The organism is Paenibacillus sp. F411 (assembly GCF_017582705.1).
GTDB classification, from domain to species: domain Bacteria; phylum Bacillota; class Bacilli; order Paenibacillales; family Paenibacillaceae; genus Paenibacillus_AQ; species Paenibacillus_AQ algicola.
Map to the genome: position 1 here is coordinate 57,516 of NZ_JAGFIP010000015.1, position 57,019 is coordinate 114,534.

Sequence of the window (57,019 nt, forward strand, 5' to 3'; positions counted from 1 at the left end):
CTTCGGCAGTTTCGGAAGCCGGTGGAGATATGGTAGCGATTGACGTCATTCAGTCCACTGGCCACACCACCGTCAGGGACATTACGATTACCGTAACCGACAGCGCGCATATCAGCAAAGTTACAGATACGGTCAAGAGCCTGGACGGCGTCCGGCTTGTGAACATTTCCGACCGTACCTTTCTTATGCATCTGGGCGGCAAGATCGAGACCAACCCCAAAGTACCGATCAACAACCGGGATGATCTGTCCAGAGTGTATACTCCGGATGTCGCGCGCGTCTGTACCGCCATTCAGGAGGATCCTAAGAAAGCGTATACACTTACAATAAAAAGAAACACGGTTGCCGTGATCTCTGACGGCAGCGCCGTGCTGGGGCTCGGCAATATCGGCCCGTACGCCGCCATGCCGGTCATGGAGGGCAAGTCGATGCTCTTCAAGCAATTTGCAGGTGTGGATTCTTTTCCGATCTGCCTGGATACCCAGGATACGGAGGAGATTATCGCCTCAATCAAGGCGATTGCTCCTGCTTTTGGGGGCATCAATCTGGAGGATATCGCCTCTCCGCGCTGCTTCGAGATTGAAGCGCGTCTGCGGGAGGAGCTCGATATCCCTGTCTTCCACGATGACCAGCACGGCACCGCCGTGGTGCTGCACGCTGCCCTGATTAATGCTTTGAAGGTGGTCGATAAGCCCCTGGACCAGGTTAAGGTCGTGATCTGCGGCATCGGAGCCGCCGGGGTTGCCTGCAGCAAGATTCTGCTCGCTGCCGGTGTCGGCGAGCTGATCGGAGTGGATCGTGCTGGAGCTCTGACCCGCGACAAATCCTACGATCAGGCCATGTGGCAGTGGTACGCGGAGCACACGAACCCCAAGAGACTGGATGGCCCCCTGAAGGATGTAATCCAGGGTGCCGACGTATTTATCGGCTTGTCCGCCGGAGGCGTACTGAGCCGGGAGGATGTTCAATCTATGGCGGAGCGGCCGGTCGTCTTCGCCATGGCGAACCCGGTGCCGGAAATCCAGCCGGAGGAGGTTGAGGACATCGCTGCTGTCATTGCAACCGGCCGCTCGGATTATCCGAACCAGATCAACAATGTGCTGTGCTTCCCCGGCATTTTCCGCGCTGCACTGGATTGCCGGGCGTCCACCATCAACGAGGAGATGAAGCTGGCGGCGGCGGAAGCGATTGCCTCTGCCGTTCCTGCGGAAGAGCTGAATGCCTCGTACATCATTCCGAGCGTCTTCAACCAGAATGTGGTCAAGGCCATTCGCGAGCGGGTGGTCAAGGCTGCCGTGCAGAGCGGCGTAGCGCGAAGAATTCCGCGGGAATAAAGAGACCGTTTCTCTTGTAATCCGCCTCCCCTGCAAGTGTAAAGCTGATATAGCCCTCCTTGGCCTGCCTGATGATGACAGGCAGGCCAAGGAGGGCTTTTTAAATACTGATTTATTGACCGGTATAGACCAAGATCGCGTCTCTCAAAAAAGCCGCCGTGCCCGGCTGCTCCTGATCATAGTAGGCGGTGAACCGCTCGTCATCCACATACATCTGTGCAAGCCCTGCATGGGCCTCCTTGCTGTAGCTGTCCCAGTAAAAGCACAGCCAGCGCTTGTGCAGCTCCGCTGCCTGCTGAGCCTGCTCTCCGGCCGGGTCACCCGACTGCATCGCTGTCGCCAGCGTTGCCTTCAGCTGCTGCTCCAGCGCTGTTACGGCTTCATATTGCTCCGGCGACATGCCCTGAAGCTTGTGATTGGCCCGCGAAACCGTCTCCTCCCCGTACTTCGTCCGAAGCTCTTCCCCGTATTTCCTCTCATTCTCCTCCACCTGCTGACGCTTAAACCCTTCAAATTTGTCTACATCACGCATCGTCATGCTCCCTTCTGCTGCAGCAATGCTGCGCTCTACATTCTGAATCAAGAGGTCCAGCCGCTGCTTCTGTCCTAGCAGCTGCTCCCGATGTCCCTTCAGCGCGGCGAGGCTGTCAAAGCCCGGCGCATCCAGCAGCTCCTGGATGGTATCCAGCGGCAGAGAGAGCTCGCGGTAAAACATAATCTGCTGCAATCGCTCGACCTCCCTGCGGCTGTATATCCGGTAGCCGGAGGAGCTGATCCGGTTCGGGTGCAGCAGCCCGATCTCATCGTAATATCTCAAGGCTCTGGTGCTCACACCCGCCATCTCCGCGAGCTTCTGTATCGTATACTCCACTCTCGATCACCCCCTGGCTTTGATCATAAACCTTGACGCTGCGTTAAGGTCAACCCTTCTTTTTTATCGTTTATGTTTCCCTCTGAACAGGAACAAAAGAACCCCCGCTGGAATATCCAGACGGCGGTCCTCTTGGTAATACTGATCATCGGTTTACAGTTGTTCGTTTTCAGCAGCTTCAGCTTCAGCCCCGGTCTCCGATGCTCCGCGCTTTTTGTTTACCCACTTCTGCAGCGGCTCGGTCATCTGCTCCTTCAGCTGCTCAATCAGCTGCGATTCAGAGATGCCCTTGGCTTCAGCCAGCTCGGCCATAGATTTGCCTTCCTTCAGCCCGGCCTTCAGCTCCTCCTCTGTCATGCCGAGAATGTCTGCAGCCTTAGTCAGGCTGCCGAATTTGAAGCCGCCCTTGCCGTGACCCCGGCCAGCCTCTCCTTTATCCTGGGCAAAGCCGGCCTGATCCACCATTGTTGCAACTCGCTCGCTGAGTTGCTCCTTCTGCTGTGCAGCCTGCTCCTCGGTAAGCTTTCCTTCGCTTTGGCGTGTGTCAATTTGTTCTGTGAATGCTGCAGTCAGCTTAGCCAGCAGATCCTCCCGGGCAACTCCCTGTCCGTCCGCAATCTCATTCAGCGTCTTGCCGGCTTTCAGTTGCTCCATCAGCGCGCTTTGCTCCAGGCTCAATGCAGCCGCTGCCGTCTCAAGCATATTCATATGTCCGCCGTGACCGCCTCGCTGGCCCTCCTGGCCTCCCTGGAAGCCGCCGCGCTTCATGCCTTCTCTTGCAAAGCCTCTTCCCTCGCGCTCTGTGGAAGCCTCTCCGCTGCCCGAATCCGTTACGGTCGTGCCTTGTTCCTGTACTGCTGCCGCAAAGGTCTGATTCTGCATATATCCAGCTCCGCCCAGCAACAATCCCGCCGCCATGGTTCCCGCCAATACTTTCAAGCTCAATGTTTTGTTGTTCATGTGAATCTCTCCTTTAGGGTTGAATGATCTTACAGTTCACAGTATAGGTTTCCAACCTGAAAAAAAGCTTAACGAAACCTGATGCCTTCCTTAACAGAAGCTGAATGTTTACTGAATGTCTGAAACCAGCAATTTTTGTCCAATGCCCAGCATAAAGTGGCGAGCGGATGGCGGAACGTTTTTTTATAATGAAGACGTTATCATGATATTGCCAGTGCGCTGCAGCCTATAGACATGCTTGAACGATAAGGAGGAGATGCTTGTGTCGCTGCGAGTTGGAATGATCGGTTATAAATTTATGGGTAAGGCCCACAGTAATGCATACCGGGCGCTGCCGATGTTCTTCCCGAAGGCAGCCAAGCCGGAGATGGCCGTCATCTGCGGCCGCGACGGTCAGGCCGTACAGGAGGCGGCAGACCGCTTCGGATGGGCGGAGTCCGAAACCGACTGGCGGGCCCTCATTGCCCGAGAGGATATTGACATTATTGATATTAATGCGCCCAGTGATGCCCACAAGGAGATTGCTTTGTCGGCCGCTCAGGCCGGAAAGCATATTTTCTGTGAGAAGCCGCTGGCGCTAAGCCTGAAGGATGCCCGGGAGATGCTTCAGGCTGCGGAGACTGCCGGCATCAAGCACATGACGGGCTTCAACTACCGCTTCTCCCCGGCGGTACAGCTGGTCAAGAAGCTGATTACAAGCGGACGTCTGGGGCAGATTTATCACTTCCGGGCCTGGTTCCTGCAGGACTGGATTCTCGACCCCAGCTTTCCGCTCGTCTGGCGCCTGCAGAAGGAGATCGCCGGCTCCGGCTCCCATGGTGATCTGGGGGCGCATCTGATTGATCTTGCCCATTACCTCGTCGGGGATCTGGAGGAGGTTATCGGCATGAGCGAAACATTTATTAAGGAGCGTCCGCTCGCCGCCGAAATGACCGGGCTCAGTGCCAAGGGCAGCGCAGACGGTCCCAAGGGCGAAGTCACCGTAGATGATGCGACACTGTTCCTGAGCCGGTTCAAGAACGGCGCACTGGGCAGCTTTGAGGCAACCCGGTTTGCTGCAGGACATCGCTCGACCAATGCCTTTGAGATCAACGGCAGCCTGGGCAGCGTACGATTTGATTTTGAGCGGATGAATGAGCTGGAGGTTTATTTCACCTCGGATGCCGAGGACGTGCAGGGCTTCCGGCGCGTGCTGGCCACCGATCCTGCCCATGCGTATGCGGAGGCCTGGTGGCCGCCGGGTCATACGATCGGGTTCGAGCACACCTTTATCCATGAATTCCTGGAATTCACGACAGCTATTCAGGAGAATCGCCAGCCCGAGCCGAGCTTTGCAGATGGTGTGAAGTGTCAGGCTGTGCTGGAGGCTGTGGACCGCTCTATCGCGGAACGCCGCTGGGTATCCATTTCGGAAATGTAGAACACAGGAGAGTGAAACGACATGAAAAAAGCATTGATCGTATGGGGCGGCTGGGATGGACATGAGCCCGAGCAGGTCGCAGGTATTTTTGAAGAAATCTTGAAAGAGCATGAGTTTGAGGTCGAGGTGTCCAACACGCTGGATGCCTTCGCAGATGCCGCCCGGCTGAAGGAGCTGGATCTGATCGTTCCGGTCTGGACGATGGGCGAGATTAAAGAGGAATATGTCAAAAATGTTTCGGAAGCCGTCCAAAGCGGCACCGGACTTGCCGGCTGCCATGGCGGCATGTGCGATGCATTCCGTACGAATGTAGACTGGCAGTTTATGACCGGTGGACAATGGGTAGCACATCCCGGCAATGACGGCGTCGAGTATACGGTCGAAATCCGGCACAGCTCAAGTCCCTTGGTGCACGGAATGTCCCACTTCAAGGTTGTATCCGAGCAGTATTACCTGCACGTCGATCCTGCAGTGGATGTCCTGGCCTCCACCCGATTCCCCCTGGCAGACGGCCCGCACCGCCTGAATAACCCGGTCGATATGCCGGTTGTGTGGACCAAGCGCTGGGGCGTTGGACGCGTGTACTATAACGCGCTGGGCCATCAGGCAAACATCGTCGAGATGCCGCAGGTGAAGGAGTTAATGAGACGCGGCCTGCTGTGGGCAGCGGAAGGCAAACAGGCACCGGAAGCCATGGAAGCCGCCCAATCTCAAGGAACCTACACCGGGATGAGCGACAGCCAGCTGTAAATGCATTACACCTCATTCATTTAGGAGCTGAAATCAACATGAGCAAATTAAAGACAGGTATTATAGGCTGCGGCAACATCAGCGGCATTTATATGGAGAATATCCCAAGCTTTGATTCACTGGAAATTGTAGCCTGTGCGGATCTTGATGTGGAGCGGGCCCGCAGCCAGGCGGAGAAGTACGGGATCCCGGCAGCCTGCACGCCGCAGGAGCTGTTGGATCATCCCGATATTGATTTGATCATTAACCTGACCATTCCCGGCGCGCACGGCGACGTATGCCTGATGGCTCTGGAGGCCGGCAAGCATGTGTACGTCGAGAAGCCGTTGACGCTGACACTAGAGCAGGGGCGTCAGGTGCTGGAAACGGCCGCAGCGAAGGGCCTGTATGTAGGCGGCGCTCCGGATACCTTCCTCGGCGCCGGACTGCAGACCGCGCTGAAGCTATTGAAGGATGGCGTGATCGGCCGTCCGGTCTCGGCGACCGCTTTCATGATGGGCCGCGGTCACGAGCACTGGCATCCCGATCCGGAGTTCTATTATGCCAAAGGCGGCGGTCCTATGTTTGATATGGGACCGTACTACCTGACCGCACTGGTGCAGCTGATGGGACCGATTCGTACCGTAGCCGGCATGACCAGCAAAGCATTTGAGAAGCGCGTCATTACGAGTGAGAAGAAAAAAGGGGCCGAAATCCCGGTTGAGATTCCGACCCACGTGACGGGAACACTCGCCTTTGAAAGCGGCGCGATTGCGACGATGATTACGAGCTTTGATATATTCGGCGGCAGCTCGCTGCCTCCCATCGAGGTTCACGGAACCCAGGGCAGCCTGAGAGTGCCGGATCCGAACTCGTTCGGCGGCACCGTACAATACAAGAAGCTCGGCGATGAGGAATGGACCGAGGTGCCATTAATTGAAGGCATGGCTGCAAATGGCCGCGGGCTGGGCCCGGCCGACATGGCACAGGCTATTCTGGAGGGACGGCGGCATCAGGCCAGCGGTGAGCTGGCGTACCATGTGCTGGAAGCCATGTGGGCCTTCCATTTGTCTTCAGGCTCCGGCAGCTTCTACGACATGAAGAGTTCATATACTCCAGTATAAGGAGCATGTATAGCACGGCGGTGACGGGATTTCTTCCCGAAGCTGCCGTGTTTCTTTGTGTGGTGATTGCCCTGGTCGCCAGCTACTGGACAAAAATGCCCCTGCTCTCTATGATGGAATGGACATGGTTAACAAGCAGTATTGCCCACGAAATGATGCGGAGACGATGCGAAAAGGCGGGAGAGCGGCATGAAATTCATTTACCAGAACTGGAAATTTGATAGTGAGCTCCCCTTAAAGATTTTCAGTCACAATAATATCCAGTTCTATGCCCACTGCCATCCCGAGGTCGAGATTATTTACGTTGAATCCGGCAGTCTGCTGCTGGGTGTTAATGAGGAGAAGCGGGAGGTTCATGCGGGGGACTTTATTGTATGCGGCAGCAATGACATCCACGATTTCGAATATGGCGGCAAGGAATCCCGTGCAACGGTTCTCGTGTTCAAGCCCGAGCTGCTCGGCTCCTCCCGGACATGGCCGGGCGACTTCCAGTTTACCTCTCCCTACTTCACCCCCGCTGAAAAAGACCGGAACCGGCTGTATGGACTACTGCAAGCCATCTACCAGGAATGCGAGGGCGGCGGAGCCGCTGCTCCCGCCTCGGCGCTCATGGTCCGCGGCCTCACGATGCAGCTGTGCGCAGACCTGCAGCGCTGCATGCCGGTGGCTCCCAAGGCTAAAGAGCCTTACGAGCAGCGGGCTCGCCTGCAGAAGATGCTGTCTTATATCGAAGAGAACTGCCGCACCGAGATGACGCTGGAGTCGATTGCCGGGCATTTCAATATGGATCCCTTCCATTTCAGCCGGACCTTTAAATCGACCCTGGGCCTGTCATTCAAAACCTACCTTAATATGGTACGGGTGTCGCTGGCCGAAATCAAATTGGAAAACACCGACGACAGCATTATGGAGATCGCTCTGGAATGCGGCTTCAGCAGCATCCGCACCTTTAACCGGGTGTACAAGTCCATTAAAGGGCGGACACCGTCCCATTACCGCAAGCAGGGGGCTGCTCCCCAGGATTTCAAGTCCTGAAGGAGACAGCCCCCTGCTCTTTATTATTCTTTAATCACCAGCTTCAGCGGTGCCGGAATGACCTCCTCCACCTCTTTGCCGGAGGTGACATCCACGGCGGCCTGTACAGCCAGCTGACCGATCAGCTCTGGCTGCTGCGCAACCGTAGCCGTCAGCTTGCCGGCCTCAATGGACTTCAACGCATCGTCATTGCCGTCAAAGCCGATGACCATGATGTCCTTGCCGGAGCTTTGAATCGCTTCAATGGCTCCCAGCGCCATCTCGTCATTATGAGCGAAGACCGCCTTCACATCCGGGTTGCCCTGGAGCAGATTCTCCATAACGTTCAGTCCCTTCGTCCGGTCGAAGTCAGCAGCCTGCTTGGCAACGACATCCAGCTCCAGGTCGGCTACATCATGAAAGCCCTGACCGCGTTCGCGGGTAGCGGACGCTCCCGGCACTCCTTCCAGCTCAATGACCTTCGTGTTCTTGCCCAATTCTTTTACAATATGCTCTGCCGCCATCTGGCCGCCCTTTACGTTATCGGAAGCGACGAGCGCTTCCACCTCACCCTGGTCCGCGGAGCGGTCAAGCGTGATCACAGGAATGCCGATGCTGTTCGCAGTCTGTACTACGGTCGAAATGGCCGCCGAATCGGTTGGATTAATGAGCAGGACATGAACGCCCTGCTGGATCAAATCATCCACGTCATTGCTCTGCTTCGCAGAGTCGTTCTGTGCGTCGACGACAATGACCTCCATCCCCTGCTTGGCGGCCTCCTCTACAACACCATCCTTCAATGAAACGAAGAAGGGGTTATTCAGCGTAGATACGGACAAGCCAATCTTGAGATCCTTCACATCGCCGCTGAGCTTGGGCTTGGCCCATTCAGGCGGCTCCATGGAACAGCCGGTGATGAACACCAGCAGGAGCGACAGGAGAAACAGGTTCGCTTTTTTCATCAGGAATTTCCTCCTTATACCGTTTTCTTCCGGTCGAGCAGAACGGCTATCGCAATAACAACGCCCTTGACGACCATCTGATAAAATGAATTGACGCCCAGCAGGTTCAGGCCGTTATTCAGCGTTCCGATAATCAGTACGCCGATTAATGTACCCACAATCCGGCCTCGACCTCCGGTCAGGCTGGTGCCGCCAAGCACTACGGCTGCGATGGCGTCCAGCTCATAGGAGGTGCCCGCTGTCGGCTGTGCCGAGTTCAGACGGGACGTCAGGATCGCTCCGGCCAGGGCGGACAGCATACCTGCCAGGGAGTAAATCATAATTTTTACACGAGATACCTTGATACCGGACACAATGGATGCTTTCTCATTACCGCCAATGGCATAGGTTTTACGTCCGAAGGAGGTCTTGTGGAGAATGATCCACAGCACGGCGAAGGTAAGAATCATGGTAATCGCCGGAACCGGAATGCCGAGCAAGTAGCCGCGTCCAAACAGCTGGAACGGAAGGCTGTCGCCAAGGCCGGTAATCGGGTTACCCTCGGTATAGACCAGCGTGAGTCCACGGAATATAGTCATCGTCGCGAGTGTAGCGATAAATGGAGCCATTTTGCCTTTCGTAATGAGCAGGCCGTTGACCGCACCCATGATCCCCCCGGCTGCACAGCCGATAATAATCGCGAAGATCGGGTCCACGCCTGCGACCATCAGATTGGCAACGAGTGCGCTGGAAAGCGCCAGGATGGAGCCTACGGACAAGTCGATGCCGCCGGTCAGAATTACGAATGTCATCCCGAACGCGATCAGGGCGTTAATAGATACCTGACGCAGCAGGTTGAGTATATTCAGCGGCTCAAGAAAGCTTGGGTTCATGACAGAGACGATCACAATCAGGATGATCAGTCCGAGCAGCGGACCGAGCTTCTGGGTGAATTGGCCAAGCTTGAAGTTTCTTTCCGCTTTAGGTTCATTGAGGGTTGTCATGTTACTGACCTCCTGTAGCTAGTGTCATAATCTGTTCCTGGGTAGCTTCGCTGCCCTTCACTTCTCCGGCAATCCGGCCTTCATGGACGACCAGAATGCGGTCACTCATGCCGAGCACCTCCGGCAGCTCCGAGGAGACCATCAGGATGGCAACCCCGCGCTCGGTCAGCTCGTTCATCAGCTGATAGATTTCACGCTTCGCGCCGACATCTACCCCGCGGGTTGGCTCGTCCAGAATGAGGACGCTCGGACCAATCCCGATCCACTTGGCGATGACCACCTTCTGCTGGTTACCGCCCGATAGACTGCCAGCCGGCGTTTCAGTCGTATGCGTCTTGATCTGCAGCCGCTTCACGAGCGTATCCACGAACTCCTGCTCCTTGCGAGTGGAGATAAAGCCCTTCGAGGAGAAGCTGAACAGATTCGGCAGTGCCATATTCTCGCGGACTGAGAAATCCAGTACGAGGCCCTCATCCTTCCGGTCCTCCGTAATCAGGCCGATGCCATGCTTTACGGCATCATCGGGCTTGCGGATGGACACCTTTTTGCCGCGAATCCACACCTCACCGCTGCTCAGCGGATCGAGCCCGAAGATGGCCCGCATCATCTCGGTGCGGCCTGCTCCCATCAGCCCGGATACGCCAACGATTTCTCCGGCTCTGACCGAGAAGCTGACATTCTCAAACCGGCCTTTGCCGCTTATGCCCTTGACCTCCAGCACGGTTTCGCCTGGTGACGGGCTGCGCGCCGGATAGCGCTCGGTCAGCTCCCGGCCGACCATTTTGCGAACGACCTCATCAAAGCTGGTGTCCGGGATGGGCTTGGTGTCCACGGTTTTGCCATCGCGCATAACGGTAATCCGGTCACACACCGCGAAGATTTCCTCCATCCGGTGGGAGATGTAGACGATGGACACGCCCTGCTTCTTCAAGGAGTCAATGACCTCGAACAGCTTGCGGATCTCCCGCTCGGTCAAGGCGGCGGTGGGCTCATCCATAATAATGACCTTGGCTTTCGTCATCAGCGCTTTGGCAATTTCAATCATCTGCTGCTGACCAACCGAGCACATTCCCGCCTCCTGGGAGAGAGGAATGCTGACCGACAGTCTGGAGAACTGCTCCTCGGCCATGGCCTTCATCTGCTTCTGGTTCAGCACCCCGAGCCGGGACGTAATCTCCTTCCCGATAAACAGGTTGTCCAGCACGGTCATGTCCGGCCAAATGTTCAGCTCCTGATGTATAAATGCAATGCCGTAATCCTCCGCCTCCCGCGGGCTGGAAAAAGCAATCTCTTGCCCGTCAATCGAAATGCTTCCCTGATCCCGGCTGTGAAGGCCGGTCAATATATTCATCAGCGTCGATTTACCGGCGCCGTTCTCGCCCATCAGGGCGTGAACCTCTCCCCCGGTCAAGTCAAAGTCGACACCGGTCAGCACCTGGTTTGTGCCGAAGGCTTTATGAATGTTGCTCATCTGGATATGCATAATGGTTAATCCTCCTCTTATCCAAAATGAACGCCCGACTGCAAAATACAATTCGCATAGGGCCTGGCTTCCCCGGTTCGGATGATAGCCTTCGCCTGCCGGGTCAGCTCCTTGAATTGCTCATGTGGAACCTGGGATAGGGTACTGTCCGGAAAGGCTCCCTCTATATATTGCATGGTTTCCATATTTACAGAATTTATCTCCTCAGCGACAATAACGCGTTCCACCACCATGTCCGCCGCCACGGCGCTCACGACGTCCTGAAAGCCCGGAGTCCCTTGCGTCACCGCCAGGTCAATCTTCAGCACGCCCGGAGGCACCGGGAGCCCGAGATCGGCGATGACAATCAGATCGGTATGGCCAAGATCGGCCAGCACCTTGGCAATATGGCTGTTCACCATGCCCTGCTTCTTCATCTTAAAGGCTCCCTTCGACGTCGCTGCGCTGCGGCATTCCGCCTTGAGCGCCAAACTTGGTTACCGACAGCGCTGCTGCCCTGTTGGCAAACCGGAGGCTGTCCTGCAGACTCTGACCTTCCGCGAGTGCAGTGGCTAATGCCCCGTTAAAAGTGTCTCCTGCCCCTGTGGTATCTACCGCTTTCACCGCATATCCGGGCACGACAACCTCCTGCTCCCCATCAAAATACCGGACGCCCGCTTTGCCCTCGGTAACAATCAGCTTGTTCGGGTAGCGCCGCAGCACCTCGCCAAGCGGCATTCCCTGGAACAGGATGGCTGCCTCATGCTCATTCGGCGTAATATAAGCGGCACGCTCAATGACAGACGGCGGCACCGGACGTGCCGGAGCGGGGTTCAGCATCAGTGGCACGCCGTACTCCTGACACAGCTGACTTACATGAACGACCGTCTCTTCCGGAATTTCCTGCTGAATCATGACGATGTCTGCATCCCGGATCGCTGCGGACGCCCGGTCCACGTAAGCCGGAGTGATGCAGTCATTCGCGGCTTTAACGACGACAATGCTGTTATCACCTTCCGCGAGCACAATATGTGCTGTACCGCTCTCCATACCTGTAACCGGTTCCACATAGTCCGTATGAATCCCGTTCTCCTTGAAGTTATTCAAGATGATCTCACCCAGATGATCATCCCCGACACAGCCGACCATCGTGACGTCTGCTCCCAGTCTGGCCGCTGCAACGGCCTGATTCGCTCCCTTGCCGCCGGGCACCGTCTTGAAGCTGTCGCCCAGCACCGTCTCCCCGGCACCGGGGCGCTTGCTGGAGGTGACGACCAGATCCATTGAGGAGCTGCCGATTACCGTTATTCTTGCCATTACAATTCCACCTTTCGGGTTGTCTGCCGCTCGATAAAAGAGACTGCAAATTGGATATTTCTGCGTTCTACATAGGCTTCCTCGATCAAGGCAATGATCAAATCTGCCGCCGCCCTGCCCATCTCATAGGCCGGCTGATGAATCGTCGACAGGGAAGGGGTTAACAACCGGCTCAGCGGAATGTCGTCAAATCCGATGATCTGCACATCCTGCGGCACCTTCTTCCCAAGCCGTACAGCCTCCTGCAAGACAGCAAAGGCTACAATATCATTACTTGCAATAATGCCATCACTGTCCGGATATTGCCGGAATAGCTCCTGTGCCCACGCTTCTGCTTCTGTAAAAGAGAACGAGTCTGTCTTCAGCACCTGATAGGATGCTCCCAGCTTCTCAAGCTGCTCCGCCGCTCCCTCATAACGGTCCATGGCTGTCCTTACAGCAGCAGGTCCCTGAATAATGACGATTCGGGCGCTTCCGCGCTGAACCAGCTCACGGGCAGCCTGCCTGCCGCCCTCTCTGCCGTCTGCATAGACGCTCGGGCTGTCATTCACAGTCCGGTCCAGAAACACAACCGGGATCTTGAGACCTGTATACATTTCATGGTCAGGCGCATGGGTTGAAGAAATAACACCTACCACATTATTCTGCAAAAAGGTTTGAATATATTCCGTTTCCTTCTCCCGGCTTTCATCACTGTTGCCGAGAATAACCCGGTAGTCCTGCTCCTGCAGCCGATCCTCGACTCCACGGGCAAGCTGGGGAAAGTACGGGTTCGTGATATCAGGGAGCAGCAAGCCGATCAGCTTGGATTTTCGCTTGTACAGGGACCGAGCTACCTCATTGGGCGTATAATTCAGCTCCCGGACCGCATCCTCTACTCTGCGCCGGGTATCTTCATGAACGTAACCGCTCTCGTTGATGACCCGGGAGACGGTTGCTACCGACACCCCTGCAGCCTGAGCCACTTGCTTGATCGTTGCCATCCTTGTTATCACTCCGTTTATAGGCATGTTTCATTCCTTAGGTACGTGTGTCGTTACAAGCACTCTTCATCATACTAATCTCTATGTAACCCGTTACACACTGAGCGAAACTGACACTGTAACCGGTTACAGGTATAAGTTAACACAATTGTTTTCTTGATGCAAGCGTTTCATTGATGGAAGATTCAACCTCTATTGGATCGAGAGCTATGTGCTTTTTGCGGAGCACGGGCTGCAAAATATGAAGCTTCTTGCAAGAAAACGCTACTGCACTCCCTATACTTTGTGGTAAGATATTGATATTTGGGTAAAATGTCGGCTTAAAATTGACATTATTATTAATATTGTGACTTTATCGCAAAAAGCCGAAGCCGGAATGCTATAATTGTAAAGCACACGAATATTCTAAAATGGAAAGTGAGCAGATGATGATAAATAATAGATCACAGGCGAACCTTACACTGGAGTACAAGCCTTTCTCCAAAGCTCTAGGCGAAACCGTCAAAACCGGAATTATCCGCTCCAATATGATCGCCGTGTTTACCGGCCTGTGCATGGCGCTTTATGTTTATGATGCCTCCATTGGAGAGCACTGGCTCGCTATTCTCGCCTCCCTGGTCGGCTCCTCCTTCATCATTGGAGCTGCAGGTGCCTTTAACAACCTGTATGACCGGGATATTGACGCGGTGATGGAGCGCACCCGCAACCGGCCTACGGTCACCGGACAGGTCGACACCCGAACCGGTCTGGCGCTGGGGATTTTCCTTACCGTTGCCGGAACATTGCTGCTGCTGTTTGCCTCACCGATGGCTGCCTTGTTCGCACTGCTCGGCCTTTTTCTATATATGATTCCCTATACGATGTGGACGAAACGCCGCACCGTCTATAATACCGAAGTCGGAAGCATTTCCGGCGCAGTCCCCCCTTTGATCGGCTGGTCGGTCATTTCGCATGACTATGCCCATGCCGGAATCTGGGCGCTCGTGATTACGATGATTCTCTGGCAGATGCCCCACTTCTACTGTATCGCCATCCGGCGCTTTGACGAGTATAAAGCGGCGGGTGTCCCGATGCTGCCTGTGGTGAAAGGGATCAAACGCGCCTATACGCAGACGAATGTTTATCTGGTCCTGCTGAGCGCGTCCAGCTTCCTGTTCTGGTCGTTCAGCCCCATTGTAGCTGTCATTGTCCTCCTGATTAACCTGGCTTGGCTGGTAACCAGCTTCAAGACCTATAACCCAGCGGAGCAGAAGGCCTGGGCTACGAAGATGTTTATCTTCTCCATCCAGCACTTGATTCTCGTGTACCTCGTCATTGTGCTGTACTCCCTGATTGCTAAAGCGCTGCTCTAATGACGGACAGGCATACAGAATAAGCTCATCCTGCAGTTGATGCGGGGATGAGCTTATTTTTGCGGGGATGAGCTTATTTTTGCGGGCATCAATTAATTAATCGTAATCCCTGCTCCGGCATAGCCGACGACCAGGTTTATCAAGCTCAAGCCCGATGCTGTTGCTTCAAAGGCCAGCAGCAGCCGATCCTCAGCGGCAACCGGAATGGCCAATCCGGAATTCAACCCGTTGCTCGTCGCTCCAACCGCAACCGCGCCCGATAAAGCCGGTGCCAGCGTCACGAAGCCTCCTGGAATCGCGACAAAGGTGTTGCTTGGCGGCGAAGCTCGGTACAGCTGAGCTGTGATGGTAACCGTGCTGCCAATCAGGTTTAGGGCAACCGTCGTACTAAAGAAAGCCGCAATATCGGTAATTGTCCCTGCACGCGGAGCCGAGAATGCAAAATTCAGCAGGTTGCCGCCAACCCCTGTCAAATCTATAGTTCCGCCAAGCGCACTGACCCCGGACACGGAGCTGCCAAAGCCAATTAATCCGACCGTGCCTACAAGCCCCCCTGCAACCGTCGTCAGCGTGACTGGCAGCCCAGAAGCGTACGGAATGACCGCTCCGGCGCCCGGCGCCCCGGTTGCTCCGGTAGGTCCTGTCGGGCCTGTTGCTCCGGTAGTCCCTGTTCCCCCTCCTGATTCGACGGCACCTAATACACTTTCCAGCTTGTGCTGCAGCAGCATTTCCTTTTTGAGCAATTCCTGCATTGTACTCTTAACGCTGGAATTCACCGCAATCAGATCATTAATGGTGGAGGGCACGGTAAGTCCCGGAAGTGTGCCGACCGCGTATTGAATTTTTTCAGCCTCGGCATTAATGATGTGTCCCAAACCTAATTCTTCTATAGCAATGGAAGCAAGAAGCAGATTTAACGCATCATCTCTTGTGACTGTGATACTCGGCGTCACATTAGGAATATTCGCTTGCGACAAGGCCAGTCACCCTCTTTCGGTAAGATATTTACGCTATACGGTATGCTGCATCTGTCCATCAGGCTTGAGCCATTGTCCATACAAGCCAACAATAAATACTCGCAGCAGTAATAATCTGCCTGCTGTAAGACATAGGTATAAGTGCTTGCAGTATACGGTTATGGTACCCGAAGAAAGAGGTGAACCGCTTGTCACAGCCCAGCCTCTCTAATGCTCCTGATTCCGCTGTCAACGTCAGCATTACCATTCATGAGGCCGAAGCTTTATGTCTCATCGCCATTGCACTGACCGAGCTCTCGCTAGCTCACGTTATGCATTCAGAAGCGAAGAAGACTCAACGTCTGCTGGCAGCATACCCCCAGCATGAACAGGTTCAATCCCGGGAGCTGTGCAGGCTCCTCCTGAATGATACCGCGTCTCTGGACATGATGCAGAGCATTATTAAGCAAGAGATGCTGCTGCAGTCCAGGGTAGAAAGCATCGTGGAGCTTTACACAGAAAGAGAGGTGATCAAGCATGTCCATGCCCAACATTCCGGATATACGTCCTGAAATCACATTGAAGAGGAAAGAAGCGATCAACCTGCTGCTGTCCTCCATCGCTCTGGAAGAGATCGGATTGTCCCATATCATTAACGCTGAAGGCGAGAAAATCCAGCGCTTTGTAAAAGATCACTGCGTGGATCTTGAGGACATTTTAAGAATTAACCGCAGTGTCGAGCTCATGCTGCGCAATGTGATCAAGAACCAGATGCTCCTGCAGTTCAAGCTGGAGGATGTCATGCAGCTCGATCTCAAAGAGCATATTGATTATGATGACGACTGCTATCCGGAGGAGTAGTACAAACGATCAGCCTAGTAACCAGGAGGTCATATTATGCCGTTCGATCCTTCCCTCCGCGAATCCGGGCACTGGGATGAGGCGGCAGCAAAGCTGCTGTCTTCTATTTCTGCCGAGGAGGAAGCTCTCGCTACTCTGATGAACGCCGAAGCTCAAAAAATTCTTGCCTTTATTCATCAGGATCCCGCCTTCTCTAATGCACCTTCCAGCCAGGAGTATATTCAATTTAATTATGCCATTACGAGAATGATGGATACGATCCTGATGACGAAATGGATGTTAATGAAAAAAATGGATTCTATTCTGTTTTTCCAGTCCTCTGAAAAAGAACTTAAGGAGTCGGGCGGAGCCATCCCGGACCCGAAGCGGATGCCGGAATACTGGGATGAGCTCGCCCGGGATGAAGGAATGGACTATTAAACCCTTCTTTGAGCTTCGTAATGTAAGGTGGGGAAATTATTGAACGATTCTCATCACAACAAGCCGAATTCCAGCGCATCTGTTTACGCGGAGGCTATTCTGCGCTGGGTCGGGCACTATGCCGACAAAGCCTCGGCGCTGCATGAGCAGGATCAAGTTATCGCCGTTCGCATAAGCACCAGGCAGCTGAGCTTACTCGAACGGCTTCTAGATTTACATGCTGTTCAAGCTCTATCTGGACAGGAGCCTCCTACGTGGAACGAGGGTTCACTTCTTGAGTTGAGAACACTTTGGGATCAATTAACGGATGATACCGGCCTGTTAAGGCCTTGCAGGTCTTTCTGGATCTCCATTCAACAGAAATTAAATATCCCGGCTGCAGTCAACAAGCCAAAGATAAGCTCACCCTCTTCCGCCAAGCCCGCCAAGCAGAGCAGCCCGAAGAAAAGTTCAAAGGCAAGGCCTAATCCCAAGCCTCCTGCAGCCCTGTTTATATCCACCCTTGGAGGACCATCCAAAAAACACAATCCGGACCGGAAAGAAGAAGCTGCGTTCATGGCCATGATAGGTTCAAAGAAATATAACATCAAATATTAATCTGATGGACAGGAGCGGAAGAAAATGTCTAAGCCTACTTTCATTCAAGTCGCCGGCAATACGTATTGCTGGTCTGGAAAATACGCGATCGGAGGATATCTGAATCCCTCAACCCGCGAAGCCCATTTGATTGACAGCGGTCCGGATTTTAAGACGGCCGAGCTTATAGAGCAGGATCTCACGGATAAGGGATATACTTTAAGCAGCATTCTTTTAACCCATGCTCATCTGGCGAGTGCCAAGGGAGCCTCTTATTTGAAAGAGAAGCATCCCTATCTGAAGTGCTATGCTTCCCCTCTCTCGGCTACCATTGTTAACGATCCCGGTGCCAGTGCAGTGATGAACATGCTAGATTATGCCCCGCAGCAGCAGGATGCCAGAGCGGAAATTCTCGTAACAGAAAGCATACCTTACCATGACGGCGTGTTTTTCATTCAGGGAGTCAAGTTTTCATTTGTGACCTTGCCCGGACACTTTCCGGGAATGTTCGGTATTCTAACCCCGGATCAGGTTTTATTTTGTGCCGACGCCCTGTTTGGAGCCCGAACCTTGTCCAAGCAGAAGCTGCTTATGTTTACGGACCCCGGTAACGCCAAGCAGTCCCTTCAGAAGCTTAAATCCATCCGGGCCAGCCACTATGTGCTGTATCACGGAGGGCTGGAGAAGGATATAAGCAGCCTGATTCAGCAAAATCTGCAGTGTATCGATGATATGTATCAGCAGATCCAGGATATCATCAAGCATTACCAAGGCCAGACCTTTGATATTATTGTACAAAAGCTCATGCAGCGCTATGGCATTGATGACCATGAGGACCATTACGAGCTTGTAAGAGTGATCGCACGCTCTAATATCAACCAGCTGCTGAAAGAAGGCAGAATCCGTAAAAAGGTCGCCGGAGGCATCCTGATGTACAGTACTGAGCAGCCAGTTTACGATGGGGCCCCTTCTCTGTAGCTTCATGGAAGGGGCTTATCATACTGGGTATCCAGGTTCAATGACCCGCCTTATCCTGCATCATCTGCTTCATAAAATGATAATTGTACATAATAATAGGATGCTCCGGTTGATAGCTTCTTGCTTGTTCGTTGTGGAAATAAGCCTCGTCGAGCTTACCCATACAGCTATAGGACAAGCACAGCTTGAGATGAGGAATCCATGTTGAATACGCTCCATTCACGAGAGACATATGCTCCTTAGGCAGCTCATAGGAAAGCGCCTGCTCAAACCAGTACGCTGCCGTACGATATTCACGCTTTTCCAGCAAATGCTCCCCGAATGCACAGCAAAACTCCGGCCGGGGCTGATCGTATTCCAGTGTCTGAAGCCAGGATTGCAGCGATTTTTCCTTCTGCCCCAGCTTTTGATAACAATCTGCTTTACGCATGCAGGCCTGAATTTGGTCCTCCACCCACCCCTGCTGCTTCAAGAAACGGTCATAATATTGTATGGCTTTCTCATGCTGCCCGTGCTCGCTTAATTCGTTACCGAAATAATACATATCTCTTGAGGAAAAAGGCAGGTTCTCCTCTTCGCGCTTCAGATATATCCTCAGATTGCGGTCTGAATGGCTCTTCATCTTCCCATGAACGATTGCTGGAGAAGCGTGATAGATGTTGCCTGACACCTCCAGATATTCATGCACCGCTCCAATCCATGTAAAACCGCGGTCTGAGCGCACGATCCGATTACGGCGAAGAGAGGACGCAGCGCCCCCAGAGGGATTCATGCTTAGATAATAGGGAAGTGTTACACTGTCAATGTCCTCAGGTAGCTGCTTCAATGCAAGAAAGGCCTCTTCGTCGCCTTCCTTCAAGTAATCATCGGCATCCAGCCAGAGAATATATGGCATAGTGGCGAGGCTGAAGGCATAATTCCGGGCGGCAGAGAAATCATCGATCCATGTGAAGTCGACAACCCGGTCTGCAAAGACTGCCGCAATCTCCTTCGTCCGGTCTGTGGATCCCGTATCAACGATAATGATTTCATCTACCAGGCGGTGAATGGAGCTTAAGCACCGCTCCAGCACCTCTTCTTCATCCCTGACAATCATGCATAGGCTGATCTGAATCATGTCCTCTCCTCCCCATGAAAGCTTCTTTATTTCCCAAGCCCTGTACGCACATCAGGGCTTGGGATCTTCCGTGATCTCGGGCTGCTCGGCGAGCAGCAGCTTGATGTCATCACAGGCCTCTCTGGAAGTTACCAGAATACCATGGTCCGTAGCCACAATCATCAAGTTTGACACACCTATACATACGACCGGAACATCCGTTAAATTCATGGCGGTAACAGCCTCGGTGTCTCTCCGGTAAACCTTGCTTTCAAAATGCGGGTGGCCCATTGTATCGACCAAGCGATCCAGACTTCCGATATCGGTCCATCGGCCATGGAACGGGACCACTACAATATCCGGGGTTTTCTCCAGCACTTCGTAATCAAAGCTGATGGCAGGCAGGCTGCTATAGCTGGCCAGGCAAGCCGGATAGCTTGCGGGATCCCCTTTGCTCTGTACATATTGCTTCATAAAAGACAAGCGAAACATAAAAACTCCGCTGTTCCACAGCGCTCCCTCTGATATGAGCTCAGATGCCAGGTCCAGGGCCGGCTTCTCGACAAACTGCGAAATGCCATAAACCGGTCCTGCCGGATGAGCGGTCTCAAGCTGTGGAACAATATAGCCATATTTCCCGGAGGGCTCCATCGGCTCAATTCCAAGCAGGGCAATGTTCACTTGACACCAGTCCAGCCGCTGCGGCATGGCAGCCAGAAGGTCCACGAAATCTTCTTCTATATACAAGTCGGCAGGACAGAAGCAAACCAGCTCATCCTCCGGCAGCTTCAGCTCATCCAGCAGATACAGCGAGCTCAAGCATATGCTGGGAAAGGTGTCCCTTCTTTCCGGCTCGACAATGATGCGGGGACCCCATGGCAGGCAGCTGGAGATCTGCTCTTCATGCTCCGCCATGGAGGATACCAGCACATCATCAGGGCTGAATTTCTGCAACATCAGCCGGGCATTTCGGGCGAGAATCGCTTCCATATTCCCTGCTTCGTCCTGAAACAGAGGAATAAATTGCTTGGGCACCGACGATCTCGATAGCGGCCATAGCCTGCTTCCGGTACCTCCCGACATAAATACGACCTTCATGAGTCGTGGCAGCCTTTTTTCAGTTTCAGCTCCTCCTTGACCCTCCTCAGATCGCTCTCCACCATCATCCCTGCCAGCTGCTCGATGCGGGTTCTGGCCTTCCACCCCAGCTGCTGCTGTGCTTTCGAAGCATCACCGAGCAAAATATCGACTTCAGCAGGCCGATACAGCTTCGGATCCACCTGTACATGCTGTTTCCAATCCAGATTCACATAATCAAATGCCATTTTGCAAAAATCCTGCACGGATGTCGTCTGGCCGGTCGCAATCACGTAATCATCCGGCTGGTCTTGCTGCAGCATCAGCCACATCGCTTCTACGAAATCGCCGGCAAAGCCCCAGTCTCTCTTGGCCTCCAGATTCCCCAGCTGAACCTGATCCATGAGTCCGCAGCTGATTCTCGCCACGGCATCGGTAATCTTCCGGGTTACGAACTGAATGCCTCTTAACGGAGATTCATGATTAAACAGAATGCCGCTGCAAGCAAATAAGCCATGGCTTTCCCGGTAATTTACCGTCATCCAGTGGGAGAACAGCTTGGCTACACCATACGGGCTTCTGGGATAAAAAGGCGTCCCCTCCGTTTGCTGCTGATGCTGGATTTTACCAAACATCTCACTGGAGGAGGCCTGATAGAACCGGCAATCCGGTCTCACCAGACGCGCAGCCTCCAGTAAATTCAAGGCTCCCAGGCCTGTAATTTGAGAGGTTAAAATAGGCTGATTCCACGACGCCCCTACAAAGCTCTGGGCCGCCAGGTTATATATTTCGTCCGGCTTGTAGACCTCCAGCAGCTTGATGACCGAGGAAATATCCACGACATCTCCTTCTACAAGCTTGATCTGATCCAGAATGTTCAGCTCCTGCAGCCTCCACAGGTTCGGAGTGCTGCGCTGCGGATGCATTCCGATGACCTCATAGCCTTTGGATAGCAGTAATTGAGCCAGATAAGCTCCGTCTTGGCCAGTAATTCCCGTAATGAAAGCTGTTGTCATCGTGGTCCTCCTTCAATAGGCGTATGTGTATCAAACATCATCTGTTTACTTTATGCGCAGTAGGCGCCTGGTGTGCGGGAGCTTCTCCGGCAGTGGTGGTACAAAAAAAAGACCTGCATGTGTCAGCCATGCAAGCCACTCTCATAGGTTAAGCTGTGATGCCGTCAGGAACAGAGCCGCTTAAAGCTTAAGTTCCGAGAACGGGATTCCCAGGGGAAATCTGAATCAAGTCCAGGACATTCTCGAACTTGAATTGCAGCAGCATTTCTTTTTTGATGACATCCTGCAATGTTCTTCTAACACTGGAGTTGACGAGCAGCAGGTTGGATATTGTAATATCTCCAGGAGCCAGCGTGGATGTGGTTGGTGTCAATGTGCCCAACACGAACTGAAGCTTCTCGGCTTCAGCATTAATAATATGTGCCAGGGCCAGTTCCTCCAGAGCAATGGAAGACAGCAGTAAAGGCACCGTCTGGCCCAGCGTAATGCTGATGCTAGGGGTAATATTCGGGATGTTTGCTTGTGACATAACTCTACACCTCACTCAGTTTTTTTTACATGCTATTCAGGCTGTACGCAACGGGTGTACACTTATCTACCACGGCATTTGCGGAATATTGAGATACGAGCTTAGCTGCTGCTTTAGCACTCTGCATTATATTCCGCTTATGCAAAGATGACTTGGCGTTTGCCCAGAAGCGTCATTTTGATTTCAGCTTCAGCTTGTTTAAAGCCTCTATCGACTCGGCATGCTGGGGGTAGATCATTAGCGCCTGCTCATAGCACTTTTTCGCCTCTGGGTTATTTTTCAGGAGCTCCTGACACATTCCCTTATAATGCCAAGCCTGAAAGCTTCCCAGACCCTTCTGGGTGAGATGCGCCAGATTGGAATCCCCGATCTCAAGGCACTGCTCAAATGCCTCCAAGGCCGCTTCGAATTTCTTCAGCTGCATCAGTACAACGCCCTTGTAAAACACAAGATCCACATAATCCGGATACAGCATAATCGCCTTTTCAATCGCGGGATACGCGCCATCATAGCTCCCTACACTGATCAGAATGGAGTATTTCAGTTTGTACAGCAGCGAAGGCGGAGTCAGCCTGTTGCTCAGAAACGCCACGATCGAGCGATTGGTGTGCTGAAAAGATTCGTTCAGCTTCTTCAGCCGGTAGCACTCGGAGGCCATATGATAATGCAGCCAAGGGTCCTCCGGGTTATCGGACAACGCCTGCTGCAGCAGCTGCAGGTTTCGTTTGGCTTTATCCTTCACCTGGACCTGTGACTCCAGATAGCCGTAGTGCCACAGCGTTACCGGTGCATTGCCCATACGCTCAAGCATCTGACTGCCGCTGCCGAACACTTCTTCCACATTGAGTGCCTCATGGATTTTGTTACGGAATTGAAATCCGAGGCCATTCCGGAACATTCGGGGATGCGAGATTTGAATGATTCGATGATCATCCACTTCAGTGCCGTAATAATTGTTCAGTTCGAAAGAAAACAAATCATATTCCGCCTCCGTGGCCAGCTGCTTCAGCAGCTCGCCTCCTTCGCCCAGCTCTTCATCGGCATCCAGCCAGAGAATCCATTGTCCGCGGGCTTGGTGCAGCCCGAAATTTCTAGCCTCTGCAAAATGCTCATTCCATGTGTAATCAAGCACTTTCGCGCCATACTCCTTACAAATCGCCGGAGTGTCATCCGTTGAACCGGTATCCACAATGATCATCTCATCCACATAGGGGCTCACGCTGCTTAAACATCGGCCGATACAGTCCGCTTCGTTTCTGACAATCATACAAAGCGAGATTACAGGCGTCTCCACAATCAGTTCCTCCTCCTTTTTGTGTTATTTAGTTTATGTGCTGAATAACCATGAAGTGTAGATATTCGGAAATTAGCTCTCTAGTGTGATGAAGCGGCACTTCAACTGCCAGCCCGATCAAAACCAAAAGAAGGTGAAAAACCTGTGAGTAGAACCCTGAGCATAACTTGGGAAGGTGACTTCTCCAAAACCAACAGCCTGGCTCTTGTGAATGCCCATATCTATGAGCAGCTGGTGGAGGATTCCCGCTTTCAGCTGCATCGATTTCCGGAGGATCGGCCTGATCCGGCGGAAATCCATATTTCCCACTTATGGCCGCCCAGACTGAGCAGGCCGCCGGGCGCAGATTACTGGATCAGTATCCTGCCCTGGGAGTTTGGCGCCGTCCCTGTGACATGGTATATGCCCATGAAATACGACATGGATGAGATTTGGGTGTACAGCCAGCATAACAAGAACAGCTACATAGCATCCGGCATTCCGGGAAACAAGATTCGTGTGCTGCCCTTGGCGGTGGACCCGGACATCTTCAAGCCGGAAGAGAAAGAAGAGTCCTTTGCCGCTATAGACACTTCCTTTCGCTTTCTGTATGTTGGCGGCAGCATTGCCCGGAAGGGCTTTGACATTTTGCTGGATGCGTATCTGGAGGAATTCAGCCCGGAAGAGCCCGTCAGCCTGATTGTGAAGGATCACGGAAACACCACGCATTATCATGGAATTTCCATGCAGCAGCGCGTGCTGGATGCCAAAGACAACCCGCACTCTCCGCAGATTCTGTATACCGATCTCCACTTAAGCAGCCAGCAATTAGCAGATCTGTACCGGAGCTGTGACTGTGCGGTGTTTCCGTTTCGGGGAGAAGGGTTCGGCCTTCCCATTGCGGAGGCTGCTGCCTGCGGCACTGCAGTCATCGTGCCGGACCAGGGGCCTGCCTCTGAATGGCTGAACCATGATGAGGCTATATTCGTTCCCTCCAGGCTGTTTAGACATCCGGAAGCGAAGATTGGGGATTTGGCGACACTGGATGAACCCACCTGGATTGATATCGACAAAAAAGCGCTGCAAGCTGCCATGAGATATGCCTTTCAGCATCGTGATACCATCCACTTGAAGGGCAGGCTGGCCAGCAGCAATATACGCTCCAGCTACACCTGGCAGCAGACTGCTTCTCTGGCAGGCCGCTATATCCTGGAGCTCTGGTCCAGGCAGTCTTCCTGGTGCGGTCCATCTGCAGAACAGCAGCTTCGGCGGGAGCTGTCAGCTGTAACCGCCTGCAGCCAACGGGAACAGGAGGTCAAGGCTGAGGGCCTGCTGGCCGCCCTCGTCCAGCGGTATCCTCACTATGCCTCTCTTCATATGCAGCTAGCCTCAAAATATATTGCAGCACGCCGGTTTCTGCAGGCGATATCCCTGCTCGTACCCATTACAGAACAAGCTACAGAGGAAGGACAGTCCCGTTATTCCGATTTGACGGATGAAAGCACCGGAACCGCCTGGATGCTGCTGGGTATCTGCTATAGTGAAATGCAGTCCTGGTCCCTCGCTATTCACGCCTTCAATGAGGCCAAGAAGCTTCATATTCCGGTGCATTCGTTACAAATCCCTTATTTTCAGGTGGCTGTAAGAGCGCTCCGGCTTCTACTCGGGGAGCTGCATAAGGAGATGGGGGAAACGTATCTTGATCTCAATGCCGATGTGAACGCGGTAGAGGAGTTTCAGAAAGCCCTGAACTGCACTCCCGGGATGGAGAAGGCCGTGCAGCGTCTAGAAGAAGTGAAGGAGCTCAGAGAAGCCGGAGCCAAGAAGATCTCCTCGTTATTTACCAATAATGGGCGGCTTCTCTCGGCGGCAAAAGGGGACTGCGAAAAGGTTCAGTGGGTCTGGTCTTCGCATTCGGAGGTTTCTTCAGACATTCAGCCTTTATGGGAGAAGGCCGCCATGTCGTGGTTTCATCCCGGTCAACAGGTTCTCTGGGCGGAGGTCGGACAGTCGCTCGCGGAATATGACGCCGCAAGCGTAAATGCTTCTGTTGTCCTGCTGCTGAGTGACGGTGTAGACACCCAGGAGCTTATTGACTGGACCACTTGGTGCTCCAGCCGCGCTGCCGCTGGCAGTACGCTCATCGTATACCAGGGTCAAGCCGCTACCGAGTCATTTAGCGCCGTATGCTCGCTGCTGGAATATGGCATCTGGAGCCTGAAAGGCCAAGGCACCCTTCATAACCCTGAGGATGGCCGGCTGAATGCCTACAAAGCATTTCAGCGTGAAGAGATTGGTATTCACTGGGACTGCCCGTTCTATAATGCGACTGGATATGCTTCGGAGCAGCGGCATTTTATCGAGAGCTTGAAACCGTACCCCTACCTGATCAAGGTCCGGGCTATGGATGCGGCAAGCTCTGTACCTGAACCGCCGGAAGAGCAGATCGGGAATGCGTACGCGGTATTCAAGCAGCCTCCGCTGATTCACATGCAAGCTGCCCCTGCCCACTTATTCAGCATGCCCCGCGCCCCGATCAGCATTGGCCGGACCATGTTCGAGACGGACCGAATTCCGGCAGATTGGGTTCAGGTGCTCAATACATTGACAGAGGTGTGGGTGCCTTCGCAGTTTAACTTTGACACCTTTGTAGCTTCCGGTGTGGATCCTTTGAAGCTTCAGGTGGTACCCGGTGTGCTGGATGAACGAAAATATTCTCTTACTTCACTACAACGCTCAGCTATTCCCGGAGCCCGCAGCTTTGCTTTTCTTTCCGTATTTGACTGGAGCATCCGTAAAGGCTGGGACTTACTGCTTCGAGCTTATTTATCCAGCTTCACAGAGGAAGACGATGTCACTTTGGTGCTGAAGGTGAGCCAGATTAATGAGCCCAATGCTCGAATATCCCAGCTCATTGAACAGTTTACAAGGGAGCTCCAGCTTCATTCTCCTCCGCATGTGCTAGTCCTTGATGCTCGCCTGACGGAGCAGGAAATGCTGGAGCTGTACGCTTCCTGTCATGCTTTTGTCCTGCCTACACGAGGTGAGGGCTGGGGGCGGCCCTACATGGAGGCTATGGCCCTGGAGGTACCGGTCATCGGGACGAATTGGAGTGCTCAGCTGGAATTTATGAATGAGCAGAACAGCTATTTAATTGATGTCGAGCGGCTGGTTGAAGTCCCCTCTTCCATGCCTGCTCACTTCAAGGGCCATCTGTGGGCAGAGCCCAGCATTGAGCATCTGATCCAGCTACTGCGCGATGTATATCGCCGCTATGATCAAGCCAAGCAGCGGGCGCAGATCGGAAGACAAAGTATTTTCCCTAAGTATTCTACACAGAGCATCGGCAGAATCATCCACCGGAATCTAGAGCGGGTCATCACCCAATATTACGAAACCGAGGTGTATCATGAGCAGAGTTAGCGCTTATCTTGGAGATTACACGTATCTAACCCAGCTGGAAGCAGGGCCCAAAATTTATGTCGATACCCGCGAGCTGTCCATGAGTGCCCATCTGATTGCTGATGGCTTCTGGGAGTCCTGGATTTCCAAGCTGTTCACCGCCTCCCTCTCTCCGGGAGCAACGGTTCTGGACATTGGAGCCAACTGCGGCTACTATTCGCTGATTGCTGCCCTGCATACAGGACCTGGCGGCAAGGTCCATACCTTTGAGCCTAACCCTTTTCACCACCAGAATTTATTAAAAAGCAAGCTTATTAACGGGTTCTATCATATGGAAATTCATAAAGCTGCACTGAGTAATCAGGAAGGCACGCTGTCTCTGTATTCTCCAACCATGCTGACGGCTTCAGCCAGCATCATTGAAAGCCTGGTTTCGGCCATTAAGGATACAGATCCTCTCCAGGCCATTGAGGTGACCACGGTCCGGCTGCGGGATTACCTGCCTGACATTGCTGCCGATGTCATCAAGGTTGACATCGAAGGCGCGGAGCCGCTCATCCTCGATGATCTTGTGGAAATTCTGGAACGAAAGCCGGGCTCCAAGCTGTTTATGGAATACAACCAGAAGGCGTGGGAGATGCAGGGCTATGACTGTCTCGCACTGCTGGACAAATTTCGAAGCAGGCAGTACAGCATTTATATCATCGGTCACGATCAGCTGCTGACGCTGGTATCGCCGGAGGAGCTGATTCAATTGACCGCAAATGCGACTCATTTCGACTTGTTCATTACCAAGCCGGCCAGCGCGGCTGGCTAAAGCGGTTGCGAGGAGATCTATATCGTTAAAAAAGGAGTCGCCATGGCAAGAGTATCTTGCCATGGCGACTCCTTTTACATATTGCTCCGCTATGCGTATATCGATCGTCTACATTAAAATATGATGCCCGTCTTGCACACTACTTCCGCTTCACCGTATAGCCCTTGTCCTCCAGCAGCTTGATGATTCCATGCTCACCCAGATAATGCGCTGCCCCAACGACAATGAAATACTCCTCATTCTTGCCGTTCCGGAGATAGCCATCAATCTTGTCGGCCATTCCAATGTTGCGGTCAATCAGCATCGCCTGAACATACTCTGCATCCTCCGAGACACTGTTTGTCAGCTCCAGCAGCTGCTCTTCGTTGCCCGTTTTCCACATCTGGGCCATCTGCTTCACACTCTGGTCCAGTTGGTTGAACTGCTCCAGCGCAGTGTTCAGGTTGCGCTCCTGCAGCTCCTGGGAGAAGCCGTTAAACATGCTCAGCTGGGATTCGTAGGATTCAAGCTCCAGCACAGGAATGCTCTTCTCCATGGCCTTCTGAACAAAATACAGATCAATCCCCGCTGCAGCCTCATAGCCCGCCGCCGACGCCTGCAGGCTGCCCAGCGTGCTCTCTACCACCCACGGCTTGAAGACATCCAGTGCATCCGGCGCAATACCGCTCTGACGGAGCACTTCTCCCAGCTTGGCATACGTATCTGCGGAGATATGATCCTTCAGGGTGGTGCCATCCTGGTACATACCGAGCTTCATGATAAGCTGCTGCTGAGCCTCATCCGCCGCTTTGCTTACATCAATCTCGACGCCAAGATAGTCCGCCTCGGCAAAAGCTTCATCAAACTCCGGTCGCAGCGGATAGAAGCTCTCGTCCGCAATATGCATTGAGCCGACCAGGTATACGGTATTGCCACCGCTCTCTATCTCCCACATAAATCCGCGGCCCGCAGCAGCCTGTACCGCCTCCTTGACAGAAGCCGTAAGGATGACCGTACGGGTCTTGGCATCCCAGGCTACCGCATAGCCGGCAGCCTCTCCGACCACCCGGATCGGAGCGTAGGTGACACCGTTCATCTTCAGAAGCTTGGCTTTCAGAATCTTGGAATCTCCGTCCGTAATAACGTAGATCGTATCCTCCGAAGCCTGAGCCAGCTTGACGCCCAGCTCCTGCAGTGTCCATCTCAGTGGTACATACGTTGTACCCTTCTCCACCATCGGCTTGCTTGTGCTGTACTCCAGCACCTGTCCTTCCATACTGACAACCGGAGATACAGGTGCGGCAGCAGCCGGGGCTGCGGCCGTTGCCAGCAATCCGGCTGAGATCATCAGCGATAGCAACGCCTGATTCCAATTCTTTTTCATGAGGTACGCTCCTTTTCCTATGTATCTTCTATTAGACCCTGCTATTTTACCATATCCTTCATCGTCTTTCATTTGGGTGCATTGCCTTACGAGCTATCAAAGTCTATTAAATTGTACGCATTGCCCGCGATGAACATCCACGCTTTGTCTTGACCAGAAGCATACGATACCGAGAAAGGAGATGATCACTTATGCCTGCACAGTTTCTGGATTCAAAGACATCCCAGAATGCCAGCTACGCCAATTCCATTTCTATTCCGCTGTCCGCACTAGGTGCACCTGACCTCATTGCCCAGCAGACGCTTGATCTTTCAGCAGGTGCCTCTGGCTTGACCCGGGTTGAATTTTCCGGTGTGCTTGCCGTCCAGCTTCCGCTGCTGCCCGTAGCCACTACTGTAACCGTGTTTGTAACCCGGGGATTGACACCATCCGACACCATCGTATTCTCGGCTGCCCGAAGCCTGGATCTCTCAATCCTGGGTCCGCAATTAATTGCCTTCTCCGGTTCGGACTTCAATGCGCCGAATACGACAGCTGCTGCTTATTCTGTATTTGTAAGCACCACCGCCCTTGGCGTTACGCGTGTCGGACCGGAAAGCTTCAATTTCACCGGCACCTCGGATTAAAGTGAACAGAGGAGGTCTGTACCATGGCGACCTTTACAACCAGCTTAATTACCAATACCCGGGCAACCGGAACTGCGGCTACGAACCTGATCGTTAACTCCAGAAACCTCGGCTCTTCCAGTGCCTCCATTGTAGTTGTCGTGTTTGGCGTTCCGGAGTCCACGCTGATTCTGACTCCCCTGTACGTCACCGGCTTTACACTGCCCGCCAATTCAGCAAACATCCGCCAGTTCTTCATTGCCGGCAATGTCTCTTATGAGGTTCAATACAGTATCACATCACCGTTCAGCCAAGTCGTGATGTCCAGCTATGGCATCGATGAGTTCGGAAATCTCGTTACAGACCAGCGGGTGCTGCAGTCCGAGCTGACTCCAACCAACAGCTTGTCGATCCCGGTCTAGGATTCACCTCAAAGAGAGCAGGCAGCTGCAGAGCATCCTGCTCTCTTTCTCATGAAGAGACGATTCGCACAGGCATCTTCCTGTGGCTGCCGTATACTGTGCTGTAACTGAATGTATAAAAAAAGAGGTGGCTTGCATGATCGACGTAGGTGTTGTGATGCCATTATACAAGCAAGAGCCCGAATTTCTACGAGCGGCTATAGACTCCCTTCGCAGCCAGCGCTACGAGCATTTTATCGTGATCGTAGTCATAGACGGGGCTCCGGAGATGGAGCCGCTTGTCCGGGAATATATCGGTGAAGACGACCGTTTCGTTCTTCTGCCGCAGCCGGAGAACCGAGGAGTTGCTGCAGCCCTGAACAAGGGCTTCGAGGAGCTGTTCACCTTTCCGGACATTCGATATGTAACCTGGGTCTCCAGCGACAATATTTATTATCCCGATTTCCTGCAGCGGCTTCGTCAGCGGCTGTCAGAGGGACCGGAGGAGCTGGGTCTGGTATACTCCTCCTTTCAGTCCATATCGAATGAGGGGACGCCCTTGCACAGTGAATATCAGCTGGCAGCCCAGCGCAAGTATCAATCCAGCGCTAAAGACAAGCTGCTGGATGCCTGTATCATCGGCGTGTCCTTCATGTACAAGGCTCAATATGCGAAGCTTATTGACGGATATCATATGGTACCTGTAGAGGATTATGAATATTGGCTGCGTCTGACCGAGCATTGTGATATCCGCTATTTGCCTGTAGAGCTGATGGACTACCGCGTTGACTCCACCTTCAGTGTATCCGCCTCCCTGAAGGACGAAGCCCGGCATCGCCAGTGGAGATATACGTACCATCTGGCACGCCATCAGGCACGAGTGCGCCAAGGCATTCCGCATGCCCTCACGGTTATCTACCCCCTGTCCACCGTCAGTCCTGTGGACGTGGCAAGAATCGAGAATTTGTATGATCAAAGCTTCAGCAATTACGTCACGGCCATTCTGGATTTAAGTCCAGATGAAAGTGTATCCGCCGCTCTATCCAATATTCCGCATCCACTGACCAAATTCATGTGGCTGCCGGGGGAACGAGAAGATCAGGCAGTCTATTATGCAGCACAGATGATCGAGACTCCCTTCGCCATGATGATCGGCACTGAGCCTTTTGCTGCAGTCACTGATCTGGAGGTGCTCACGAAGCAGCTGCTCAAAGCTCCGGCCGAGGTGGAATCTAATTACTACAACAGCACTCATTCCGATGTCGATTACCGCTATCCGGGTGTGCCGTTTCAGTTTCGTGCGATCCAGCACGAGCTGTTTCGGACCGACTCGCTTCGGGCCCGGCTGAAGACGTACATGATGTCACAACGACAGGAGGGCTTGCTATGAAGGTGCTCTTTACCTTTTTCAATCCCAGCGGCGGCATGGAAACCTTGAATCGGGTGCGTTGCAAAGCCTTAATGCAGCACGGCATCGAATGCCATTTGTTGTACACCCATGATGGAGAGGGACGAAAGAACATCAAGGGCATTAAGACCTTCATTCTGTCTAATCCGGAGCAGATTCAAGCTCTAATCCGCCGGGAGCATTACGATACCATTGTCATCTGTTCCGATATTCAATTAATGGAATGGATGCATCAATGGGGCTATACTGGCCATCTCATTTATGAAATCCAGGGACTCGGCACCGTGGAAACGGCCCGGGAAATTCTGGTGGATTATCAAGCCCGCATTGAAGCTTATGCAACGGCGCTGCTCTATCCCCGAACCTCTCATATTCAAAATATGATGAAGGAGCTCTTTCCCGGTAAGCTGCACTTCTGCTTTGACAACCCGCTCGATACCGAGCGCTTTCATTACATTCCTTATCCGCCTAAGCCCTTTCCTATTCTGGGATGGATCGGGCGAATTGAGAAGAACAAGAACTGGAGAGATTTTCTGAAGCTCGGCGCGGCCTTGAAGCAGCGGTATCCGGATATGTATCTATGGATGTTCGGCGATGATACCCTGTTTCATCCCCAAGAGCAGGCGGCGTTTCAGCAGATGGTGGCGGAACTGCAGCTGTCCGAAGCATTGATTCAGTACTCCAACGTCCCGCATGAGATTATGGCCGACTATTTATCCATCATTGGCGACTCCGGCGGTTTGCTGTGCTCGACATCCATCACGGAAGGGTTCGGATATGCAGTAGCTGAAGCGATGCTCTGCCGATGCCCTGTGCTGGCTACAGATTCCGATGGCATCAGAGCCTTTCTCTATCCCGGCAAAACCGGACTGTTCTACGAGATGGGGAATATCAAGCAGGCGCAACGTTCTGCTCTGTTGATGATGGAGAATGCTGTTCTTCGAAGCCTCATTGTAGATAGCGCCGAGGCATTGATGCACCAGCGATTCTCGGCTGCGCATTATGTCCGTCATTTTAATTCCATGCATAAGGTGCTGTCCCGAAAGCGCCGCGGAGAAAAAGACCACCCTAACAGAAAGGTGCTGGATCCATGACCATATTTAATTTTCAAGTGACTCCGGGCGGCCCGCCCCGCTTCGAGCCTACGATTGCTGTCAATTTGCTCAGTGTTAACAATATGGTGGCGACCTCCGTTTATTTTGAAGGCAATATCCCCTTGGTCGGGGCGTATACCTCGTTTGACGGCGGCGGCACCTGGAATGTGCAGGTTCTGCCTTTACCAGATGGCTTCACCGGTTCCGAGGCGCCATTTGTCGCCTATGCGTTCCCTTCTACCTTCGTCATCGCGGTGCACGCGTTTCCCGGCGCTTTCAGCGGCACGACGGTGGTCTACCGTTCTACAGATAACGGAGTCACCTTTTCTCCTCCGGTCACCGTAGCGCCGGGCTATGGGCTGTACATCAATAATGATGAGCCGGCGATTGAGGTGGACAATGCGACGGCCAGCCCTTTTATCGGCAATTTCTATGCTGCTTATAACCGCCAGTTCAACATTGAGGCCAATGCCCGATCGGTCGCTTTCTTTCAGCGTTCTCTCGATCAGGGGGTAACCTGGGAGCAGCCAGTGCTGCTGTCCAGCCCCAGCGATGTCGTAGAACGTCCTGATATTACCGTAAGCCAGACCGGCAGTGTGTTTGCAACATGGATTACGACGAATCCTCCCTCGCCTACCTTTTTTCTAAGGAGATCTCTGGATGGGGGGCAGACCTTTGAGCCGTCCGTCGTGATCTCCCCCGTGGATCTGGTGCCGATCGTGCTGCCGGTCCCCGGATACGGATTCCGCGTACTGACCTTTCCTAATATTGCAGCAGATATTACAACGCTTTCGACCTCCGGCAACCTGTATGCCGTCTGGCAGGATTTCCGCTTGGGCTATTCGGATATTTTCTTCTCGAAATCTACCGATCAGGGGCAGAGCTGGTCTCCACCGGTTTCGATCACCGGGGCACCTGCCAATTCCCAGAGCTTTTTTCCGGCATTGGATGTGGATCCGTTAGTCGGTGTCGTGAATGTCATTTATTACTCAAACCGGATCGATGGCTTTGACCTGGATGTATTTACTGCGCGTTCCATTGACGGCGGCAATACGTTTACCAATCAGCGGGTCACCGCTCAATCCTTCAACCCCAACGAAGGCAGCCCTACCCCGGTTCCGCTCATTGGAGATTATATCGACATCAAAAGCGTCCCTCCCTACGGCTATATCGGCACCTGGACCGACACTGTAACGGGAACGCAGACGATTTTTGCCGGATTTAACACAGATCCGGTAGCTTGAAGCGAGCGTTTAATGAGTGCATTACAGGTGCGGAGATGAGCCTTGCCTGCGATACTTTCCGGGCGAGAGGCCCATGCGGGATTTGAACATTTTGGAAAAATGATGGACGCTGGAGAATCCGCAATATGCCGCGATTTCCTCCTGGGTCCAATCAGACTGCCGCAGCAGCTCGCAAGCGTGCTGGATGCGCATATGGAGTAAATATTGATGCGGCGACATGCCGTATTGCAGCTTGAATACGTCATGAAATCGGAATTAAATAATAAATTTAAAGCCCTAATCATAGGATTAGGGCTTTTGTAATACATAAAACTAATCAAATAATTGAACTATCTCTTTGACTATTAATTCTTTTCTGGTGACAAATTTATTTATGCTTGTAAAGAATAGCCTACTTGTATTCTTTGGAAACACTTTTTCAGGTTGTTTGAATAATAAAATTAGGTATAGAGAGTTTCCTTCACTAACCCCAATGTTTTTCTTGTAAAGTTCTTCCCAGATCTGATCAGAAATTTTTGGAATAAATAGATCCGTATAGTTTTCCATATAAGCCTTAATTCCATACTCGGACCACCACCACAAAGAGAAAGCATCCCACACCATTTCAGATGTATCAGATCCTGTATTATCTCTGAATAGTTTTGAATAACATTGTTTGAAATGAATCGAACTATGAGGATTCCCAGTTTTTTGTTGCTGTTTTAAGTCAACTATACTCTCATCCCAACACATGTTAAGAATTTCTGCAAAGCTATCAGATTGAAGTAATTCAGATTCATTTAAATTAAAATGTTTCCCTGGAAAAACGTCCTTTTCTTCATGAAAGCAAGTATAAACGCTCTCAATAAATAATAGAAAATTCAAATCCATTGGAAGTATATTTGAAATATTTAATTGCTTATGATGACGTGAAAGTGTCATATTAAATACTCAATCCTATTTCGCATGGTGGAACTACCCACGAAAATAGTCCAGAAGCATCTCTCGCTGTACCAGTCAAACTAATACTATATGATCCACTACTCAAACCCAATGGAACATAATCATCTCCACAGGCTCCACCTAATGCTCCAGTACAACTTACGGGTATAGTATCATTTAGTACAGGAAGTACTCCATAATACTTATACACCACAATAGCACCTGAAAACGTGTGAAGAGTAGAGAACCGTGGGTTAACCTCCCAACTGATTGCACCTCCTGGACCGAAAGCAGAATTTATACGAGCATATCCTCCACTTCCAGAACAAGTAGCAAGAGGATCAATTTGATTAACTGATACAACGGCCTGAGTATCGTCTACACAAACATATTGACCCTCTATTAAGTTATATTCATTAAGTAATGCAAAGTCCTCTGGGGCTTCCACTTTAGGTGACATATTATTTACTTCAGCGGCAAAAGCATTAATAGGCATAACTAATACCATAACCAACAATAATCCGATCATTTTCTTCAAAAGTATCACTCCTCGACTTATTTAGTGATGTGCATATCTACAAGTTAAAACTTTAGTATTAAACTATTATGTATAGACACTGGTGCAACTTCATACTTTGCCATTATCACTTACAGTTGTAAAAAAGCTTAAGCAGATATAATACATTATCACCCTCTAACTCTATTTATTTACATTTAAAATTAAAATATATTAAAATAGTTGTGAATGTCAATGAAAAAGTTGACTACTACGCTAATCAAAAAGTTGGGCTCATGGCTTCGCTATAGAATATAGGCGAATCGAAACAAAATATAACGACTCATGTGAAGACAATCCTTTAGACGCGGTCTTGTCGATCCCCTTCCTGGACTGGACTGATGAATAAGACGAACGCCAAAAGGCACCCCCGCGGCAGAGGATGCCGTTTTAGTTTATTATTGGGGAATATTTGTATGAAAAATACTGGCAGGTGGATATGTTCAAGGAGGCGGTCATACGCCGTGGCACCAGGACCAGATCTACTGGCCTTTGGATACGGCAAATACCATTACCATGTGGATGCCTCTCGTTCCGGTTCCGCAAGAGGTCGGTACGATGACATTTGCTTCAGGAAGCCACAAGCTGGGCTATGTGAGCCGCAAGGAAATTTCCGATGAGTCCCACACTACACTGGGTCAGTTCATTGAGGCCAAGCACATTCCGCAGGTCAACTACGGGGCGATGGCTGCCGGAGATGCGACCTTCCACGCGGGGTGGACGATCCATAGCGCTCCCGGTAACTCGACAGACCAGATGCGTAAAGTGATGACGATCATTTATGTAGCTGACGGTACGGTGATCGCCAACCCGGAGAGTAAGGCGCAAGAGAGCGATTTGAACAAATGGCTGCCCGGACTGGCTCCTGGCGACCTCGCTGCCAGCCCCCTTAATCCTCTCGTCTATCAAGCGGGCAGCAAATAAGCTGGATCAACCAAGAGCCGGAGCAGGCCTGCTCCGGCTCTTCCTGTTCAGAACCTGCTCAGATGAGAAAAATCGCGGCGGCTGTTGTCACCAGCAGCCCGATCAGCACCGGCTTGAGATTCCGGCGCGCCAGCTCAAACGGACTGACTCCGCAAATGGCGGCCGCAGGGATCAATGCCCATGGCACGAGCGTACCGCCGCCCACCCAGATCGCGGCCACCTGGCCCAGTGCCGTTAAGGTTGCTGCATCTGATCCTGTAGCTGCAGCAAAGAGCTGGGCAATAGATCCCGCGAGGGAAATGCCGGAGAAGCCGGAGCCGTCCAGCCCGGTGATGACTCCGGTGATCGTCAGCGTCACTGCACCGACGGCACCGTTCAGCGGTACAACGCCGGCCAAGGCCATGCCCAGATCGTTGACAATGCCCTGCGAGCCTTCCGGCAGGACGGCGCCATACAGCTCCGTCAGGGCCGCATCGCCAAGATAGAAGAACGCCGCGATCGGGATAACAGGGCCGAACACCTTGAAGCCGAATACCAGCCCGTCAATCATATAAGACGTTACCTTTTCCAGACCCTGGTTCCGATGTGCCAGCAGCGTGACCCCGACCAGAATGAAGACGGCCGTCCCGCCCACCAGCGCAGTCGCATCCCCGCCCTGGAGCCGAAGCATGAACATTGCGGCGACATCGGCCACAAACAGCAGCGGAATGATCACAGCCAGAGCGCGCCGGAGATTTCGCGTGAGCACGGGCGGGGCTCCCTCATCCTGATCACTGCCGCGAAGCGCCCCGGCTGCTGACGGCTCCGCTACCAGCCCATCCCGCCAGGTGCCGTTCTTCAGATCCCGCCGCATCATCCAGAAGGCTACGCTCGTAGTCACCAGCCCCATAATGATGACCAGCGGTACGCTTGCCTGAATGACACTGGACACCGGGAGTCCCGCAGCATCTGCCGTCAGCTTCGGCGCGCCCTGGATGATGTAGTCACCGGACAATGCAATCCCGTGGCCGAACAAATTCATCGCTACGGCCGCTCCTAGCGCAGGCAGGCCAACACGGGCTGCTACCGGAAGCACCACCGCTCCAATCAGGGCGACTGCCGGAGACGGCCAGAAGAAAAAGGAGGTCAGCATCATAATCAGACCAATCCCCCAGAAAGCCATCGCCGGGGTCTTGATGAAGCTCGTCAGCGGAGCCACCATCGTCTCATGGATGCCCGTGCGGATCAGCACCCGGCTCATGGCCACAATGATGGAAATGATCATAATGGTGCCCATTAGCTCCTTGGTAGCATAGATGAACGAATGAAATACCCCGGACACCGATCCAACCAGCGTCTCGGCTGCCAAGAATCCCAGAGCAAATAATCCCGCCACACAAATCATTGTTGTATCCCGCCGCCGGATCATTAGCGTCAGAATGAACACGATAAACGCCAGATATACATAATGAATGCCCGTTAATGAAATACCTACCACCCCGGTCACACCCTCTCATCATTCAAAAGTGGTGCTATACCGTATGCTTGGGCATAGGCAATGGTTCTTCATTTACGGGAGCATGGGCATTCGCTGATCCTGAAGAGAGATCAGCACCTTGCCGTAGCGTCCCCCCTCCTGAACCGTAACGGTGCCCGATTCATTCCCTTTACGCGCATGCTATCCAGCTTGACGTCACTCTCAACTTTCCAGGCTTTCCCCACATAGCATCACCGTAAAAATGGTTCATGCCTCTCTCCTCCAAGCCTCCATATTCAGTTCATTATTGAGGATCACCGCGGCCAGAGATCCTGACGATGCGGCAGCAATGGTCTGATGGAACGGGGATGCGGCATCGCCGGCACTAAACACCCCGGGAAGGCTCGTTTTGCCGAGCTCATTAACTACGACCGCTCCGGCCTCCGTCATCTCGCACCCGATGCTTTGCGGTAAATCCGAGCCTGTCATCAGCTGAGGCTTGAAAAAGATCCCCCGGCATGCCACGGCCGTTCCGTCTTCCAGCACCACCTCCTGCACAAGGCCGTCACGGGATTCAATCCTCCGGATTGGCGAATCAAACAGCGGCACCCCTTTTCTCTTCAGCTCCTCTCGCTCGGCATCTGTCAGCTCATCCGGTCCGTTCGTGCAGACCGAGAAACGATCTGTCCATCCTGCGATCACAGGAGCAAAATGCAGCAGCTCCTTCCCTTTCTGAATAATAACGAGCGGCTGGTCTCTCAATTCCCATCCATCACAGTAGGGGCAGACAAAGGCGCTTTTTCCGTACACCTCCGCAAGTCCTGGAATGTGCAGCGGAGAGTCCTTCATTCCTACAGCGAACAGTATTTTTTTGCATTTGAATACTGTGCCTTCCGATGATTGAAGCTGGAACGCGCCGTCTGCCCCAGAGATTGACGTTACGCTTTCCCCGTAAATGGATACCGAAGGATAGGCGCCCAGCTCTTCTCTGGCCATTCTGCGAAATTCGCTCGGCGCAACGCCGTCACGGGTTAGAAAGCCATGCATCCGGGAAGTTACCGCATTCCGAGGGCGTTCTGCATCGATAAGTGCAACCTCTTTCCTTGCCCTACCCAGCACGAGAGCCGCGTTCATTCCGGCCGGACCGCCGCCAATCACAACAACATCCACGTGAATATTCTTCATTTTTCTCTAACCTCCAATATAGATCTATAATATCCATAATTAAAGCGCAAGAAGCTCATTACTTCTTGTCTTCTTGCGGGCTGCAGGAAGTCAGTGCCTCATCCAGAACCGACTGGATGGTATGCTCCTGCAAATACTGGTACAGCTGCTGTTCGGCGCCGAGCATGACTTTCTCAACCAGGCATACCTTCGGTTTGTGGCGACACTGGACATCCTCCGTGGCTGCACCCGGCTCCTGCCCCACTAGTAATTGGTGCTGCTGGGATCTGGAGTTCGAGCATTCAAACAGCTGCTGCCGTCCTTCGATCACCAGAATGACATCCAGAAAGGAAATCTGTTCTGCCGGCCTCGCCAGCTCATATCCGCCATTCACTCCGGGGACCGCACGAATGATGCCATCCTGCCTCAGCTTGGACATAATCTTGGACAGATAGCTTTCGGAGACGCCCAGCGTGCTGGACAGGGCCTTGATCCCTACATTCTGACTTTTCCCGGAAAGTCCCAGGTGGATTAAGGCATGCAAGGCATAGTCTGTGCTTTTGGAAAACTGCAAGGGTCTTCTCCTTTCCGTGTTACGTCGATGACTATTATAGATAGCTAGTATCCATAATATATGTTAGCAGGGATCGCGTCAACAGGATTGCCCGGCTGGTTGATGTGGCGGGACCGCGGGGGATAGCACAACCGCGGGGTATGGCTGTACCGGTGAGTATGGGGGGAGGTCATGCTTTTCCAGGTGAAGGTCAGGGTAAACACATAGCCGTTTGGAGCTTCGGCCTCGAAGCTTCAAACGGCTATGTAAGGATGAATCTATGCTTGTTACATACTCAGATCGGTCGATGGCTCGAAATGGTCAAGCAAGGCCAAAGCCTCCTCGTGATCCGGCTCCAGCTCTAACAATTCCCGCAAATACTGCACTGCCTCCTCCATCAGATCCAGCTCAAAGCAGCAGATCGCCAGGCAATAATAGACGGTGGATGGAACCTCATCATAGCGCTGCTGGACGGATATCTCCAGATAGCGCTTGGAGTGCTCATACAGTTCCATCTCAAACAGGATCAATCCCGCATCCAGTGCTACATCGTAGCGCTGTGCCAGAACGTAGTAGGAGGACCACATGCGTTCAATGCCGCTCAGCAAATCCTGCTTCTCCTCATCGTTCGCGTCCGGCAACAGCTCGGAGAGCCGTTTGGTGCTCTGCACGAAAAACTCTGTGTCATAGCCTCCTAGACGCCAGAAGCTGAAGATCTGCTGTAAGCCCATATGATCCAGACGGACATCCACCCATTCCTTCAGACTGAAAAACTCATCCGGACCAAAGCGTTCAATGCTTCGACGGTATGCTAAACGCGTATGTGCGTACTGCTTGGGATTGTTCAGGCTGAGAATACAGCCTACATTTAGATTCTTGTAGTGCTGAGAGGGAAATAATGCTTCTCCTCCTCTCTCCTCAAACACATGCTGAAACGCGTGGTAGTTCGCCGTCAAAGAAAAGCTGCCATGCAATGTCAAAATGGGCGGCTCTGCAAATTTCCAGCTATCAAGGAGATGATCTCCTTTATCAGCCGTTATGAGCAAAAAGCCTTGCTCCGATAACCGGGATAAACGCTCTAAACAATCCAGTCCGGCAGCAGGAAATAAAATATGCGAGTCCTCCAGCTCCTCCTGATACAACGCAATCGTACTGCGGTACGGGTAAGAAAGATGCTCGTACTTCGGTTCCCGCCGGTGCTCATAGCTCAGCGTGATTTGATCCAGCCACTCGGAAGGACGCAAGGAATTCGCTGACTGTACAGGCGCTTCAATATACACATCCGCTTCATAGATGCTCCCATCGCCAACATAAATCAGCTCTTGCGGGATGCTGTCAAAGAAGTAGTTTCCGATTATAATTAACGGCTGCTTCACATCCCCCGGATGCAGGGTAGCTCCCGATACAATCAGGTTCAGCTCGGTATCCCGGACAGCATCAAAGCGCGCAAAATCCAGAATTCCCTCAGTAATAAAAGACTGCAAGGCGGGATGCTCCCTCCAAGCCACCACATTACTCATGGGCAGATCTGTCATAATATACTGGAAGGGAGGCAGCTCCATTCCCGCATAATCCCGGAGCTCACCTAATTCCTGCAGCACATGATAAGCCAGGCGTCCGGCGCCGGCGCCAAGCTCCACAATGTACACTACGGAGTCCGCACCGTCTTCCTGATTCATCCGATCCTGAAGGAATCCCAGAATCATCTCTGCATAGGCTCCGGCAATCATCGGATTGCTCGTTACATATTGAGGAACCTGGTCATTTCTCCAGGCCTCCGTGCCTTTCTCTTCATAATACTGTCGCTGCACATTCCATATAGGTGCTTCACTAAACCGGTAACGCTGCTTGCTTAAATCTGACATGTACACAATCCTGCTTTCTACAATAGGTTTAATCCTGTTTCACTTAAACGATACACTTTATTGGCCCGCTCAGCCACCTCTATGTCGTGGGTAACGATTACAAGGGTCAGCTTCTCCTCCTGATGCAGTCTTTGGAGAAGCTCCAGAATTTCATGGGTTATGTCAGAATCTAAATTTCCTGTAGGCTCATCCGCAATGAGCAGCTTCGGCTTATTGACCAGTGCTCTTGCAATGGCCACCCGCTGCTTTTGTCCTCCGGAAAGCTCACTCGGGAACACCCGCTCTTTATCCGATATTTGTAACTGCTCCAATACATCCATAATCCGCTGCCTCCGCTGGTGCTTATTCAGCTTGTTGGCATAAATCAACGGGATCTCTACATTTTCAAAAACGGTCATATCCGTAATAAGCTTGAAATCCTGGAACACGAAGCCGATCATTTCATTCCTTACCTTGGTATACTCTTTATTAGATAAAGTGTCAACAGCCTGATCATGAAGCCAAATGCTCCCGCGATCCGGCTTGTCCAGCAAGCCGATAATATGAAGCAGTGTAGATTTTCCCACTCCAGAAGTACCTAGAATCGCAATATAATCGCCTGACTGAATTTCTAGTGTAATGTCCTCCAGTACCTTCAAGGAGCTCTTTGGATTGCTGGTATGAATATAGGACTTGCATATATGAGAGAGGGTTAACATAAGCAGACCTCCTTATTCTCGGCTTCACGATAGATGGCTGATCAGTGGAGTATTTTTAAATTTGAAGAATGGCAGGACAGATAACAACGTCATGCATGTCAATACCAGCAGAGCAGCTAGAACGGTCCAGGGCAGCTGCTGTACATAATCAGGCTCATAGTAATAGACAACGAAGGATGACAATATGGTTGAACATAGTAGTATAGGCAGAGACATCATCATAAACTGCAGATTGTAGCTCAGTATAATATGTGTTCTGGAGGCTCCCAACAGCAGATGAATCGCCCAATTACTTTTGTTTCGCAAGTAGTCTAATAACACGGCTCCCAGATGACCGATGGCGAAGCATACCATAATCGATATCGTAAAGATCAGGAACACTAACGAAAGTCCTTTCGCGGTATTGAGACTTTCCTGGCTTGCACCCAGGACATTTTCCAGATGGAAGTACAAGTCTCCCCCATGCTGTCCCAGAATTTGAAGTAATGTACGCTTGGTTTCAGGGTTTACCTCCCCTTGGATCCAGGCATAAGTGACACTTGAGGAATGATTCGGCGGGAGTGAAGTCACTTCAGTGCTCTCCGATAAATAACGATAGCCCAGCCTCGATAATAGATCCCATTGGATCCCTTTGTCTGATACTACTGTTTTGTAAAGCTCTTCGCTTAATAATAGTATTGTCTTGCCGTCTTGCCCTGCTTCAAAGCTGCCTATGTAAACCTTGATCTTATCTACGCTCTGCAGCTGTGTCATCAGCTCACTGCTGAACTGAAACGGCTGCCTGCCGCTTTCTGAGGTCGCTCTGCCATGGACATTAATGGTGTATAAATCCGAACCAAATGCATGCTTGTACATCCGGATACTATGTTCCACACCAAGGTATATGGTGAGCACGGTAACGAAAAGCGTCAAAGCCATGCCCAATTGAAAAGCCGATAGCAGCGTTTTGGTCTTGGAGCGCATAATTCTCCGCCAAGCCAGTTGGAAGGTATACAGCAACTTCGATGCTCCTTTTCCTTAATGAAAATGTAATTCCTTGTGCAGGTTTCTTAAGTCAATGCTCCGAATCCAGATATAGCCGAAAATAATCGTAATCCCCATAGCAATAGCAATGATACCGCTAACTACAGACAGACTCATGTCCAACGGAATGTTCACCTGTTCCATGACAAGCTTGAGCACATACAGAAGCGGCAGCATAAGGATATACGCACAAAACGTATACACAAACAGCTCCACATATATCTGCCTGTACACACTTCTCTTACCGCCTCCAAACACAAACATCAACGACCACTTCAAATGATCCCGCTCAAACTTATACACTAGCAGGGAGATAATATTGACCAGAGTGAACAGCCATAACAATATGCAAAGAACGATAGCAATAGCATGGGATTTGTTGGCTTGTGCCATCTCTTCAGCCTTAAACGCCTCATAGCTCGACAGTGAGGCATCCGGATTATAGGACTTCAGCACGTCTAGCACTTCATCATACACCGATTGGGAAAAAGAACTGAACTGAATGACCGCCGTATTCATTGTTGGTGATACGTTGTCCGGGCTTACCAGCATATTGGATTCTAGAAGTGTGTCAAAGCGAACAGCCTTTTCATGGTAGACTTCTTTGACCAAAAGTGACTCCCCAAGAAGCTCCAGAGCTTCTCCTTGGGGATGTATTGCGGGCAATAACTTCTCCGCGGTTTTCGGAGTAATATGTATTCGATCACTATGAGTCTGGAGTACGCGGAGTTTCTCCTTGTCTACGCCTTCGAATAAGAGCAGATCTTCATTAGCCCAGCGAACAGGCAGCTCCTCCACCGTATATTTTGAAAACACTTGTACTGCTGTATTACCTCCATACCCGAATCCGAGCACGCCTTCGATCTCCAGGAGCTTCTGATGGAGACCCCGGGCATTAGCCCAGCTCAAAGTCGATATACCATCTTCATTGAGCAGATAATAGTTCTCCCCTTGATAAAAAGAGCTTTGCTGATCCTGATAGTTACTATACACATTCATCAAAGTAGCTGAAGGAAACAGCATCGCAGCGACTAAAACGACAATGATCACAATGCTGAACACTTTGTTTCTCACTATGCTCTGCATTGCACTCCTAAATTCATAATATAATAGGTTTTTCATCTTCCATATTATAGCAATGATTACAGGTATGATCAACGATAACTCCTTATTGAATAGAAATCATCAGCTCATAGAAACAGCCAGGCTGTGAGTGTATTTTTGTCATCTACATAATCATGCCATAGTGTAGCAAATCCGTTATTGAAAATTACAGGTATCATATGTTGATTCTACTAACCGCGTAAGAGGTACGCATATTTATGCAGGTAATTTGAACGCAGCGCTTGCCAACTAACCGACAGCAAGAGCGGTAATTGGTGGTACGGATTATAATGAGAGCAGCTGGTCTGGTAAGTTCGCGTACTTATTATGGATCACTTACTTCAAATCGTTACATCGCTAACATGGTGCGAGTTCATGGCATTGATTGGTTGGGGTATTATTAGGCCGGCCGGGGTTTATTACAGGTGATTAATAGGTTAAAATACCAATATAAGTAATATAATTAAATACTTCCTAAGAAGTAAGATTAGGAGTAATTGCCCTATGGAAAAGAATAAAGAAATTGTCTTCAATGCTACTATTTTTTCTGCAATACTAGCTGTAATTGTAGGATGGTAAAGACAGCAGGATTCACTCGGATCAAAGCGGATCCAGTAGCTTGATTCTAAATACCCCGTCATTGACATGGGCCAGCGTGACTTCTAGAGAGCAACCAAAAGTGCACGCAAAATGCCTTCTCTGCAATGCCCGCCAGCCCCTCGGGTGAACGACTTCTCAGTTCTTTCGTGTACGGACGAAGATCAGACTTTCTTGGAAAATATACACATTTATAACCTAAGACAATACATTAAAGGGGGAAACGAAGATGAAACCTAAGTTTTTATTTATATTGTTCAATTCACTTTTTATATTTTTATTGCTTGTATCATGCAGTCCAGATAAAGACCAAACGGAGTTAGACCTATTGATCGATGCTATGCATGATTCAAGCTTGAAGCTTGAAAAAAATCACCCTTCTATTGAAACCACACATTTTGCATACAATTCTGATGAGAACACATTTTATTTAGGGTTAACATTTAAAGATGACAAAGTCCCGTCACTTGACCAACTAAAAGCTATATTTGATGAATACTTATTTAAAGCAGCCGAAGTAACAAATGAAAATGACTGGAAGATTGCCTTTGAGAATTATGCTATTAATTTTGAACATTTGCTTACAGACAACAAAACAAAACTTCTTGCAATCAAAAAAATCAATTCTGAAGAAATTGAATTACAGAGTAATTAAAGCTTGCTTCCTCGCTACACTAAGTGGCTGAAGTCTGATTGAGTATGAAACCGCCTCCTTGTAACATGGCGGCGGTTCTATACAATATATGACACATACAAGATAATTCCTTCTTCGCTCTTCCTGATGTTTAGTAGCAGACTCTGGATGGTTCCTGTACTAAATTATAGATCCAGATTGTTAACACTTAACACTCACCTTGAAAAGTGTAGGGAGATGACGATTTCAGCAGTCCTTCCACTCCATTTTTATGGTAAGGCATTAAGTGGTTAGCAGTATTTATATCCACCCATCTTATCTCTACAATTTCATTCTCGTCTTCGACGGTGACTTCTCCTTCGATGACTTTCGCACGGAAGGTAATGATTAGAGCATGATGTCCTTGATTTCCGTGTTCTAAAAAAAAAGCTTCATTAACCGCAATTACATTTCCTACTTCGATTGCTAAACCAGTTTCTTCTTTCGTTTCTCGAATAACTGCTTGCTCTAACGTTTCCCCTTTTTCTACGGCCCCACCCGGTAGAGACCATCCGCTACCTTTGTTATGTACCATAAGAACCTTTTCTACCCTATCATCATAGATCAACGCATAAACAACATCTACTCTCTTCAAATCATCCACGCCTTCAATTCTATTCATCTTGATTAAGATGGTTTATGATTTATGCTATAAAATTTATATTCCAGATTATAGCGATGATTACAGGTATGATCAACGATAAATTCTTACTGAATAGAGCTCATCAGCTCATAGAAATAGCCAGGCTCCTGAGTTTTATTCAGATGATACCAGGCATGTAAGGTTTGGGGTGACCATACATTTAACGCCGTTAATACATGCAACGAGAATTCTAGTGGAGCTACGCCGGAGGCCGTAATTAACATTCCGTCTGTGACAGCAGACTCCGCTTTGTAATAGGCTTCGCCTGTATAAGAAGGACAAATCATTTTCAGGTAGGACAGATCATTGCTAGTGTGTGCACGTGAGTCTAACAAGCCTGCTAGAGCCAGTCCCATGGTAGCACCGCAAATGGCTCCAACTAAGATATTCTTCCTTAAACACAGTTCGGCTATCTCTAGGATGGGAGCGTGAATAGCTTCTGTCCACGTATTCCCACCAGGCAAAATTAGAGCATCTATGCTTGTTACGCTGCACTCATCCACGGTGAGATCAGGTACTATGGTCAATCCCCCCATGGTGGTCACCGGCGTCTTCTTGATCCCTACCGTTACTATTCGCGCCGGGGCCACCCCTTGTCTGAAGTATCTTCCGGAGTTCAGCTCCGCGGTTACATAACCGATTTCCCAGTCAGACATCGTATCAAATACATAAAGATATACCGTATGATTCATTTCCAATTCTCCTCATCAAGTTCGTTGTATGTACAGCACCATTCATCAGTCGTGAGTGGATGTTATCATCATAAAACAACTTCACTGACAGCTGCTGTCAGTGAAGTTGTTTAGCCTTGATAATATTCCATCAAGTCTGAGGCAACCTCTACAAGTTTATTTTTCAAACCCTGCGGCTCTATAACTTGAATGGATTTCCCGTAAGGAAGAATAATAGATGGAACGTAGGTATACAGTGCCTCTTCTTCCAGTACAAACACAGCTTGCGTGGATGTCCGCTCTAGTAGATGATGCTCCAAAAACCAATGCATACATAGATTATCCAGCGCTCCGGCCCTGCCACGAATCTTACATGCAATGTATCCGGATTTATCGACTGCGTCAGGCAATAGATTGTTCATAAAAAAAGAACGCACCGAGAAATCCTGAGGACGCCTGAAGCTGCAGTCCGTGGAGGTAACGCTCAGAATACGTTCAACTCGAAAGCTGCGAATCTCCTTTCGCAGGCGGCAAAACGCAATGATGTACCATTTATGATTCCAATTAACGACGCCATAAGGGTCGATTACCCGATTAGGAGACCGCTCTTCATAACGGTTACGATAAGTAATGTCTACAGACCTTTCATGGGCGACAGCTTGCTCCAATTGCTGCAATACCGGCTGTATAGCCGGGTTCCCCTTGCGGTTAATAACTTCAAATCCGGCTAAGTGGTGGCTAAGTATATGTTCCTGCTCGTGATTGGAGTACATTTTCAGCTTGGATGCTGCCTGCTCTAAGGCCTCACCTAAAGGGTACCCGGCTTCTTTGGCAAACAGAGCGGCCTGGAGCAAGGCCTTGTTCTCATCCATACTGAATCTCAGTGGAGATTGGATGAAATGATGCAGCAAGCTGTATCCACCATGATGCCCGGCATCAGAAATGATCGGAACACCGCTGGCACATAGTGCATCAATATACCGGTAAACGGTTCTAATGTTGATCTCCAGCTTTTCTGATATTTGCTTTGCAGTACATTTCTTTCCCGAATTCAGCATCCATAGAATGGCCAGCATGCTATCATTTTTTGGCATAAAATAAACCTCACATGGTTTCCATTGATTCTTCTATATCCATCATACTACTATATCCTCTTTCATTAAGACATCGATTTCTATGCAGCTGAGAGCATAAGTGACCTGTTAGCTTTGATGTCGATCAATAAAAGTCAGTAGAATCAAATCAAGCTTGATCCCAATATATGGTATGATAATCACGCATATAAATCTAAATCAGTATATTACAATTTGTAAAGTTATTCTCAAAAAATTGTTAAGGAGCAGATTGAATGAGAAAATCTATTTTGTTGGTGCAGATGATATTATGCAGTATGCTTCTGATCTCATGCTCCGTTCCAGAGCGCACAAATCAAGACAATGAGTCAGAAGAAGTTTTGTCAGGGATAAATATATCGATTTACAACGATAATTCGATTAAGCCACAACCTGAGTTATTTGATGTCGAATCCGAAGCAAACCTATTAAGTACTACCGTTCGTGAGATCGAAAACGCTGATCCTGCCCCAGTAACTATACCAACGATAGATGAAATAAATAGAATTTTGATTCTCGAATTTACCTATGAAAAGAAAGGGAAGACTACTTCTAAGACAGACCACTATATAATGATTGGGGATAATAACGAAAAATACTATATTAAAAAGTTTACAATGACACGTGATTTTTATTACGATAAATACGACCAGCAGGCGAAAGTAAAGATCCTCCGAAGCGTAGGTTCTAATAACTGGAGATCCATTCTCCCATTAACGATATTGACGAATTAAGTTTGAATCAGCAGCTTACTGGGAAGTTCGTGTTCAAGATCAGCAAAGTATGACGATCAGGACCCTCTTGCGATGAGCAGGGGGTTCTTGTGTTGGCGGCTATTCTTGTTTCCGGTATTTCAGTATAATGGAGGCTACGTTTTACCAGATACCCCTTTCCACTACTTTTTGCATTGAGCCAGGATTAACAAGTTATTTTATATTTTGTTCTGAACATAAAAAAGACCAGCTAGATCAAGAATCTGAATAAGCTGGTCTTTCCATTTAGTCTCATTTTATTAATGATATAAAAAGTCTCATTTAAAACTAAACTCTTACTCTTTGATAAAAATTACTCACAATATATTACACCACACCGCCTAAATCTTATACGCCTTCATCGCCTTGCGCAGCTCTTTAAAGCTCGGACGCTTGCCGTACATGAGGACGCCGGTCCGGTAGATTTTGGCTGCAAGCCAGCCGAAGACCAGGATGGAAACCAGCAGAATGCCCAGGGATACAAGAACTTCCCACAGCGGGGCATCGCCCAGGCCAATCCGTACGATCACGGAGGTCGGGGAGACGAATGGAATGTAGGAGGACACCTTCATCAATGTAGAATTTGGAGCTCCCAGGCTGAAGATGGCAATGTAAAAGGCTGCCAGGGACAGCATGGTGATCGGCATAATCGCCTGTCCCAGATCCTCGGTGCGGCTTACGATCGAGCCTACGGCTGCGAACAGCACCGCATACAGGAAGTACCCGAAAATGTAGAACAGCAGGCCAAAGACCAGCAGCATCGGATCAACTGCACCGAAGTTGAGATCCAGAGAAGCCATAGCGTCTGTATTGTGCGGCAGCATCAGATTCACTACGGCGACAATGACAAAGGTCAGGATTTGCGTAAGCCCCAGCAGGAACATCCCAATGATTTTGCCAAACATCTGGCTTAGTGGTGAGACGCTTGTGATCAGAATCTCCATAATCCGGGAGCTTTTCTCCGTTGTGACCTCGGAAGCAATCATATTGCCTGTGCTCATCAGGGTGACGAAGAACAGAATGACCAGTGCATACACGATAATGAAATTAATCGGCTCATTGGATGCGGCTTCCTCCGCTTCTGGCTCGCTGTTACCTGCTCCCGCTTCCTCTACACTGCGGGTGCTAATCTGAACCGGCGTGTTAATCTCCTGAATCTGCTCATCACTCAAGCTAAGATCATTCAGCACCGCACGGGTCTTTGCGCCTTGAAGTGAAGCCTGCAGAACCGCCTGCAGCTGAGGCTCCAGCACGTCATCCTCCGAGCTGTAGATGACCGCCGGGAAGCTTTGACCTTCCTGGGCCTCAAAACGGATATAGCCGTCAATCAGGCCGTTCGTAACATCGGAATTCAGCATCGTCTCGTCGAGCGTATCATACTTGATCAGCTTATACTGTGCCGCCATTTCTTCCATCGTGCTTTGGAGCTCTTCGGCGATGGCTACCTGCTCACCATAGACAAGCCCGATTTGCTGCGGGGCTCCGCCCTGGTCTTCCTGATCACCGCTGAACAGCTGAATGAAGAATGGAATATTAATACCAATCGTAATTAACAGGGCAAAGATCAAGGTCGATACCACAAAAGATTTCGTTCGAACCTTATTCATAAACGTAAACCGGATTACCGTCCACATGTTATTCATTGGATTCACCCACCGCCTTGATAAAGATTTGATTCAATGTCGGCTCCTTCACCTCAAACCGGTGCACCGTACTCTGCGCCATCGCCAGCTGCAGTATCTCCTGGGCTGCGCTCTCTGCTTGAATGCGAATCAGATAGCCGTCCTCCAGCCGATCAACCTGGGTAACACCGGCAATCTCGTCCAATCCATTAACCTCTCCCGACGTGCCTAGTGTAACGTCTTCTCTCGGATACCGGGATTTGATCTCCTTAATGCCGCCCTGAACAACCGTATTCGACCGGTGCAAAATCGTAATATTCCGGCACAGCTCCTCAACATGCTCCATACGGTGAGTCGAGAACAAAATGCTGGTGCCTTGATCACGCAGCTCTCTCACCGTAGACTTCAGTAGCTCTACGTTCACCGGATCCAGTCCGCTGAAGGCTTCATCCAGAATCAGAATTTGCGGCCGATGTACGACTGCGGCAATAAAGCCCATCTTCTGCTGATTGCCCTTAGACAGCTCTTCGATCTTCTTGTTGTAATACTCCGGAACCTCAAACCGATCCAGCCAGTAGCGGATGCTCTGGTCGGCGTCCTTGGATGACATCCCCCGCAGCTGAGCCAGGTACGAAATCTGCTCACTGACCTTCACCTTGGGATACAGACCCCGCTCTTCCGGCAAATAGCCCATGATCTGGCGAAGCTCCTTATTGTAAGGCTGACCGTTGTACAAAATCTTCCCTTCATCGGGGTAGATCAAGCCAAGCACCATCCGCATCGTTGTCGTCTTGCCGGCTCCGTTGGCACCCAGCAGCCCGTAAATCTCTCCTTCCTCCACCTGAAGTGAGATTTGGTTTACTGCGGTTTTGTCCGCGTAAATTTTTACGACCTCTTCCAATTGCAATCGCTGCATCCTTCTGGTCTCCTCTCTTTATGGCCGAACCGCTCCGGGCTCACTGCCTTGAATCCACAGATCCAGTACTTCATCCAGTTCTAATGCTCTTGTCTTCAGTAGCTTCAATCCTGACGATTGCAGGATCTGCTCCACCGCCATACACTCTGTTGTAACAAAAGAAATCTTCCCTGCGCCCTCCGGCTTCCAGCTCACAATGCCCGGAAGCTCCTCCACCAGCTCAGCGTCTGCACTGATCCAGCATTCCTTCCAATTGTCCAGCAGGCTGTCCTTCTCCACCATCCCGAGCACCTTGCCGTGATGCATGAGCACAATATAGTCTGCCAGGCGGCGCACTTCATCCACGATGTGCGTGGACAGGACAATCGTTGTTTCGCCGCCCTTCATGCATTCCTGCAGCTGATGAATCATCTCTTTCCAGGCGAATGGATCAAGCCCGGAGGAGGGCTCATCCAGCAGCAGCAGTCTCGGCCTTGGCGCCAGCGCGGCCGCAATTTCGAACTTGCGGCGCTCCCCCTTGGACATACTGCCCAGCTTGACCCCCCGGGGCACCCCGAATACCGACAGCAGCGCGTCAAAATAATATCCGTCCCACGTATCGTACCACTGCGACCGGAAGGCCGCGGCAGCCTCCACAGTACTATGCTTCTCTTCCAGACTAAGCTGCTCCGGCACAAAGCCAATCTGCTTGCGAATATGTAAGGGAAGCTCATTACAATGGCTCTCATGAAGCCACGTAATCTCTCCTTCATCCGGAATGACCGCTTGAATGAGCATATTCATGAGCGTGCTTTTGCCCGATCCGTTTGGACCCACTATAGCGACAATATAGCCTTCCGGAATAGACAGTGTAATAGGCCCGATCCGCTTCGTGCGCCGATGCTTCGTTACACCATGCATTTCAATCAGTGCCGGCTCCATCATCCTTCCCCCCTTTTCCCTGGTACTTCTGCTGCAGCATGGCCTCAAACAGGACTCGAAGCTCCTGCTCGCTGCAATGGACCGACAAGGCTGTATTCACGGCTCCCTCTAGCGCCTGAAGCACCGCATCCTGCTTGAACTGCTGCCTTGCCTCCTCACCAACCCCGGCCACAAACGTTCCCGTCCCCTGCCTCGTTCTTAGCAGCCCTTCATTCTCCAAATCCTGATATACCCTTCTGACCGTAATCACACTACAGTTCAGTCCGCTTGCAAATTCCCGAATCGATGGCAGCATGGTGCCCTCCTCAACCTCACCGGTAATAATAAGTGAACGCAGCTGGGTTTCAATCTGGTGATATAAAGGCTCGGCACTGTGCTCATTGATCTGGATCGGGATCCGCACCCATGGTCACCTCTCTTCTATGTACTCTTTAGACAGCCTTGAAGTTTCATCTCATTTACATCAAATCCCGTTTTTTGATCCGGCGGCACGTTAGCCGCAGCGAGCATCCATAGCTGACAAGCCCCGTCAGCACCGTAATATATAGCCATGGAGTCATCAGCCCATACTCCTCTGAACTCGCCATGATTCGATGAATCAAGCTGAAACGCAAACCGGCAGTTTGAATCCCAATCAAGACGAGGACAAACGCGCCAACGACCGCCACGGTCATCCAGAAATACCGTTTGCCGCTCTTCATAAACTCCAGGTAAATATACATGCCGTATACCATAAGCCCGAACCCGATCCAGGTGATGCTGAACAGAATGTACGCACTGAGTGAAACGTAATCCTTCACCCCGTCGCCCGGAAGCAGATACACGGTTCCAAAAAAGATCACCCCATTAAATATAAAAGCGAGCAGGCCAAGAATGCCTCGACTGAGCACGACAGCCTCCAAGGGGATCGGCAGGCTTTTGTAATAATAAAGCATTTGCGTGTAGGAGTCCTCGTTCCAATACTTGAAGGCTCTTCTGGAAAAATAAAAGCCTAGCATCGGCGTAAAGATAACGATCCATACGTCGTAAAATGGAGTCGGCGCTGGTTGCTGGAATGCTGTCTTCAACATAAAGCTGAATGACGCACCGGCATACAGCATAAATAATGCTGTCCACAGCACCATCCATTTATCCTGCCGGAATTCCTTGATGATAATTTGGGTGACCTGCTGCGATAAAGTCAAATTCTTCACCTCCCATTTCCAATAGACTTCAGGTCCGACGGTCCTCCTGTTTCTCAAGCGGCCTCTACCCGATGTGCTTACTTGAAAACTATGTGTGCTTACTGTGTATATCTTTATACACACTATAGATGGCGAACCCAATTCCTGTCAACCTTTAATTGCTGACTCCATTTCTTTGACTTTATACGAATGTAACAAAACAGGCGCTCCAAGAGATCCTCGATCTCTCGAAACGCCTGTACTTGCAAGTATAACCGTCCCTACTCTATGCCAAAAATCACTTTCCACATTGGCGCGGTATGACCGCCCGGGTACAGGAGGTACAGCAGTACATATACCGCTACGCCTGTAATGGCGGTAATAAACCAGATCACCGAGGTAATGCGGCCCCATTTCCGGTGCTTTGCATATTTTTCCTTGAAGCCAAGCACCAAGGTGCTAATGCCGAACACGGCTGCAACCGTGGCCAGAACAATGTGGAAGATCAGAAACACCTGATAAAATGGCTTGAGATCATCCGGTCCGCCCCAGGTCGTATTGCCGACAAATATGGTGCGCGAGCTGTAAATAATAAAGAAAATCACCGCGGCAATCGCAGCCAGGATCATCGTCTTTTTGTGCGCTGCGCGCTTGCCTTTTATGATGAGCCCCCACCCGATCGCAACCAGCACGGCGCTGATCACAATGAATGTTGTGCTGATGGTGGGAAACAAGAAATACAGATCCATGATTATCCTCCTTCGTTATGATGCGGTGATGCCAATTACTCCAGCCTGTCTTGTTTAGCTCAGCATGCCGCTCGCAGATGATACCTCTGCCGGCAGCGGATCATCCTCTTCATTCTCCCGCTTGTACCAATGGAAGAACACGTAAGCCAGCATGGAAGCGAATATAATCTCCTGAAAAAACTTCATGATAATCCCGCCGACTCTCTGATCCACCTTGGGATCCATCACACCGAAAAATTCCGGTCCGCCAAAGCGGTTCAGCAATGCCGAAGGGTCACCGGATACACAGTATCCCATCGCCTTGGCCCAGATGGCCGGATCACTGTACGTCGCATACATCGGCTCACTTGCAAAAATAATGAGTGCACACGCCGGTGTCAGCAGCACCATATTCAAGAAAATGAAGCCCATCTTTGCAAGCCCTGTTGATCGGTCCTTCTCCGGAATCGGCTGCAGGATCGACCACCACATCAGAATGGAGGCAATGAACAGAATCAGATAGTATGCCCGGTGCACCCAGAAATTAAGCATCACAAAGTCATGGATCGCCGGGAAATGGTACAGCGAGAACAAGCCGTTAAACAATACCGCTGATAATACAGGACGCGTTAGAAAGCCTAAGGACCGCCCAAACGGATTGACCCGGTCGAAGGAGCGCCACAGCCACACGGGAATGCCGAGAATCAGCAGCGGTGTCGCCACCAGATAAGACATGGCCATACTTACCATATGGAATGAGAACATCGTATGTCCCAGCAGGCTGACAGGACCGCCCTGCGCGATATACATCGACAGCATCCCGCTGACAAACAGCAGCTTTCGGCCGGCTGATACCGGTTCACTCCCTTGAAACCGGCTTGACAAGGGACCCGTCACCGCGAAATAGGCTGCGGTCAGCAGCAGCATAAAGGCGAGAAACAACGGACTCCACTGCTCTTCAAACGTAAAATATTCCAAGCCCAGCATGTAAAAAACCTCCCCCTACCGGGTCAAATCTGTCGAAATTGTGACAAGGGCCTTTAACGAGAGAGAAACGGTATAGCTGCCATCCTGGGCAGGAACCGTTTCTGTAGAAATGCAGGATCGCTTGTCCTGCCATATCCGTAATCTTGATCTTGAAAAAAAGAGGTGGCGCAAAAGCCCACCTCTTCGTATTTTACCACCAAACCCAATAGATTGCCATGACGATTGCCGTGCTTGCCACAAAGAATCCACCGACCATAAACAGAATTGGCATCAGATGGCCTTTATCCTTCAAGTGCATCCAGTAGCCCATTTGCACGAACACCTGAAGCACTGCCATAACGAGCAGCAGAATGATCGTAAAGGCCGGGTTCACATCACCGGCAGCTACTGCCGCAAAGGCGATCGCGGTGAGCACGATGGAGAAAATGAACACCACAATATGCTTTTGGGGACCTTCTGTACGATGACGATGCCTTACGGCCTGATTCTCCGGTTGCTGTTGATTTGCAGCCATTTCTTAGCCCACCTTTCCAAGAAGGTATACGACCGAGAAAATAAACACCCACACGACGTCGATAAAGTGCCAGTACATGGCGGATACATAAACCTTAGGTGCCGTAACGACAGTCAAGCCCTTTCTATACAGCTGAGCAATCAGCAAGCCGATCCAGACTACCCCGAACGCAACGTGAGCGCCGTGAAAGCCGACCAAGGTATAAAATGCGGATGAGAATGCACTCGTCGTCAACCCGAATGATTCATGTGCAACGTACTCGTAAAACTCATAAATTTCCAGGCCCAGGAACGCCAGACCCAAAGCGACTGTAACGATGAGCCATACCTTCAGCTTCTGAAGATCGTGGCGGTGCATCGCCTGGATGGCGAACACACTAGTCAAGCTGCTGACCAGCAGGATTGCAGTAGCAATCGCTGTGATCGGCAGAGAGAACAATTCCGCAGCCGTAGGGCCGTCATTGTTGGAATTGCGAAGTGCAAGGAATGTTGCGAAAAGCGTACCGAAGAGTACGGCTTCCCCGCCCAGGAAGAGCCAGAAGCCGAGCGTCTTGTTGCGGCCCTCGAGGGTCGCTTTTTCGGGCTCGTGAGGAAGCTCTCCGTTTACGTGCTCTGCGTGTGCGGATGTCATGCTTTTTCCTCCTCTTCCTGATCTTCCGGTTCAATATGATAGCCTGGGTCATCAATCAGGGAACGAGTGATCATAGCCCCGAACGTAATCAGCAGACCGACAATCAGAACAAGATAGTTGTTAAAGATAAACGACATGAATGAGTTATTGAAGCCTTCTCTGCTGAACATGAAACCCAGACCTGCGATGAACAGACCCAAGGACATAATGAACGGCAGAATGGAAGGAGACGGCATATGAATCGAGCCAACCGGCTCTGCAGGCGTCATGCCCTTGTTGCCGGACATTTTCTCTTTCCACAGGGCATCAATACCGCGTACCAGCGGAGTCTGCTTGAAATTGTACTCAGGCGGAGGAGAAGGAATACTCCACTCCAGTGTACGTCCATCTTCCCATGGATCGGCCTTGGCATTCTTCGGCTTCTTGCTAGTGATGATGATGTTGTACAGGAACAGCAGAATACCTACGCCCATCAACAGGGCACCGATCGTACTGATCAGGTTCAGGGTGTCAAAATTCTGGTTCGGCAGGTACGAAACGATCCGACGCTGCATTCCCAGCAGACCCAGGAAGTGCTGTACAAAGAACGTCAGATGGAAGCCAATTGCAAAGGTCCAGAAGGTCCATTTGCCGATCGGCTCGCTCAGCATACGTCCGAACATCTTCGGCCACCAGTAATGGAGACCCGACAGCAGGCCGAATACCAGACCGCCGACAATAACATAGTGGAAATGCGCCACTACAAAATACGTATCATGATACTGGTAATCCGCGGGTGCGGATGCCAGCATAACGCCGGTCACGCCGCCCATAACGAACGTCGGAATGAAGCCGACAGCGAACAGGTTGGCGGTCGGGAACGAAATCTGGCCGCCCCACATGGTGAAAAGCCAGTTAAAGATCTTGATCCCCGTAGGTACCGCAATCAGCATGGTTGCAATGGAGAACAGTGCATTCGCCACCGGACCCAGGCCCGTTGTAAACATATGGTGAGCCCAGACCATGAAGCCCAGGAACGCGATCAGAATGGTCGCAAACACCATGGAGCTGTAGCCGAACAGACGCTTACGGGAGAATGTAGGAATAACGTCAGAAATAATACCGAAGGCCGGCAGAATCAGAATGTACACCTCAGGGTGTCCGAAGATCCAGAAAATATGCTGCCACAGTACCGGGCTGCCGCCCGCTGCTACATCAAA

59 protein-coding genes and 1 pseudogene (2 of these 60 only partly in view) are annotated in these 57,019 nt (G+C 51.0%); 22 read left to right on the plus strand and 38 right to left on the minus strand.

Annotated elements, in window-relative coordinates:
- Positions 1–1,334 carry the 3' portion of an NAD-dependent malic enzyme gene (locus JJQ72_RS15215; protein ID WP_208204252.1) on the plus strand. It extends 82 nt beyond the left edge of the window, so only the last 1,334 of its 1,416 coding nucleotides appear in the window; its start codon lies off the left edge, out of view; its stop codon occupies positions 1,332–1,334.
- 112 nt (positions 1,335–1,446) lie between these two features.
- On the opposite strand, the gene JJQ72_RS15220 is transcribed toward JJQ72_RS15215, so the two are convergent.
- Positions 1,447–2,205 carry a MerR family transcriptional regulator gene (locus tag JJQ72_RS15220; protein WP_208204200.1) on the minus strand — a complete coding sequence of 253 codons (759 nt, stop codon included), beginning with the start codon at positions 2,203–2,205 and terminating at the stop codon, positions 1,447–1,449.
- A 153-nt stretch (positions 2,206–2,358) separates the two neighbouring features.
- The gene (locus tag JJQ72_RS15225) at positions 2,359–3,165 is read right to left on the minus strand and encodes a hypothetical protein (protein WP_208204201.1); all 807 of its coding nucleotides are present in this window, start codon (positions 3,163–3,165) and stop codon (positions 2,359–2,361) included.
- A 256-nt stretch (positions 3,166–3,421) separates the two neighbouring features.
- Between JJQ72_RS15225 and JJQ72_RS15230 the strand changes: the two genes are divergently transcribed.
- The 5 genes from JJQ72_RS15230 to JJQ72_RS15250 are packed head-to-tail and all read left to right on the plus strand — an operon-like array spanning position 3,422 to position 7,473.
- Positions 3,422–4,585, plus strand: coding sequence for a Gfo/Idh/MocA family protein (locus JJQ72_RS15230; RefSeq protein ID WP_208204202.1), 1,164 nt, complete (start codon positions 3,422–3,424; stop codon positions 4,583–4,585).
- Between the two features lie 21 nt (positions 4,586–4,606).
- Positions 4,607–5,335 (plus strand): ThuA domain-containing protein, encoded by a 729-nt coding sequence (locus JJQ72_RS15235; RefSeq protein WP_138224425.1) that lies wholly within the window; start codon positions 4,607–4,609, stop codon positions 5,333–5,335.
- Positions 5,336–5,373: 38 nt separating this feature from the next.
- Complete coding sequence (locus JJQ72_RS15240; RefSeq protein ID WP_208204203.1) at positions 5,374–6,438, plus strand: Gfo/Idh/MocA family protein; 1,065 nt, start codon at positions 5,374–5,376, stop codon at positions 6,436–6,438.
- Between the two features lie 5 nt (positions 6,439–6,443).
- The gene (locus JJQ72_RS15245) at positions 6,444–6,659 is read left to right on the plus strand and encodes a hypothetical protein (protein WP_208204204.1); all 216 of its coding nucleotides are present in this window, start codon (positions 6,444–6,446) and stop codon (positions 6,657–6,659) included.
- Positions 6,628–7,473: a helix-turn-helix domain-containing protein gene (locus tag JJQ72_RS15250; protein ID WP_208204205.1), complete on the plus strand. Its 846-nt coding sequence runs from the start codon at positions 6,628–6,630 to the stop codon at positions 7,471–7,473. The genes JJQ72_RS15245 and JJQ72_RS15250 overlap by 32 nt, the downstream gene beginning before the upstream one ends.
- A gap of 23 nt (positions 7,474–7,496) precedes the next feature.
- On the opposite strand, the gene rbsB is transcribed toward JJQ72_RS15250, so the two are convergent.
- The 6 genes from rbsB to JJQ72_RS15280 are packed head-to-tail and all read right to left on the minus strand — an operon-like array spanning position 7,497 to position 13,159.
- A complete protein-coding gene (rbsB, locus tag JJQ72_RS15255) occupies positions 7,497–8,414 on the minus strand; it encodes a ribose ABC transporter substrate-binding protein RbsB (RefSeq protein WP_208204206.1) in 918 nt (305 codons plus the stop codon).
- Between the two features lie 14 nt (positions 8,415–8,428).
- Complete coding sequence (gene rbsC, locus JJQ72_RS15260) at positions 8,429–9,397, minus strand: ribose ABC transporter permease RbsC (protein ID WP_138224417.1); 969 nt, start codon at positions 9,395–9,397, stop codon at positions 8,429–8,431.
- A 1-nt stretch (position 9,398) separates the two neighbouring features.
- The gene (locus JJQ72_RS15265) at positions 9,399–10,880 is read right to left on the minus strand and encodes a sugar ABC transporter ATP-binding protein (protein ID WP_138224415.1); all 1,482 of its coding nucleotides are present in this window, start codon (positions 10,878–10,880) and stop codon (positions 9,399–9,401) included.
- A 17-nt stretch (positions 10,881–10,897) separates the two neighbouring features.
- Positions 10,898–11,296 (minus strand): D-ribose pyranase, encoded by a 399-nt coding sequence (gene rbsD, locus JJQ72_RS15270; RefSeq protein ID WP_208204207.1) that lies wholly within the window; start codon positions 11,294–11,296, stop codon positions 10,898–10,900.
- 1 nt (position 11,297) lies between these two features.
- Entirely contained in the window at positions 11,298–12,176 is an 879-nt protein-coding gene (gene rbsK / locus JJQ72_RS15275) for a ribokinase (RefSeq protein WP_138224411.1), read from the minus strand.
- Positions 12,176–13,159 (minus strand): LacI family DNA-binding transcriptional regulator, encoded by a 984-nt coding sequence (locus JJQ72_RS15280; protein ID WP_138224409.1) that lies wholly within the window; start codon positions 13,157–13,159, stop codon positions 12,176–12,178. The genes rbsK and JJQ72_RS15280 overlap by 1 nt, the downstream gene beginning before the upstream one ends.
- Before the next feature lie 428 nt (positions 13,160–13,587).
- On the opposite strand from JJQ72_RS15280, the gene cyoE reads away from it, so the two are divergent.
- Positions 13,588–14,511, plus strand: coding sequence for a heme o synthase (gene cyoE / locus JJQ72_RS15285; RefSeq protein ID WP_233281205.1), 924 nt, complete (start codon positions 13,588–13,590; stop codon positions 14,509–14,511).
- A gap of 92 nt (positions 14,512–14,603) precedes the next feature.
- On the opposite strand, the gene JJQ72_RS15290 is transcribed toward cyoE, so the two are convergent.
- On the minus strand, positions 14,604–15,488 hold the full coding sequence (locus JJQ72_RS15290; protein WP_243896121.1) for an exosporium glycoprotein BclB-related protein: 885 nt from the start codon (positions 15,486–15,488) through the stop codon (positions 14,604–14,606).
- A 188-nt stretch (positions 15,489–15,676) separates the two neighbouring features.
- Here JJQ72_RS15290 and JJQ72_RS15295 point away from each other — a divergent pair, with 188 nt between their 5' ends.
- Genes JJQ72_RS15295 through JJQ72_RS15315 form a run of 5 tightly spaced genes read left to right on the plus strand, consistent with a single transcriptional unit; the run spans position 15,677 to position 18,302 of the window.
- Positions 15,677–16,039 (plus strand): alpha-helical endospore appendage domain-containing protein, encoded by a 363-nt coding sequence (locus tag JJQ72_RS15295; RefSeq protein ID WP_138224405.1) that lies wholly within the window; start codon positions 15,677–15,679, stop codon positions 16,037–16,039.
- Positions 16,005–16,328: an alpha-helical endospore appendage domain-containing protein gene (locus tag JJQ72_RS15300; protein ID WP_208204208.1), complete on the plus strand. Its 324-nt coding sequence runs from the start codon at positions 16,005–16,007 to the stop codon at positions 16,326–16,328. The genes JJQ72_RS15295 and JJQ72_RS15300 overlap by 35 nt, the downstream gene beginning before the upstream one ends.
- A gap of 36 nt (positions 16,329–16,364) precedes the next feature.
- Positions 16,365–16,748 (plus strand): alpha-helical endospore appendage domain-containing protein, encoded by a 384-nt coding sequence (locus JJQ72_RS15305; RefSeq protein ID WP_208204209.1) that lies wholly within the window; start codon positions 16,365–16,367, stop codon positions 16,746–16,748.
- Positions 16,749–16,787: 39 nt separating this feature from the next.
- Positions 16,788–17,345 (plus strand): hypothetical protein, encoded by a 558-nt coding sequence (locus JJQ72_RS15310; RefSeq protein ID WP_208204210.1) that lies wholly within the window; start codon positions 16,788–16,790, stop codon positions 17,343–17,345.
- A gap of 24 nt (positions 17,346–17,369) precedes the next feature.
- Positions 17,370–18,302 (plus strand): MBL fold metallo-hydrolase, encoded by a 933-nt coding sequence (locus JJQ72_RS15315; protein ID WP_138224397.1) that lies wholly within the window; start codon positions 17,370–17,372, stop codon positions 18,300–18,302.
- Between the two features lie 37 nt (positions 18,303–18,339).
- On the opposite strand, the gene JJQ72_RS15320 is transcribed toward JJQ72_RS15315, so the two are convergent.
- From JJQ72_RS15320 to JJQ72_RS15340, 5 genes are all read right to left on the minus strand, one after another.
- Complete coding sequence (locus JJQ72_RS15320; protein ID WP_208204211.1) at positions 18,340–19,419, minus strand: glycosyltransferase family 2 protein; 1,080 nt, start codon at positions 19,417–19,419, stop codon at positions 18,340–18,342.
- Between the two features lie 51 nt (positions 19,420–19,470).
- A complete protein-coding gene (locus tag JJQ72_RS15325; protein WP_208204212.1) occupies positions 19,471–20,496 on the minus strand; it encodes a sugar phosphate nucleotidyltransferase in 1,026 nt (341 codons plus the stop codon).
- On the minus strand, positions 20,493–21,491 hold the full coding sequence (gene gmd / locus JJQ72_RS15330) for a GDP-mannose 4,6-dehydratase (protein WP_138224391.1): 999 nt from the start codon (positions 21,489–21,491) through the stop codon (positions 20,493–20,495). Before gmd ends, JJQ72_RS15325 begins: the two co-directional genes overlap by 4 nt.
- Positions 21,492–21,678: 187 nt before the next feature.
- Entirely contained in the window at positions 21,679–22,020 is a 342-nt protein-coding gene (locus JJQ72_RS15335) for an alpha-helical endospore appendage domain-containing protein (RefSeq protein WP_138224389.1), read from the minus strand.
- 172 nt (positions 22,021–22,192) lie between these two features.
- Complete coding sequence (locus JJQ72_RS15340) at positions 22,193–23,314, minus strand: glycosyltransferase (protein ID WP_347880764.1); 1,122 nt, start codon at positions 23,312–23,314, stop codon at positions 22,193–22,195.
- 144 nt (positions 23,315–23,458) lie between these two features.
- Here JJQ72_RS15340 and JJQ72_RS15345 point away from each other — a divergent pair, with 144 nt between their 5' ends.
- Positions 23,459–26,716, plus strand: coding sequence for a glycosyltransferase (locus tag JJQ72_RS15345; RefSeq protein ID WP_208204213.1), 3,258 nt, complete (start codon positions 23,459–23,461; stop codon positions 26,714–26,716).
- Entirely contained in the window at positions 26,703–27,512 is an 810-nt protein-coding gene (locus JJQ72_RS15350) for an FkbM family methyltransferase (RefSeq protein WP_208204214.1), read from the plus strand. Before JJQ72_RS15345 ends, JJQ72_RS15350 begins: the two co-directional genes overlap by 14 nt.
- Before the next feature lie 139 nt (positions 27,513–27,651).
- Here the strand turns inward: JJQ72_RS15350 and JJQ72_RS15355 are convergent, their stop codons facing one another.
- A complete protein-coding gene (locus JJQ72_RS15355; protein WP_208204215.1) occupies positions 27,652–28,875 on the minus strand; it encodes a TraB/GumN family protein in 1,224 nt (407 codons plus the stop codon).
- 191 nt (positions 28,876–29,066) lie between these two features.
- Between JJQ72_RS15355 and JJQ72_RS15360 the strand changes: the two genes are divergently transcribed.
- The 5 genes from JJQ72_RS15360 (at position 29,067) to JJQ72_RS15380 (ending at position 33,627) form a co-directional block, all read left to right on the plus strand.
- Positions 29,067–29,501: a hypothetical protein gene (locus JJQ72_RS15360; protein ID WP_138224379.1), complete on the plus strand. Its 435-nt coding sequence runs from the start codon at positions 29,067–29,069 to the stop codon at positions 29,499–29,501.
- A gap of 23 nt (positions 29,502–29,524) precedes the next feature.
- Positions 29,525–29,902: a hypothetical protein gene (locus JJQ72_RS15365; protein ID WP_138224377.1), complete on the plus strand. Its 378-nt coding sequence runs from the start codon at positions 29,525–29,527 to the stop codon at positions 29,900–29,902.
- Positions 29,903–30,038: 136 nt separating this feature from the next.
- Complete coding sequence (locus JJQ72_RS15370; RefSeq protein ID WP_208204216.1) at positions 30,039–31,271, plus strand: glycosyltransferase family 2 protein; 1,233 nt, start codon at positions 30,039–30,041, stop codon at positions 31,269–31,271.
- Complete coding sequence (locus JJQ72_RS15375) at positions 31,268–32,383, plus strand: glycosyltransferase family 4 protein (RefSeq protein ID WP_208204217.1); 1,116 nt, start codon at positions 31,268–31,270, stop codon at positions 32,381–32,383. Before JJQ72_RS15370 ends, JJQ72_RS15375 begins: the two co-directional genes overlap by 4 nt.
- Positions 32,380–33,627: a sialidase family protein gene (locus tag JJQ72_RS15380; protein ID WP_208204218.1), complete on the plus strand. Its 1,248-nt coding sequence runs from the start codon at positions 32,380–32,382 to the stop codon at positions 33,625–33,627. Before JJQ72_RS15375 ends, JJQ72_RS15380 begins: the two co-directional genes overlap by 4 nt.
- A 21-nt stretch (positions 33,628–33,648) precedes the next feature.
- On the opposite strand, the pseudogene JJQ72_RS20895 reads toward JJQ72_RS15380, so the two are convergent.
- The 3 genes and pseudogenes from JJQ72_RS20895 to JJQ72_RS15395 all read right to left on the minus strand — a co-directional run.
- Positions 33,649–33,867 (minus strand): annotated as a pseudogene (locus JJQ72_RS20895) (helix-turn-helix domain-containing protein); the annotation flags it as partial.
- Positions 33,868–33,939: 72 nt separating this feature from the next.
- A complete protein-coding gene (locus JJQ72_RS15390; protein ID WP_208204219.1) occupies positions 33,940–34,548 on the minus strand; it encodes a hypothetical protein in 609 nt (202 codons plus the stop codon).
- 1 nt (position 34,549) lies between these two features.
- Positions 34,550–35,086: a hypothetical protein gene (locus tag JJQ72_RS15395; RefSeq protein WP_208204220.1), complete on the minus strand. Its 537-nt coding sequence runs from the start codon at positions 35,084–35,086 to the stop codon at positions 34,550–34,552.
- A gap of 444 nt (positions 35,087–35,530) precedes the next feature.
- Here JJQ72_RS15395 and JJQ72_RS15400 point away from each other — a divergent pair, with 444 nt between their 5' ends.
- The gene (locus tag JJQ72_RS15400; RefSeq protein ID WP_279591732.1) at positions 35,531–36,028 is read left to right on the plus strand and encodes a phytanoyl-CoA dioxygenase family protein; all 498 of its coding nucleotides are present in this window, start codon (positions 35,531–35,533) and stop codon (positions 36,026–36,028) included.
- A 58-nt stretch (positions 36,029–36,086) separates the two neighbouring features.
- Here the strand turns inward: JJQ72_RS15400 and JJQ72_RS15405 are convergent, their stop codons facing one another.
- The 7 genes from JJQ72_RS15405 to JJQ72_RS15435 form a co-directional block, all read right to left on the minus strand.
- On the minus strand, positions 36,087–37,505 hold the full coding sequence (locus JJQ72_RS15405) for a hypothetical protein (RefSeq protein WP_208204221.1): 1,419 nt from the start codon (positions 37,503–37,505) through the stop codon (positions 36,087–36,089).
- A gap of 246 nt (positions 37,506–37,751) precedes the next feature.
- Positions 37,752–38,669: an NAD(P)/FAD-dependent oxidoreductase gene (locus tag JJQ72_RS15410; RefSeq protein ID WP_208204223.1), complete on the minus strand. Its 918-nt coding sequence runs from the start codon at positions 38,667–38,669 to the stop codon at positions 37,752–37,754.
- Positions 38,670–38,727: 58 nt separating this feature from the next.
- A complete protein-coding gene (locus JJQ72_RS15415) occupies positions 38,728–39,222 on the minus strand; it encodes an RrF2 family transcriptional regulator (RefSeq protein ID WP_138224360.1) in 495 nt (164 codons plus the stop codon).
- 266 nt (positions 39,223–39,488) lie between these two features.
- Positions 39,489–41,066, minus strand: a complete 1,578-nt coding sequence (locus JJQ72_RS15420; RefSeq protein WP_208204224.1) for an SAM-dependent methyltransferase — start codon at positions 41,064–41,066, stop codon at positions 39,489–39,491.
- Positions 41,067–41,083: 17 nt separating this feature from the next.
- Entirely contained in the window at positions 41,084–41,764 is a 681-nt protein-coding gene (locus JJQ72_RS15425; protein WP_243896123.1) for an ABC transporter ATP-binding protein, read from the minus strand.
- 24 nt (positions 41,765–41,788) lie between these two features.
- On the minus strand, positions 41,789–42,763 hold the full coding sequence (locus JJQ72_RS15430) for an ABC transporter permease (protein WP_208204225.1): 975 nt from the start codon (positions 42,761–42,763) through the stop codon (positions 41,789–41,791).
- Between the two features lie 18 nt (positions 42,764–42,781).
- On the minus strand, positions 42,782–43,873 hold the full coding sequence (locus JJQ72_RS15435; protein WP_208204226.1) for an FtsX-like permease family protein: 1,092 nt from the start codon (positions 43,871–43,873) through the stop codon (positions 42,782–42,784).
- A gap of 844 nt (positions 43,874–44,717) precedes the next feature.
- On the opposite strand from JJQ72_RS15435, the gene JJQ72_RS15440 reads away from it, so the two are divergent.
- The gene (locus tag JJQ72_RS15440) at positions 44,718–45,143 is read left to right on the plus strand and encodes a hypothetical protein (protein ID WP_208204227.1); all 426 of its coding nucleotides are present in this window, start codon (positions 44,718–44,720) and stop codon (positions 45,141–45,143) included.
- Positions 45,144–45,330: 187 nt separating this feature from the next.
- Here JJQ72_RS15440 and JJQ72_RS15445 read toward each other — a convergent pair whose 3' ends face one another.
- From JJQ72_RS15445 to JJQ72_RS15455, 3 genes are all read right to left on the minus strand, one after another.
- Positions 45,331–45,756 (minus strand): NUDIX hydrolase, encoded by a 426-nt coding sequence (locus tag JJQ72_RS15445; protein ID WP_208204229.1) that lies wholly within the window; start codon positions 45,754–45,756, stop codon positions 45,331–45,333.
- Positions 45,757–45,869: 113 nt separating this feature from the next.
- A complete protein-coding gene (locus tag JJQ72_RS15450; RefSeq protein WP_208204230.1) occupies positions 45,870–46,496 on the minus strand; it encodes a type 1 glutamine amidotransferase family protein in 627 nt (208 codons plus the stop codon).
- Between the two features lie 110 nt (positions 46,497–46,606).
- Positions 46,607–47,569: a helix-turn-helix transcriptional regulator gene (locus JJQ72_RS15455; RefSeq protein ID WP_208204231.1), complete on the minus strand. Its 963-nt coding sequence runs from the start codon at positions 47,567–47,569 to the stop codon at positions 46,607–46,609.
- Between the two features lie 254 nt (positions 47,570–47,823).
- Here JJQ72_RS15455 and JJQ72_RS15460 point away from each other — a divergent pair, with 254 nt between their 5' ends.
- Positions 47,824–48,321, plus strand: coding sequence for a hypothetical protein (locus tag JJQ72_RS15460; protein ID WP_208204232.1), 498 nt, complete (start codon positions 47,824–47,826; stop codon positions 48,319–48,321).
- A 359-nt stretch (positions 48,322–48,680) separates the two neighbouring features.
- Here the strand turns inward: JJQ72_RS15460 and JJQ72_RS15465 are convergent, their stop codons facing one another.
- From JJQ72_RS15465 to ctaD, 10 genes are all read right to left on the minus strand, one after another.
- Entirely contained in the window at positions 48,681–49,982 is a 1,302-nt protein-coding gene (locus tag JJQ72_RS15465) for an ABC transporter permease (protein WP_208204233.1), read from the minus strand.
- A complete protein-coding gene (locus JJQ72_RS15470; RefSeq protein WP_138224349.1) occupies positions 49,975–50,877 on the minus strand; it encodes an ABC transporter ATP-binding protein in 903 nt (300 codons plus the stop codon). The genes JJQ72_RS15465 and JJQ72_RS15470 overlap by 8 nt, the downstream gene beginning before the upstream one ends.
- An 18-nt stretch (positions 50,878–50,895) precedes the next feature.
- Positions 50,896–51,798 (minus strand): ATP-binding cassette domain-containing protein, encoded by a 903-nt coding sequence (locus JJQ72_RS15475; RefSeq protein WP_138227596.1) that lies wholly within the window; start codon positions 51,796–51,798, stop codon positions 50,896–50,898.
- Positions 51,779–52,201: a GntR family transcriptional regulator gene (locus JJQ72_RS15480; protein WP_138224348.1), complete on the minus strand. Its 423-nt coding sequence runs from the start codon at positions 52,199–52,201 to the stop codon at positions 51,779–51,781. Before JJQ72_RS15480 ends, JJQ72_RS15475 begins: the two co-directional genes overlap by 20 nt.
- Positions 52,202–52,256: 55 nt before the next feature.
- On the minus strand, positions 52,257–52,982 hold the full coding sequence (locus JJQ72_RS15485) for an ABC-2 transporter permease (RefSeq protein ID WP_208204234.1): 726 nt from the start codon (positions 52,980–52,982) through the stop codon (positions 52,257–52,259).
- 260 nt (positions 52,983–53,242) lie between these two features.
- On the minus strand, positions 53,243–53,710 hold the full coding sequence (locus JJQ72_RS15490) for a DUF420 domain-containing protein (protein WP_138224346.1): 468 nt from the start codon (positions 53,708–53,710) through the stop codon (positions 53,243–53,245).
- A gap of 54 nt (positions 53,711–53,764) precedes the next feature.
- Complete coding sequence (gene ctaG, locus JJQ72_RS15495; protein WP_138224345.1) at positions 53,765–54,676, minus strand: cytochrome c oxidase assembly factor CtaG; 912 nt, start codon at positions 54,674–54,676, stop codon at positions 53,765–53,767.
- Between the two features lie 190 nt (positions 54,677–54,866).
- The gene (locus JJQ72_RS15500) at positions 54,867–55,190 is read right to left on the minus strand and encodes a cytochrome C oxidase subunit IV family protein (protein ID WP_138224344.1); all 324 of its coding nucleotides are present in this window, start codon (positions 55,188–55,190) and stop codon (positions 54,867–54,869) included.
- Between the two features lie 3 nt (positions 55,191–55,193).
- Complete coding sequence (locus tag JJQ72_RS15505) at positions 55,194–55,820, minus strand: cytochrome (ubi)quinol oxidase subunit III (RefSeq protein WP_138224343.1); 627 nt, start codon at positions 55,818–55,820, stop codon at positions 55,194–55,196.
- Positions 55,817–57,019, minus strand: partial view of a cytochrome c oxidase subunit I gene (gene ctaD, locus JJQ72_RS15510; protein ID WP_138227595.1) — the 3' portion only. The gene runs 645 nt beyond the window's last position; 1,203 of the gene's 1,848 nt are visible here — the last part of the coding sequence; its start codon lies off the right edge, out of view — the gene reads right to left on this strand; it ends in the stop codon at positions 55,817–55,819. The genes JJQ72_RS15505 and ctaD overlap by 4 nt, the downstream gene beginning before the upstream one ends.

Coding starts and splice junctions, on each gene's coding strand:
- JJQ72_RS15225 (WP_208204201.1), bottom strand. CDS start 3,165: ATGAACAACAAAACATTGAGCTTGAAAGTATTGGCGGGAACCATGGCG.
- JJQ72_RS15230 (WP_208204202.1), top strand. CDS start 3,422: ATGCTTGTGTCGCTGCGAGTTGGAATGATCGGTTATAAATTTATGGGT.
- JJQ72_RS15235 (WP_138224425.1), top strand. CDS start 4,607: ATGAAAAAAGCATTGATCGTATGGGGCGGCTGGGATGGACATGAGCCC.
- JJQ72_RS15240 (WP_208204203.1), top strand. CDS start 5,374: ATGAGCAAATTAAAGACAGGTATTATAGGCTGCGGCAACATCAGCGGC.
- JJQ72_RS15245 (WP_208204204.1), top strand. CDS start 6,444: ATGTATAGCACGGCGGTGACGGGATTTCTTCCCGAAGCTGCCGTGTTT.
- JJQ72_RS15250 (WP_208204205.1), top strand. CDS start 6,628: ATGAAATTCATTTACCAGAACTGGAAATTTGATAGTGAGCTCCCCTTA.
- rbsB (WP_208204206.1), bottom strand. CDS start 8,414: ATGAAAAAAGCGAACCTGTTTCTCCTGTCGCTCCTGCTGGTGTTCATC.
- rbsC (WP_138224417.1), bottom strand. CDS start 9,397: ATGACAACCCTCAATGAACCTAAAGCGGAAAGAAACTTCAAGCTTGGC.
- JJQ72_RS15265 (WP_138224415.1), bottom strand. CDS start 10,880: ATGCATATCCAGATGAGCAACATTCATAAAGCCTTCGGCACAAACCAG.
- rbsD (WP_208204207.1), bottom strand. CDS start 11,296: ATGAAGAAGCAGGGCATGGTGAACAGCCATATTGCCAAGGTGCTGGCC.
- rbsK (WP_138224411.1), bottom strand. CDS start 12,176: ATGGCAAGAATAACGGTAATCGGCAGCTCCTCAATGGATCTGGTCGTC.
- JJQ72_RS15280 (WP_138224409.1), bottom strand. CDS start 13,159: ATGGCAACGATCAAGCAAGTGGCTCAGGCTGCAGGGGTGTCGGTAGCA.
- cyoE (WP_233281205.1), top strand. CDS start 13,588: ATGATAAATAATAGATCACAGGCGAACCTTACACTGGAGTACAAGCCT.
- JJQ72_RS15300 (WP_208204208.1), top strand. CDS start 16,005: ATGTCCATGCCCAACATTCCGGATATACGTCCTGAAATCACATTGAAG.
- JJQ72_RS15305 (WP_208204209.1), top strand. CDS start 16,365: ATGCCGTTCGATCCTTCCCTCCGCGAATCCGGGCACTGGGATGAGGCG.
- JJQ72_RS15315 (WP_138224397.1), top strand. CDS start 17,370: ATGTCTAAGCCTACTTTCATTCAAGTCGCCGGCAATACGTATTGCTGG.
- JJQ72_RS15320 (WP_208204211.1), bottom strand. CDS start 19,419: ATGATTCAGATCAGCCTATGCATGATTGTCAGGGATGAAGAAGAGGTG.
- JJQ72_RS15325 (WP_208204212.1), bottom strand. CDS start 20,496: ATGAAGGTCGTATTTATGTCGGGAGGTACCGGAAGCAGGCTATGGCCG.
- gmd (WP_138224391.1), bottom strand. CDS start 21,491: ATGACAACAGCTTTCATTACGGGAATTACTGGCCAAGACGGAGCTTAT.
- JJQ72_RS15335 (WP_138224389.1), bottom strand. CDS start 22,020: ATGTCACAAGCAAACATCCCGAATATTACCCCTAGCATCAGCATTACG.
- JJQ72_RS15350 (WP_208204214.1), top strand. CDS start 26,703: ATGAGCAGAGTTAGCGCTTATCTTGGAGATTACACGTATCTAACCCAG.
- JJQ72_RS15355 (WP_208204215.1), bottom strand. CDS start 28,875: ATGAAAAAGAATTGGAATCAGGCGTTGCTATCGCTGATGATCTCAGCC.
- JJQ72_RS15360 (WP_138224379.1), top strand. CDS start 29,067: ATGCCTGCACAGTTTCTGGATTCAAAGACATCCCAGAATGCCAGCTAC.
- JJQ72_RS15365 (WP_138224377.1), top strand. CDS start 29,525: ATGGCGACCTTTACAACCAGCTTAATTACCAATACCCGGGCAACCGGA.
- JJQ72_RS15370 (WP_208204216.1), top strand. CDS start 30,039: ATGATCGACGTAGGTGTTGTGATGCCATTATACAAGCAAGAGCCCGAA.
- JJQ72_RS15375 (WP_208204217.1), top strand. CDS start 31,268: ATGAAGGTGCTCTTTACCTTTTTCAATCCCAGCGGCGGCATGGAAACC.
- JJQ72_RS15380 (WP_208204218.1), top strand. CDS start 32,380: ATGACCATATTTAATTTTCAAGTGACTCCGGGCGGCCCGCCCCGCTTC.
- JJQ72_RS15390 (WP_208204219.1), bottom strand. CDS start 34,548: ATGACACTTTCACGTCATCATAAGCAATTAAATATTTCAAATATACTT.
- JJQ72_RS15410 (WP_208204223.1), bottom strand. CDS start 38,669: ATGAAGAATATTCACGTGGATGTTGTTGTGATTGGCGGCGGTCCGGCC.
- JJQ72_RS15420 (WP_208204224.1), bottom strand. CDS start 41,066: ATGTCAGATTTAAGCAAGCAGCGTTACCGGTTTAGTGAAGCACCTATA.
- JJQ72_RS15425 (WP_243896123.1), bottom strand. CDS start 41,764: ATGTTAACCCTCTCTCATATATGCAAGTCCTATATTCATACCAGCAAT.
- JJQ72_RS15435 (WP_208204226.1), bottom strand. CDS start 43,873: ATGCAGAGCATAGTGAGAAACAAAGTGTTCAGCATTGTGATCATTGTC.
- JJQ72_RS15440 (WP_208204227.1), top strand. CDS start 44,718: ATGAAACCTAAGTTTTTATTTATATTGTTCAATTCACTTTTTATATTT.
- JJQ72_RS15450 (WP_208204230.1), bottom strand. CDS start 46,496: ATGAATCATACGGTATATCTTTATGTATTTGATACGATGTCTGACTGG.
- JJQ72_RS15455 (WP_208204231.1), bottom strand. CDS start 47,569: ATGCCAAAAAATGATAGCATGCTGGCCATTCTATGGATGCTGAATTCG.
- JJQ72_RS15460 (WP_208204232.1), top strand. CDS start 47,824: ATGAGAAAATCTATTTTGTTGGTGCAGATGATATTATGCAGTATGCTT.
- JJQ72_RS15465 (WP_208204233.1), bottom strand. CDS start 49,982: ATGAATAACATGTGGACGGTAATCCGGTTTACGTTTATGAATAAGGTT.
- JJQ72_RS15470 (WP_138224349.1), bottom strand. CDS start 50,877: ATGCAGCGATTGCAATTGGAAGAGGTCGTAAAAATTTACGCGGACAAA.
- JJQ72_RS15475 (WP_138227596.1), bottom strand. CDS start 51,798: ATGGAGCCGGCACTGATTGAAATGCATGGTGTAACGAAGCATCGGCGC.
- JJQ72_RS15490 (WP_138224346.1), bottom strand. CDS start 53,710: ATGGATCTGTATTTCTTGTTTCCCACCATCAGCACAACATTCATTGTG.
- ctaG (WP_138224345.1), bottom strand. CDS start 54,676: ATGCTGGGCTTGGAATATTTTACGTTTGAAGAGCAGTGGAGTCCGTTG.
- JJQ72_RS15500 (WP_138224344.1), bottom strand. CDS start 55,190: ATGGCTGCAAATCAACAGCAACCGGAGAATCAGGCCGTAAGGCATCGT.
- JJQ72_RS15505 (WP_138224343.1), bottom strand. CDS start 55,820: ATGACATCCGCACACGCAGAGCACGTAAACGGAGAGCTTCCTCACGAG.